Origin of the sequence: Sphingomonas morindae (assembly GCF_023822065.1) — a bacterium.
In the GTDB taxonomy this organism is placed as follows: Bacteria; Pseudomonadota; Alphaproteobacteria; order Sphingomonadales; family Sphingomonadaceae; genus Solisphingomonas; species Solisphingomonas morindae.
Genome location: NZ_CP084932.1, coordinates 114,278 through 162,990, shown reverse-complemented (window position 1 = coordinate 162,990; position 48,713 = coordinate 114,278). Strand labels below are relative to the sequence as shown.

The window sequence follows — 48,713 nt, the reverse complement described above, 5'->3', positions numbered from 1 at the left end:
GTAAGCGTGGCCTGACGGCCGCAGATTATGCGGCTTGCGCGGTCGGTTGATCCACCGGGGCTTCCCAGTTCCACGGCATGAGTTCGTCCCAGCGGCCGGCTGGCCAGTCGTCGGCAATCTTGGCGATGACATCGGCGATATAGACCTGCGGATCGACGTTGTTGGCCTTGCAGGTCTGGATGAGGGTGTAGATGGCGGCGGCCCGCTCGCCACCTGCGCGTGAACCGGCGAACAGCCAGTTGCGGCGGCCGACGGCGACGCCGCGCAACGCGCGCTCGGCGATGTTGTTGTCGATCTCCAGGCGTCCGTCATCGAGGAAACAGGACAAGGCCGCCCACCGCTTCGTCGCGTAGGCGATGGCCTTGGCCATGTCCGACTTGGGCGACAGGCGACGCAGCGCGCCCTCGAGCACGTCGCGCAAGGCATCGACCAGCGGGCGGCTTCGTTTCTGTCGGGCACGATGGCGGCTATCCGGCGGCTGCCCGCGCACCTCGGCCTCCACGGCATAGAGCGCACCGATCCGCTCGAGGATATCCGTGGTCAGCGGCGTAGGCGAGCGCTCATGCAGGTCGAAGATCTTGCGCCGGGCATGTGCCCAGCACGCCACCTCGGTCACGCCCTTCCGATACAGCCCGTCATAACCGGCATAGGCATCGGCCTGGAGGAAGCCACGGAAGCCGGCGAGATGCGCCTGCGGATGTGCGCCGGTGCGATCAGGGGTGAAGCGATACCATGCCGCGCGCGGGGCGGTGCTGCCCGAGGCCTGGTCGTCGGTTGCGTAAACCCACAGCCTGCCCGTCGCGGTCTTGCCCCGGCCTGGTTCGAGGACGGGCACCGGCGTATCGTCGGCATGGATCTTGTCGGCCTTGAGCACCGCATCACGGATGCGGCTGACGATGGGGTCGAGGAGCGCGGCGGCCTGCCCCGTCCAGCCGGCGAGCGTCGAGCGGTCGATGTCGAGCCCTTGCGAAGCCATCATCTCGGCCTGACGATAGAGCGGCAGGTGGTGGTCGAATTTTGAGACCACGACATGCGCCAGGGTCGCGAAGGTCGCCTTGCCGCGAGCAACCGCATGGACGGGTGCGCGCGCCTGCACGATCTTCTCGCACACCCGGCAGCTATATTTCGGACGGACGGCACGCACGACCCGCCAGCGCACCGGCACGATGTCGAGCATCTCATGGGCATCCACGCCCAGCCGCCGCAGCGCACCGCCGCAGTCCGGACAGGTGCAGGCACCAGAGGGCGGCTCGTGGACGACCTCCTCGCGCGGCAGATGGCCGGGCAGGCTGCGCACCGGCGCCGGTCGCGCCGTATCCCCCGGTGCGGCCGTTTCGGTGGCTGGCGTATCGCGCTCCGTCTCCAGCTCCTCCAGCGCCAGTTCGAGCTGCTCGATCTCGCGGCTCAGCTTCTCGGACGAGGCGCCGAACTGCATCCGCCGCAGCCGGGCGATCTGGCCACGCAGCGTGTCGATGAGCAGGTCGCGAGCGGCGAGCGCGGCGTGGGCCCGGGCGAGCGAAGCCTCCAGCGCGGCGATCCGCGCGGTCGCATCGTCTGGGGAAACGGGCGCTTCCGACATGACCCTTTTCATAGCAGATCGGCCCTGCGTGCACGAGCAAAAGCGGCGAGGATCCGGCGTTTTCAGCCCGCCAGCGTCGGCGTGAACGTCCGCTCGGGGCGCCGCCAGTCGATCCCTTCCAGCAGCATCGACAATTGCGCCGGCGTCAATGTCACCGTGCCCGTCGCGGTCACCGGCCAGACGAAACGCCCCCGGTCCAGCCGCTTCGAAAACAGGCACAGGCCCTGACCATCGAACCACAGCAGCTTGACCAGGTGACCGCGCTTGCCCCGGAACGCGAACAACGCGCCGGAATGCGGATTCTGAGCCAGCGCCTGCTGAACCAGAACCGCCAGACCGTCGAAGCCTTTGCGCATGTCGGTCACGCCACAGGCCAGAAACACCCGTGTCGGCAGCGGGGCCGGATTCACCGTAGCACCGACAACACGCGCGCCAGCGCGCCCCTGTCCACGTCGGCGTCGACACTCACCCGCACGCCACCCGGCAGGTCGATATGGATGAGGCCCGAAACGCAGGAGGCCGGCGCGACCGGCTCTGCGACCTGCACCTCTGCGAACGCTGGCAATGCGGCCACGGCACCGCCCAGCTTGCCCGCCCGCATCTGCTTTCGCCATGTGTAGATGAGGCTGCTCGATACCTCGCGTCGCGCGATGACATCTCGGACCCGCACGCTCGGCTGAAATGCCTCGGCGAGGATCTCCAGTTTCTCCGCGTCCGACCACCGGCGCCGGCCCGACACCCGGCCGACCACCTCCATGCGACCAGTCATACGAGTGCTCGTATGACCCATCTCAGACCCGAAAACTTCCCGCACCACCGCCGCCCTCGTCAAAGACGACAAGCATCCCGCCTATGGTCGGCACGGCAAGGCGGCCTGCTCGCCACGCTTACAATGTGAATGTCTTGACCTGGTCGACGGCTGACAGCGGGTGCAGCCGGACCGGACGGTCCGCTAAGGACCTTTGCATCTCCGAAACCGGTTTGGAAGGAACCCGCCATGGAACGCGGTTCCCGCTTTAGATCGTGGCGGATCGCCAGGCGTATACTTACGCCTGTTTGTGCAACGCCTATCGTGACTTCCGGGCCTCAGCGGAAGCGCATCATCAGGGCGGACAAGGCCGTGATCACGGCGGCAGGCCGCTCCAAGGGAAGAAGGTGACCCGCACCCTCAACAATGTTGAGTACCGAGCCCGCAATGCCGTCCCGCAGCGTTTCGCTCTCCGGCATGCTGCGGAGTTCATCAGCGCCGGCCGCCAAGATTGTCGTGGGGCAGGTGATGTCCCGAAGGCGCGCTGCATCGCCAGCTCTTTGGATGCTGGACTGGCGAGCAAAGACCTCGGGACCCAGCCTTTCGCTCATGCGCTGCACTCGCTCGATCATTGCATCTGTGCGATGCCCTGGCGACAGCGACCTCTCGACCGCCCGGCGGCTGAGGCGTCGAAACTGTGGCCCTTGGCCGCCCGTGGGGCGCCGCGACTCCCTGAGTTGCGGACCGTCGGGCGCCGCCGAGGTGGCAATCAACAAAAGCGCCTTTACACGCTCAGGCGCCTGATAGGCCATCTCGCGGGCGACATAGCCGCCCATCGAGAAGCCGACGACGACGACCGGCCCGTCCGTCGCCACAAGCGCTCGGTCGGCGATCGCGGCTAACGTTGTGTCACGCGTAGTATCAACATCGATGACCTCTCCTATCGCTTGGAGGTCTGGCCGCAGATCGGTCCAAAGATCGGCGTCCAACATAAAGCCGGGGACGAGAAGCAGTTTCATCGGTTTACCCATGGAGTGATGGGCCTCTGACTCGTTCCCGTGCTCGATCATCTGAATCCGGGCGATCGTGAAAATTTCTATGCAATACATATCGGTCAGGGCGGCCCGCTTCCGTCACGCGTGCGCGCGCTGCTCGACTTCCTGGCGGTACGAGGAAGAGTGGAATGAAGCGTATGAGGCCGCACTCGACAGCATTGGCGGTCGATGCCTGAGGCTGCCGAGCGCGCCCGGCAATCAGCCGGGGTTACATCGCAGTTCTTCGCCGGTATCCTAAGCGTCCTCGCCGGAGCATGCCCATGTGTGCCAGCAAGGCCACGGGTGCTTCACAGCAGACCGCCGCCATCCACGTCAATCAGCGCACCGGTGATGAAGCCGTTGGTCATGGCGAAATGATAGGCCTGCGCCAGTTCCGCGGGAGTACCCACCCGCTTGACGGGAAGAACTCCGGCGGCCCGCGTGATCGTCGCAGCGCGTGCCTCCGAACCCACTTCGCCCCACAGGCTGGTGTCGACCACACCAGGGCTGACCACGTTAACGCGACGTGGTGCGAGTTCCTTGGCAAGATGGCGACCGGCTGCATCGACCGCCGCATTCGCGGCACCTTTGACGAAGGTGCCGACACCATGTTTGCGGGAGACCTGCCCGGACGTGAAGGTGATCGAGGCGTCGGCGGACAGGAAAGGCAAAGCCGCCTGGACAACGTGTATGGCGCTGAACACCTTTGTCTCGAATGTCAGCGGCAGAACATCGTCGCTGAGATTGCTCAATGCCGACGATGGCAAACGGGCACCTGCCGTGTGCACGAGATGATCGACAGTTCCGATCCGGGCGAACACCTTTTCCAGCGTCTCATGCTCGTTGACATCTGCGGCGACCCCTTCGGCGCCGTCAGGGGCAATTCCCGAGCGGCTGATCGCGACGACGCTCGCGCCCTCGGCAACAGCCAGTTCAGCGACAGCTGCTCCAATACCGCTGCTGCCGCCGATCACGACGACCGTCTTGTTTTTCAGCGTGTCAGCCATGAGGTTGTGTTCCTTGATGATAGAGCGATGAGAAACCGGGGTAGGCGCGCAATCGAGGCGAGCAGGGCAGCCAGATCACCTGACAGGCGCGTGTGGTGTTCGGCCCAGCCGGGGGTCAGAGAAGAAGTCCCTCACTGGCCGCCGGGAGCGCGACGCCAGATCGAATAGGCAATGACCCCGCTGCTTGAGGCGCTGGCCGGGACGGCGTAGCTCAAGAGCCCGTTCTTGAAAGTATAATCCCGAACTTGGGTTTTCCCTTCCCAGTTGGGAAACGAGGCCACCTCAACTGAGAAGCGAAGCTGATGCTTGGCCGGATCTATGCTGACCCTGCCAAAGTGGGTGCTGGATCCGACAACGGCCGCTCGATACTCTTCGGGCGTACCACGTTCCTTGTCCCCACTGGCGAAGGCCGGGCGATCCACCTTGAAGATCTGTATGTTGTAACGGCCAGAGGCGTCGACCGTGAACAGCCCCTTCGGATGCTCGCCGAAGTTGGTGGTGCGGCTGCCATCGGGATGGATCTCATAAGCTGAGTCCATCACCCACGTTCCCTGTAAAGACTTTAGGCCGTCCTCCTGGGCGTGCGCGGTGCCTGTCAGCGCTGCTGTGCATGCGACGGCGACAATCCATGACTTCATTATGGAACTCCGATCTCGATTCGTAACCCTATTGACTGGTTTCATCTAATTCGCAGGTCAGAAACCTGTCAACCGGGTTACACGATGATCGAGCGCTGTTCGTCGATCGCACCGCTGCCGCGCATCACACCAATCTCTGTAACCTGATAAGCAGGTTATCCGATATTGCTTGCGCGGATGAAACCTGTCAATGAGGTTTCATGTCAGATGCCCATGAAGATGCTGCGCGACCGGAGGAGCGCGACGGGTTCCGGTTTCGGGGAGGCCGCAATGCTATCGACCTCCCGGCCACCTTGCAGGCGCGGCTCCAGCCGGCGCCACGCGAATTGCTGACCTGTCCAGAGGACTTGTCGCGCTGGCTCGTTGCCGCGGAAATGGCAGATACGCAGCCGGCCTCGGGCGAAAGCGATCTTGCGACCGCGCACCGCCTTCGCGAGGCAATCTATGCGCTCGCGAACAGCTTGCACGGACTCCCCGGCGATGCTTCCGCCGCGCGAGACACGTTGAACGAGATTGCTGCCCAACCGGCTGCAAATCCGATTTTGTTGCCCAATGGCAGGGTGCGCCTCGATGGGACCACCGCAAATCTCCTCGCAACGCTGGCGCGAGATGCAGTGCACATGTTCGGCGGTGACGAGTCGGCCCGAATCAAACAGTGTCAGTCATCGACCTGCACGCTCTACTTCGTCGATGATTCCCGGAAGGGCGACCGGCGTTGGTGTTCAATGTCGGCCTGCGGTAACAAGGCAAAAGTTCAGAAGTTTCGCGCCAGGAGCAAAGCGACGTCCGGGGACCGCGAAGCAAAGCGCGCATCCGCGGTGGATGACGGGACGTGAGATGGCGTCGCAGTTCAAGCTCCGCCGGTCGGCCTGTCTTTGTCGACATACAGCGGCAAAGTCGGGCACCGCGCGGGCAGGGCGCCCTTCGCATCAGCCTACCCCATGGAGGTCGATCACGACCTTGCCGAACGGGCCGCGCTCAAGATGGTCGAACGCTGCCGGGGCCTCCGCGAAGGGGTAGGTCCGATCGATCACAGGCTTCAGCGCGAGTGTGTCGAACGCCTGCACCATGTCCTCGAGGGCCCTCCTATGGCCAACCGTGACGCCCTGGAGGATCGCTCGCTTCAACATCATCGGCACGACCGACAGGGTAATATCGGCATCCTTGAGAAAGCCGACCTGGGAGATCCGGCCGCCGCTGGAGAGGGCTGCCGTAGATTGAGCGATGTTATTGCCGCCGATCAGCTCGAGGATATGGTCGACGCCACGCCCGCCCGTCAGGTCGAGCGCGGCATCCGACCATTGCGGCGTAGCTGCGGTATCGATGACGCCCCAGGCTCCGAGCGCCTTCGCGCGTTCCAGCTTCGCGGCGCTGCGCGAGGTAACAATGACCTTCGCGCCCGATGCACGCGCAATCTGCAGCCCGAATAGCGCGACGCCGCCTGTGCCCTGCACCAAAACAGTCTGGCCGGGCTTGATGCGACCGGTTTCGACAAGCGCGAACCAGGCCGTCAATGCGGCGATCGGAAGGGTCGAGGCTTCCTCGTCGCTGAGAGACGCAGGCGCTGCGACGGCGAAATCCTCATGCAGGAGGACATACTCCGCCAACATGCCCGGTAGCGGCCCGCCAAGTGATCTGCCGTGCCGAGACATGTCTGGCGGCGCCTCTCCATCCAGCCACGTCGTCCAGAAATTACCGACGACGCGGTCGCCCTGCCGGAAGCGGGAGACACCCGCACCGACTGCAACGACCTCGCCTGCCATGTCCGAGCCTGGCGTGAACGGCATCGCCGGCGCCTGAGGCAACAGGTGCCCCTGGACGACGAGCTTGTCCCGGTAATTGAGGGATACGGCAGAGACCCGCACGAGCAACTCGCCCCGGCCGGGCTCGGGGATCGGCACCACCACCCGCTCCAGATTGTCTATCCCGAACGCGGGCAACTGCCACCGCTGCATCGTCTCGGCCATCCTAGGTCCTTCCACCTTCATGAAGGGAAAGAGATATTGACGACGTGGTGGCGTGTATCGCGATATCTTGGCAGAATATCTCCTCTAGGAGTTCGCCAATCGATGAGCATCAATCTGCATTCCCAGCTTCAGGGTATCAGCGCCTTTGTTCATAGCGTGGAGGCCGGGAGCTTCACGGCGGCTGCGGACCGCATGGGGTTGTCCAAATCCGCGACCGGGAAAATGGTCGCACGATTGGAAGTCCGCCTCGGCGCGCAGTTGCTGCACCGTACGACCCGCAGCCTGAGCCTCACCCCGGAAGGGCAGGCCTATTACGAGAGTTGCCGGAAGGTGTTGGAAGAACTCGACACGGCGGAGGCATTGCTGGCTTCACGGCAGCGCCTCGTTTCCGGCAAGGTTCGCATCAATTTGCCGGTGTCGTTCGGGAGGCTCCACTGCATGCCGGTGCTTATGAAGCTTCTGACCTCCCACCCGGCGCTTGATCTCGATATATCGTTTACGGATCGCCGAATCGATCTGATCGAGGAAGGCATCGATCTTGTCGTCCGGCTCGGCGATCCGGGGGACCGGGCCCATCTGGTCGGCCGGCGCATCGCATGGCAACGCTCCGTCGTCTGCGCGGCCCCCGACTATCTGGAGCGTCATGGACGGCCATCCACGATCGATGATCTGGCGAACCACGACTGCCTTGCCTTCGCTCGCGATGGGCGCCCGCTGCCCTGGACCATTCTGAACGAGGACGGGATTGCGCGGTCGGTGTCGGTGCAGCCTCGACACACGGTCAGTCATGGTGAAGCGCTGCTTGACGCTGCGATTCATGGTCTTGGACTCGCCTATCTCTCCACATGGCTCGCGGGCGATTACGTTGGACGTGGTCAGCTTGAGGTGCTGCCGCTGGCGACGCCGGATGAAGAAGCGCCCATCTCGATTTTGTGGCCCGCCTCTCGCCATCTGGCGCCAAAGGTCCGTGTTGTTGTCGATGCTCTGACCGCGGCTGGATTCGCTTAACGGACTTCAAAGTCTGCGGAGGAACTCATGGCGCCTGTCCGGGATGCCGATCGGCCGGCGCTGCCGGTTTCTCAATCGGGTCGCGTCACATTGCCACTTCAAATGGAAATCAGATTGGCGCCCAGGAAGAGCAGTCCAAGTTTGTACCAGTGACCGAGCGTGCGGCCATCGATCTCCCGATACGAAAATTGTCCGAGGAAATACCCCAAGACCGCAGGCGCAATTTGCCAGATGGAGTTCAGTGATATTTGGAGATTGCTAGTGGAGTTTGTCGGAAAGGAGATCAACGCAGGCAGCAGCACAATGAAAAAGCAGCCCAGGGCGGCGGCGCGCTCATCACGGTCGAGCTTTAACATCGCAAGGTAGAGCAGAGCTGGGAAGGCGGTTCCCGTCACTCCCCCGATCAGGCCGGAGCTTAAGCCGACGATCGGCGATAGCCGGCGCTCCCATTGAAGCGGGAGCTTTCGCTCGCCAAACAGGAGCGTTGCGACGGTCATCGTGAGGATCGTGAAACCAAAGGTCGACCGCCAGTCCCCGTAGCGGTCGAAGCCAAGCAGATGGACGGCGACGCTGCCGACAAGAATGCCAGCGCTGAGCACGCCGAACCTGCGCAGCAGCATCGGAAATGACGGCGTCGCCGTGACCTGCCAGACATTGGCGATGATCGTGGGAATGATCAGGTTGGTCGGGATTTCCAGCCCCGGCAGCAAGATGAGCAGCCCCGATGCCATGGCTTGAAATCCGAAGCCCAGCGTTCCCTGGATGAAGCCGGCGGCAAAGAACACGCTCGCGACGAATGTCACGGACAGGAGGTGATCTGTCATCCGGCTTCAAGGGAGACAAAGAGCATCCACATGGCAGGGTGAACGCTACCCAGCGATTTAGGCATAGACGTCCGTATAGAGCTCGCTCGGGTCCGGCTCCGGGCTTTGAATCGAAAAGTCGACGGCTTTCATGACCAGCGCCTTTATGCGTTTATCGATCTCCTTGATGTCCTCCGGGGAGACGTTCCAGTCATTGAGAAGGCGGCCCAGCACTCGATCGATAGGATCGTTCTCGGTTTTCATTTTCTGAACTTCGTCCCGTGAACGATATTTTGCGGGGTCGGACATCGAGTGGCCGCGATAACGGTAGGTCAGCATCTCGAGAATATAAGGGCCGCCGCCCTGGCGGGCGCGATCCACGGCCCGCTTGCCGGCTTCATACACCGCACGCACGTCCATCGCATCGACCTGCTCGCCTGGAATGTTGAACGAGGCGCCGCGCTGCGAAAGGTTCGTCGTTGCCGACGCCCGTTCGATGCTGGTGCCCATGCCGTAGCGATTGTTCTCGATGACATAGACCACCGGCAGATCCCAGATCTTGGCCATGTTGAAGCTCTCGTAGACCTGGCCCTGATTGGCGGCGCCATCGCCGAAGTAGGTCAGGCAGACCCGGTCATTTTCATTATATTTGTTGGCAAAGGCCAGGCCGGTCCCGATCGACACCTGGGCACCGACAATGCCGTGACCGCCGTAGAAGCCGAGCTCCGGACTGAACATGTGCATGGAGCCGCCCTTGCCATGCGAGATGCCGGTCGAGCGGCCGGTCAGCTCCGCCATGACAACGTCGGGATCGACGCCCAAGGCAAGCATATGACCGTGGTCGCGATAGGCGGTGATGACCTGATCGCCCTTCTCGATCGCCTTCTGCATGCCGACGACGACCGCCTCCTGGCCGATGTAGAGGTGGCAGAAACCTGCGATCAGGCCTTCACCATACATCTGCCCGGCGCGCTCTTCGAACCGTCGGATGAGCAGCATCTGCTCATAGGCTTTCAGCTCGTCTTCTCTTTGGAACAGGGCGTTGCTCGTCTGTTCGTCGGCTCCTTGCGACGGCTTGAGTGCGTTCCTTGCCATGCTTGATCTCCGATCACGTGCTTGTTGTCTTGAGGCCGACGATCCCCGCCAGTGTCACCGCAATCCAAATCAGCCGAGCTGCCGTGGCCGCCTCCCGGAACACCAGGATGCCCAAAGCAACCGACCCGACGGCGCCGATCCCGGTCCAGACGGCATAGGCCGAGCCCACCGGCAGAACCTGGAGAGCGCGGCCGAGCGTGACGATGAAAAGAATCAGCAGGACGATAGACGTGGCCGCCCAACCGAAGCGGGTGTAGCCCGCCGACATCTTCACGCTCGCGGCCCAGGCGACATCGACCAGTCCCGAAAAGACGAGCAAGGCCCAAGCATTATTGGTGCTCATCGCGCCTCTACGTTTCTAGGTGTGGAATGCGACGAGAGACTGCTCGCCGGTTCAGCCCAAATCATAGAGGGGTTTCAAAGATGCTGGCGTTGGCGTTTCGAAAGTGCCGCTTGCGACGCCGCACGCCGGGAAATGGCGGAAAAGTCCACGCGCCCTGCGGGTGCTGTTGAGACGGCAGGCAAGCCGGCGGAAGCCGCTATCTTCGCCGCTGCAAAGCCCTGTTCATGCTCATGACGCCGATAAGCGCCAGCGCAAGGACGGCCGCCACGACCCATGGGAACACGATGGTTCCTGGACCATCCAGGAGGAGGCCGCCCAGCATGCCGGCGACCGCGACCGCAGTGTTCCAGCCGGTCGTATACATGGCCTGGGCAACATCCACGGCGCTACCGGCGAAGCGCGCGAGGGCGGCTTGGGTGATCGTCGCGAAGCCGCCCACCGCCAAGCCCCACACGATGACCGTTGGATAAATCGCCAGCGCTATGTTGCCACAAATGGCCAGCAGCACGACCGCCAAGGCGAAAATCAGGACGCTCGCCAGAGCGAGATGCTCAAGACGCCGATCGACAAGCATGCCGACGAACCACAGCCCGGCCAGCGACCCCAGGCCGAAGGTGAACAGAACGACCCCGACGCTCCCTGAAAGACCGGAGGGCCGTAGAAGGGGCTCGATGTAGATATAGAGTATGTTGTGGGACAGGATGAAGGTGAATACCAGAAAGAGGATAGGGCGGATTCCATGGATGTTGAAAACCGCGAGGAGCGCCTGTCGTTCTTCCTTTGACTGCCCTGGGAAATCCGGCACTGCCGCGATCACCCAGACAATCACGACCAGCGACAAGGCAGACATCACGCCGAACGCGCCTTGCCAACCGACTATGCCTCCGAGGAACGTCGAGAGCGGCACGCCAAATACGACGGCGATCGTCGCGCCGGACGCCGCGATCGCAATAGCCCGACCGCTCAGATGCGCTGGTGATATGCGGGCCGCATATCCCGCCAAGAGCGACCAGAGGAGTCCGCCGAACACGCCTGCGAGAAAGCGGGCAACGATAGAGAGGAAGTAATTGCCGGAAAGCGCGGTGGCTGCATTGACTGCAGCGAAGCCGGCAATGGTGAGAAGCAGTAAGGAGCGTCGCCGGACACCTTGCGTGAGCGACGTGACAGGGATGGCGGCGAGGAAGGCTCCAGCCGCATAAGCGGTGATAAACTGGCCCGCGAGGCTGTCGGAAACACGCAGGCCGCTTGAGATGGAAGACAGGAGACCTGCCGGCATGACCTCCGTCAGGAGAGCGATGAAGGCTGCGGTGGCCAGCGCCAAAAGGCCAAAAATCGGCAGTTTGTCCGTCGGCGAATGCGCCGGATCTGGATTGCACTCGTTGAAACGTACGGTCGATCCCATGCTTCTGCTCTCGTTGTTTATGTCCATCACGTCGTGGAGCGTGCTGCCTGCCTTTGCTCACGCGCGAAGATGATGTGCTTCCGGCGCGAAGCGGTGTCGCTGCTCATGATATCGGGACCACGTCGTCGTCGCGTTTGGGCCTTCGCAAGCCGCCATTGCGAGAATGCAATCACCCGATCGTTGCGAGGCGGATTTCTGCCTCGTATGCAAATCCGCAAGCAGCAACCCAGATTTGGGTACCATATTTTCCGGTGAGCAAGCGAACTTATGGATTGGAACGACTTCAGGCTTATCCTCGCCATCAGCCGCGCTGGCTCGTTGAAAGGTGCGGCAAGGGACCTGGGCAACGATCATTCGACGATCTTCCGCTGGCTCAATGCGCTTGAGGCCAAGCTCGAAGCGCAGTTGTTCGATAGGAACGGCGGCGTCTACACGTCCACGGAGGCGGGGGACCGGATGCTGCTTGCCGCCGAACGTATGGAATTGGAGGCGCTCGCGGTCGATCGAGAGATCACCGGGCGCGACGCACGTCTTTCGGGCAACCTGCGGATCACCTGCTCGGAATCCCTGGCCTATCGCATCCTCAACGATCTGCTTGCCGAGTTCAGGTCGCGGCATGAGGGGATTACGGTCGAACTGCTCGTCGACAATCGGCAGCTCGACCTGCTTCGCCGCGAAGCCGACATCGCGATCCGGGCCACGAGGCCCGTGGAGGGCGATTTGTTTGGGCGGCAGATCGCCGAGACCGCCTGGGCGCTCTACGCCAGTCCTCGCTATCTGGCCGATCACGACCGGCCCGTTACGGCGCCCTTCGAGGGGCATCGTTTCATCGGTTGGGACAGCTCGGCGGTCGCTGCGGCGGCCAAATGGCTGACCGACACGGTGTCGAGCGATCAGATCGTCTATCGTTCGAGCAGCCTGATCAACCAGATGATGGCCGTGAAGGCGGGGATCGGGATGGCGCTTCTGCCTTGCTATCTGGGCGATCAGGAAACGGATATCGAGAGTGTCTCTCTCCCCGAAGCGGCGCTCACGCGCGAGCTCTGGCTGATCACGCACCGGGATCTGCGCAACACCGCTCGCGTGCGAGCATTCTTCGACATTGTCGGGCAAGGGCTCGTTGACCGGCGTCAGCTGCTCGAGGGAAGCGCTCGTCGCGGAGGGTGAGATCGGCTGGTATCGCACAGGAACTACCCGTCACCAGCGGAAGCCGAGGCTTCCGGTGACAATGCGGCCGTTGCCGTAGAAGCATCCTCCCGCCGAGAAGCACGATGCGACGTAGGTTTTGTCGAGCAGGTTGGTTACGTTGATTGTCGCCCGCCAGCCTTTGAGATCCCGACGCGCCCGGCCTAAGTCATACCGCACGGTGGCATCGAATAGCGTGGCGGCCGGGACGGAGAAGCTGTTGTCGGAGTCACCGGCGCTCTTGCCGATGTACCGAATGCCGGCGCCCAGGTTGAACCCTGCCAGGGCACCATTCGTGAAAACGTGGTTCGCCCAGAGCGAAGCGAGCTGCTCGGGGACGGCAACAAGCCGCTTGCCGAGAATGGCCGGATCGGAATCCTTTCTGACAGTCGTGTCCAGATAGGTGTAGGCGGCAATCAAATCGAGATTGCCGGAGAGACTGGCGCGGCCTTCGATCTCAATGCCGCGAGACCGCACGCTCGCCGTCTGGACACTATAGAACGGATGGTCCGGGTCGGTCGTGCTGACGTTATCCTGCGTGATGTGGAAGCCCGACGCCGAGACGAAGCTGTTCATGCCTGGCGGCTGATACTTGACCCCGACCTCCGCCTGCCGTGCTTTGGTCGGTTGAAACGCATTGCCGGCATAGCCCGTGCCGAGCGTCGGCTCGAAGGAGGTAGAATAGCTGGCATAGGGCGCAAGGCCGTTGTCGAAGAGATAGACAGCCCCAACGCGGCCGGTGAAGACATGATCGTCCTGCTCCGCGCCGGTCGAGGTCAGGTGGTTCTTCGTCTTGATCGCCGACCAGTCCTGCCGTCCGCCGATCGTGAAGGCCCAACGCTCGATGCGGATCTGGTCCTGCGCGTAGATGCCGACACGGTTCCAGGTCTGATGATAGCGTTGCGCCAGCGGCGGCGCGGTGAAGGGCTGAGTGTAATCGGGCGCAAGATAGTTGATGGAGGGGATCGCACCAAATCCCGACGCCGCTGTACTGGCGGTCGATCCCTGATAGGCGAGGCCGATGAGAAGGGTGTGCTGCAGCGGACCGGAGCCAAACGAGGCCTGAGCCTGATTGTCGAGCGACATGCCATCGACATGCTCGCGCGACCAGGAAGCGGATCGAGCGAGGATGCTGTTGGTGGCGCCAAACGGCGCAAAATAGTCGCCCGCTACGCCTTCGAAGTGGGCGTCGACATGGGCGTAGCGCAGGTTCTGGCGCAGCCTCCAGACTTCACCGAAACGATGCTCGAAGGCATAGCCGAGCATATACTGCTGCCGATCGTAGCCATCGAAATTCGGCTGCCCGAGGAAGAAGCTGCGAGGAATTCGGCCGGCCGGATTAGGCAACGCCGTTCCCTGAGCGGGAAGCCAACCGGCAAAATTGTTTGCGGGATCGCTTTGGTAAAAGCCGAATAGAGTGAGGCTGGTCCTGGCATCTGGCGCCCAGGACAGCGTGGGCGCCAATACGATGCGCTGTTCCTTTGAAAAGTCGGCTTGGGTGTCGGCGCGGCGTGCAAGGCCGTTCAGTCGATAGGCCCAGGTACCGTCCTGAGTGAGCCGGCCGCCAAGATCGAATGCAAGCTCCGCTCGATTGCGATTGCCGGTCGTCAGCGTGATCTCGCGTGAGGCCCCGTCGTCAGGGCGCTTGCTGACCATATTGACGATACCGCCGGGGCTGGCCTGGCCATACAGGATCGAGGCCGGGCCGCGAAGCACTTCGATGCGCTCCAGCGGCCAGGGATCGATAACTTGCGTGGCCCAGTTCCCACCCTTCAGGAGCGGGAGACCGTCCACGAACTGCGGACTGGTTGCGGCAGCCGCGAAGCCTCCGAAACCCCGCAGGAACACGCTTTCGAGCACGCCGCCGACCCGGCTGTCGGCAAATACGCCCGGAGAATATCGCAAGCCGTCGCCGACACTTCTCACCGCTTGTTGGTCCAGTTGCGCACGTGTGATCACCGAGATGGCCTGCGGCACCTGAGTGATCGGGGTGGCGGTCTTGGTACCGGTACTGGTCTTGCGAGCGACGACCCCGTCTGTTCGCTCGGCGTCCGGGGGCAGAGTACCTGTGACGATAATCATCGAACGGACCGCAGGGTCATCGTCCTGGGCGCGAGCGACGCTTCCGGGTGCGCCAGCGATCAGCATCAGGCTCACCGGAATTGCCGATGCGAGACGCATGCCGTGCGGCAAGACGCACAGGCGGCCGAAGCATGGTGGACTCATATCGAAGAAACTCCGGGGGATCTCCCGCAACGCTATTGCGACTCGCTCGCAGTGTCAATAAACATAGGATGTTAGGATCACCCTGTAGGTGCCAACGGTAAGGAGTTTATTCGTGCCCAATCCGAGCTTCTCTCTCCATGACGTCACAGATTTCCCGCTGGTGCGGTTCCGCAGCGAGGCCGCCGATCCCGGCTATGGTCCCGCCTGGTGTGCGGAAATGGATGCGCTCCTCGAGGGCAGGGCGCGTTTTGTGCTGATCTATCCCAAGGCCGAGCGCGACGAGGCCCATGAAGACCGGAAGGCCCGCGGTGTCTGGTTGAAGCAGAACAAGGATCAACTCGTCGGGGTATGTCTGGCTTTGATCGTCGTTGAGCCCGACCCCGCGCGGCGCGCCGAACTGGAAGCTATGCTCCCCAACTTGGTGCGAGCCTTCGGCACGCCACAGGTCGCGACTGCCTCGACGGAAGATGCGCAGACCTTGGCGCGCCGCCTGCTCGCGGAGGAAGTGCTCGACGCCCGTTAAGCACTCGCCGGCGCCTTCGCCGTCGATGAGCGCGGCGCCCTAGTTGCCGATAATCGGCTTCAAGGCATCTATGATCGGAGCAACGACGGCGTGTGCAGCCTCAGCTGCCTGCTCCGGCTTCTGATCGCGGATTGCGGTCAGGATACGGATATGAGCGGCGAGGTCCGGCTCCGGAAGGTCGACCTGCGCGATGACGGCCGACGTGTTCGCGCGGACCGACGCTGCGAAGTAGCGATAGAGATCGGCTAAAGCCTCGTTGTGCGCGGCCTGCGCCACAGCGAGGTGGAACTCAGCGTCATTCTCAACGAAGGCTTCTGCATCAGATTCTTTGGCGAGCTCGCCACGTGCGTCGAGGAGCTTGGTCAGCCGTCCTACGTCTTCCTTCGTGCGTCTCTCAGCCGCCAGGCGCGCCGCCGCTGTCTCCAGAACGGCCCGCATCTCGAAGTGGTCCAGGAGGCTCGCCCGCGCAACACGGCGCATTACCTCGGCGGAATCGATACTAGAGCGGACATAGGTGCCGTCACCCTGCCGCACTTCGAGAAGTTTGGAGTGGGAAAGGACGCGAATGGCCTCCCGCACGGTATTGCGCCCGACCTGAAGCATGTCAGCCAGTTCCGCTTCTTTGGGAATGCGCTCGCCGACCTTCCATGCGCCGGTTTCCACCTGCGCGCGGATGAGATCGATGGCCGTCTCGACGAGGGAGCGACGCGGCGCATGGGGAAGTGCATTCGAGGCTAACATGACGACTTTTCTAGCATGAAAATCGGATGATCCCACCTATGGATGTCGCAGGTGGGGAAGGTAGCTCAACTGGATCCGGCTGCCGGCGAGATATGGCTCCTCCTGCCTAGCTGTGCGCCAAGCTGTCTCCCGCCTCGGCGGGCAGCCGCCAATAGGCGATCGTTGGTAGCAGCGTGAGCAGGGACGTGAAAACGAACGCCCACGTGGAATCAGCGACGGTGAAGCGGTGATCGACCGCCAGACTTCCACCCGCACTCAGGGTGCTCGCGAACCGCGAGCAAACCGCACCAAAGGCAATACCCAGGCCCGACGTCATCTGCTGCATTGTGCTCCTACCGTACTGGCCGAGCTTTTCAGCTTCTCCGTCCCGGCCGCCCCCTTTGGCAAAGCGGCCGACCCGGTGCCGCCAGCTGCTATTTGATGATCAGCTCGCTTCCCCGAATTCGGACGCGCGGCAGTTCATCTATGGAGAGATCGTCGATGCACCTGACATTTATCGCCCAGCCCTCGAAGGGTTGTTTGCCAGCTACCCGTTCCGCTTGTGTCAGCCGACTTGGTTTTCGAAAGGGCATGATCCCGCACGTTGGGCAGAAATAGTCCGCTCCCGTGCCTGTACCCCAAACATAGACGCTCAGGTCGGCCAATGGCGTGAGGAAACGTATCGCCTCAGGTGCGACGCGGAAGGAAAGTGCTCCTCGGCGCCGACAAACGGAACAGTCGCATTCTCTGACATGATCGATATCGGCTTCGACCTCGGATCGACTGCGCCCGCAGTGGCATCTGACGTGATGAAGCCGCATCGTCATTGAGCCGTCCCCTTTTGGTGCTTGGCGCATCGACACCACCCATCATGGAGCCACGATATATGGTCGCATCAACGGCGTTCCAGCTCGGTGCCAACCTTGAACTCTCACTTTTAGCGCGGGTTCTTGGCTCTATAGCCGGGCTGGGCGAAAGGATGGGCGTCAGAGAAAGCCGACAGCGCGAAGCAGCGCTTCGCCAGAGCCTCGACTTGTGGGTAGCTCGACAAATCCATGTGATACACTTCCGCCAGCGCCACCTGGCCCGCGATACCGATGTCTCCCACGGAAATGAACTCGCCCAGCGCAAACGGTGCAGGCGGACGCCTGAGGAGCAGCCTCTCATAGGTCGCAAGGCCCTCTGCCGTCCAATGCCGGCACCAGGCCTCAATGCCGCTGGAATCGGCCGCCAAGACATCTTTCAGATGCTGGCGCACCCGAGGCACCGTCAAAGGATGGACGTCGGCCGCAAGGACCATAGCGAGCGAGCGGGTATAGGCGCGCTCGAAGGGTTCGGCTGGCAAAAGTGGCGGTTCGGGCGCGATCTCGTCGAGATATTCGATGATCGCCAGCGACTGAAAGATTTGGCGGTCATCGTGGACGAGGGTCGGGACGACATGACCCGCGTTGATTTCGGCATAGGCAGAGTCGAACTGATCACCAGAAAGGAGATCGATATCGATTTCCTCATAGGGCAGCGCCTTCAGCGCGAGCGCAACACGGACGCGGAAGGCAGCGTTGGAACGCCAGAAGCCATAGAGTTTTAGTGTCATGTTACGCAGTCCTATCCGTGGTGGCTGAGCGCGGCAGCGACCGCCGGTCGCGCCTGCACTCGGTCCAGATAGGCGGAAAGATTTGGCCATTCTGCGAGATTGATTCCCTTGCCTGGCGCCCAGCGTGCGATGGCGAAGCAATAGGCATCGGCTCCGCAGAACTTGCTGCCGAGAAGGTAGTCCGAATTTTGCAGATGTTGGTCGAGATAGGTGAAGCGGTCAGCAATGCGCGCCGTCGCCACCGCCGCTGCTTGCTCCCCGTACTCGGGGTGAAACAGCCAGGGGCTAAAGCTCTTATGCAGCTCGGTACCAACGAACGTCAGCCATTCGATCTGGCGATAATGATCGAGCGTGGACCGCTCGCTGCATTCGCCGCCGATATATTGAAGGATGGCGACGCCCTCGGTCAGCAGGTCACCATCATCCAGTTCGAGCGCGGGCACATAGCCCTTGGCGTTGATTGCCCGAAAATCGGTCCCGTCAGCGAGTTGATGGGGGGTTGCGCGGATATCGACAGGAACAAGCGTCAATGCAAGACCCGCCTCTTCGGCGGCGATCAAAGCCGCCAGAGAGCAAGTGCCCGGTGCATAATAGAGTTTCATGACAGATTACCTCCTCAGAATGATGGCAATCTAGTCCTGGGATAGCATTCGGGAATTTGTCTTGTCGCAAGCGGCTCTTGTCAGCGCACAAGGGCCTGCTGAGCCAGGCTGTGATGCGGTCCCAAGCCAGCGGAAGCACGACGACAGCGCTCGATTGCGTCGCGGCGGCGCGTGTGCAGCTTGCGTCAGGCAGGTTTTAGATTGAAGTTATTCAACTCCATTAGCCGTTATCAATGGTAATTACACAATAATATTGAGTATTCAGCGCTATGACGCGGAGATAATGTTCATCGTATGTCGCATGATTCGATTCACTTACCCCCGGATATAAAGGCTACCCGTCCGCCCAGGACCCGTCAATCATTACAAACGCCGCTGGTTACTTCATAGTCCCGATTTTAGGATTATCAGGACTGTTGCGGGCTCGCAATGCAGACTTGCAAACATGCAAATACTCTGCGGCAAGATGTGCGGCTAAAACACGTAACGATCTCGTGAGACGTCAGGAGGAGGTCGCCCCATGCAATCCAGGGATAACGCCTGCGGCATTTATCTCATCGTCAAGAGCGGATTATCTTACGAACTTGCACATGCGGGCACGGCCAGGAATTTCCCAATATCAGGAATGGGAGTTGATGGACATATGCTGACGCGAACAGTCGCAGAAACAAATGGCAGGCGCCGGAGAAGCGAGGACGAGGTTGAGGAACTTTTTGGTCGTCTAACTGGGCGTTGGACACTGCAAATATTGGTCTCTCTCAGCTGCCAAGAGCAACGGTTCAGCACGATACGAAAATCTATACCGAAAATAAGCGCCAACGTCCTGACGGTTCGGCTTCGCGAGCTGGAGGCAACCGGGCTGGTCCGTAGAGAGCTGGGCAAAGCTCCTTGCTCATTTCCAACTTATCAGCTTGGTCCGCTCGCTCTGCATCTCCGCCCGGCTCTCGAATGTTTAGCGCGGTGGAAAAGTGACATTGCCGTCGTTGACCCTGCGGATGTTGTTCAGAATCAGAAGCGGAGTTACCTCTGCTCGCACAATAGCCTAACGCCATCTTCCTGCAGCACTGCCGGTCAATAATCTTGAGCAAGCTTTAGCGAAGATGCCAAGTGTAGAAATCGGGCGGCACTACTTTTATCACAAGAGCGACCTCCGTAAGGCAATCGCGATATCGACGTTGATGGCATGGAGCGCGACGTCGCCGGCCGGTGTGAGCAAACGGATGGCGTTCGCGCCAGAAAGAATAGCGGTCCAGCCGATCGGTTGTCCGACAGCACATCGGCGGAGTGGGTGGTGACTACGGAAGCCGGAGGTAAATGATGACGAATCTGCGTTCGGTTATGCTGCGCGAAGCGAGGGGGCAGTGAAGCCCGGCGGTCTATCATCAGCCGATCTGACCGACGCTATGCTCCAGCGTATTGCGAAGCTCGCAACGTCGTGTCAGCCGGCTACCGACTGGCCGCGGCGGCAACATTCGCTGTGAGCGGCGAGATGGGCGCTGAGATTGCCGCTCCTCACGGCCTCATGGTCGGACACCCACGTCGCTGGTTTGCGCTGCCTGTGCTCCTCACGGGCGCGTTCCTCCCGATCCTCGACTTCAATGTGGTCAATCTCGCGTTGCCCTCGATCCAGCAGGGATTAGGCGCCACAGCCGGAGACGTTCAGTTTGTGATATCCGCATATGCCGCGACCTATGCTGTTTTCCTAATTACCGGCGGGCGGCTCGGTGACTGGCTCGGCAGAAAACGTATGTTCCTGCTCGGCGTGGCAGGATTCACATGCGCCTCGCTCCTTTGCGGACTTGCTACGTCGCCTGATATGCTGATCGCAGCCCGTGTCCTCCAGGCGTTGACAGCGACGGGAATGGCGCCCCAGGTGCTTGCCTCAATCCGGGTTCTATTCCCACCGGCAGAACAGGCGACTGCGCTCGGTCTCTACGGAGCGACATTCGGCCTTGCGAACATCATGGGACAGATATTGGGCGGCCTCTTGGTCTCGGCTCACCCGTTCGGGCTTACCTGGCAGACAATTTTCCTGATCAACATTCCAGTCGGCCTCTTGGCGTTCGCCGGAGGATGGCTGTTCCTCGCCGATACCCGCGCCGAGGATGCCGGGCGGCTTGACTTGGGAGGGGTCGCCCTTCTCTCGTCGATGCTCGGCCTGCTGGTCTATCCTCTGGTCGAGGGCCGCGAGGCAGGATGGCCCATCTGGGCCGTTTGCATGCTTGCGGCTGTGCCGGCCATGCTGGCCGCATTCATCGCTTTCGAACGGCGCGTAAAGATCTGACGCCGATGGCGGCCGGCATGCGAACCCTGCCGTTCGGCATTGGCTATTTCCTCGCCTCGTTCGCTGCGGCCGCGCTGATGGCGCGCTTCGGGCCTCGCGCCCTGACGCTTGGATTTGCTGTGCAGGTCGTTGGATTTGGCGCGTTGGCAATTGCTGTTGTCGTGGATGTGGTGAGCATGCTCACACCCGCTTTGATCGTCGCCGGCGTCGGATTCGGCATCGTCATGCCGTCGGTGATCAAGGCCGTGCTTGGTGGAGTTGATCAGCGCCATGCCGGGCTGGCCTCTGGCGTGGTCATCTCCACGTTCCAGATTGGCTCCGCCCTCGGTGTGGCCATCGTCGGCGGGATATTCTTTAGCATCCTTGGCACCGGCAGGAGTCCTGCTGATCATGCTCATGCCTTCGCGATCGCACTCAGCTGCAACGTCGCGCTGCTCGTGCTCGGCGGACTCTTGTCTCTATGGCTTCCTGACGATCCGATGTCCTGACCCATCGCCTGTCCGCTGGTTCTCACCCAAGGCGGTCTATCTGCGGGCGGCTGACTCGGCGATGGTTTCCATCGTCAGGTCGGTAACTTGAAACAAAAATCGCGGTCTTCCAACTCGGAGCTCGCGTAGTCATTGCTCCGATGAGAGATCGCGATCGAGCTCCGGGGGCAACTGTGATGTTCAGCCGAGCGCGATGGGCTGTCGTTTACGGATCATGGCGTTGAGGATGACGAGGAGTTGTCTGGCGACGGCGATGAGGATGGTCTTGGGAGCCTTGCCCTTGGCGCGCATCCTGTCGCGCATGGCGGTGAGAGCTGGGATGCGTCGTGAGGCGTTGAGGGCGGCGATATAGAGCGCTTCGCGGACCTTGCGCCTGCCGCCCCAGATACGACGAGCGCCGCGCCAGGTTCCGCTTTCACGTGCATGGGGAGCGAGGCCGGCGAGGGACGCGATTTTTCGCCGGCAGAGCGTACCGAGCTCTGGCAGTTCGCCGAGCAGGGTGGCGAGGACGGTAGGACCGATGCCGGGGACGGCAGCGAGCAGGCTGGCTTGTTCGGATAGGGCCTGATCCTCGGCGATGAAGGTTGCGATCTGGCGGTCGAGCGTGGCGATCTGCTGGCCGAGCAAGGTGATCATGGCCTCTATGGCCTGGGCGATTTCGGGCTGGCCGGCGCTGTGGCGATGCAGCTTTTCGGCTTTGCGCATGTCGACCAACTGCCTGCGGCGACGCAGGAAATCGGCAAGACGTGTGCGGGCTGGGCTAAGCGGTATTGTCGCAGGCAGATCCAGCGCCGCGCCCATCTGGGCCAGGACGCGGGCATCGACGCGGTCGGTCTTGGCCAGCGTCCCGGTCGCCCTGGCGAACTCGCGTGCCTGTCGAGGATTGACGCGCGAGAAAGGGTGGCCGCGCGCTGCCAGGGCGGCGATCAGGTCGCCGTCGCAGCCGCTGGTGGCCTCGAAGACGATACGGACATCATGGTCGAGTGTGTCGAGCCAGGTGCGGATGGCATCTGGCATATTGTCGATCCGGCCGACCTTCCCAGAAGGCAGATCGCAGGTGTCGATGAAAGCACGCGAAAGGTCGCAGCCGATGACGGCTTGTGGCATGGTAAGGCTCCTGTCCATGTCGTGCGGGATCAGCAGTCCCAAGCAACTGTTCAGGTTGATGACCAAGCGGAAGGGACCCTTGCTCCCTATCGGGCTCCAGACCCTCGGGGGGGACGGGCTCCCTTCCGCAACCTCTTCATACCATCATCGCATAAGACAGGGGGGGGGGGGCGTGCATGGGCGCCTCCCGGCTTATTTGTGACGTGATGCTGCTCGTACCGAAGACCTGGGGGCATTAGCAGAAGCTTTATCTGCTATCGACGCCATTGAAGCTCGCAATCGTCACGTGGTTTGCAACGCCCTTGCCTAGAACTGACGCTCACGCGTCAAGGTGCGGAAAAGCCGTCTGGTTAGCCGTCCGTCTTCGATGTCAGCGAGAGCCACCTCGACCACGGGCGCAATCTGCTCGAGCGTCCGCCGCACTCCAGCTTTGAGCGCGAGATAGTTGGGCGCGGATCCACCCATAGCTTGAACGATGATCTGGCGCAGCTCTCCGCTTCTGCGCGACCGAGCTTCGACGATGAAGTCGGGGCGGCCGGAGCCGAGAGGCGTCAGGATATCAAAGACCGGCTTCTCGATCGCGAGATCGATGCCGGCCCGATCGAATGCTCTCCTGGCACCGAGAATCGCGCGGAGAACAACCCGCTCGAAGTCGGACTCGACCGGCATGAAGCGGTTACCGGAATAGATTGGCTGTGCGTAGGCGCGCAGCGGGGCATAGCCCCGGGCCTCGGGATATTCACCGAGGACGACGATGACGAGATACGGGCCCTGGATCCGATTGCCGCGCACGGACGGCGACTGGATGCGGTTGGCGATCGTCAGCGGCTCGCACCCCGCGGCCTTGAGCAGGGTGCCTTTGAACTCCGGGGCGAAGAGCGTAAGGAAGCCTTGCGGCGCGTGGCCCGGCGGCCATCGCCGGGAGAGCTCGCGGATGCTGGCATAGGCACGTTTGCTATGGAGCGCGTCGCCATGGGTCCAGAGAGCTCGGCCGAGTTCGATGCCCGGCGCGATTTCGATCTTCGCCGCAGCCGCGACGAGCGCGCGGAACTCGTGGACGATCGACCGTTCGGCCCGTTCCTCGGTCATCGGCGGCGCGATGTTGAGGCCCGCATTGTTCAGGAGGCGCCAGAGGAGGCGAGCGAGGCGCGGTACAGAGGCACTGCGCGTCCTGTCGTCGCTCGCATCGTCTAGGGGGCGCTGAGCGAGCTTTTCCGGTGCTGGCCGCAGAACCTCGAAATAGCCGACTGGCGAATCAGCCGGGGTGAGCGCGCTGCGCGTCTCGGTGATCCTGTTGGTCACCTGGTCGCGGAAAAACGGGCACGTCGAGCGGTGCTCCGGGCGCTTAGCGTTGGTGAGCCGTCGCAGATAGTAAGTCTCGGCTTCGGAGAGGAAGGCTGGCGTCAGGATCGGCGGCGACGTCTCGGCACCCAGACAATCGCAGGCGATCCATTTGGCGCCGATCCGGGCTTGCTGGACGAGCATGATGCCGGCGTCCTCATCGTGGCGTGACCCTTCGCCGATATACCAGCGCACCAACGCACTTCGGAGCTCGACCGGAAGGGGGATGCGGGTTTTGCCGAGCCCGCCGCTGTGACGATCGATCAACCACATGGAGAGGCCTGTCAGGCTTGTTTAGGCCGATTCTTCCGAAGTTGCGCGCGATTGACAACACCAATCGCGTTGACCTCCACTTTCGGAATTGTCGAAAGGGAGCACCTCATGAGGCCGATTTATCTCGCAAGCGCTGCGTTGCTCACCCTCGGCTGCGGAGCTACGGCTGAAGCCGCCGCGAAGCAGCACGGGCACCGCAAGGTGGAGGTGATCGTGATGGGAGCGACCGGGCGCGCGTCGTCGAAAGATGGCCTTGCAGCCGAGGTAGTGACGGGCGCCAAACCCGCATCGCCTCCCGATCTCGCGCCAATGCCGGCGGCTTTTCGAACCCATGATTTGAGCCGCCAGTGGGTCGCATTCCAAATGGCCAACAGCTTCAGCTCAAGCACCATCGGCCGCGGAGGTGAGGTAAGTACCCCGCCGACGGCAGCCCCGGCAGGCGTGGTCCCTGCCTCGCCGGCTGTCGCAATCCCACGGTGGATGACGGAGGGAGCATCCTTCGCGAGCGCTCCAACGAGCTTCTCCCCGGGATGCGCGGCAGCAAACTATCGGCCGTCGGGGTTTCTTGATCAGCGGACGGAATATCGGCGGCTCGGCTATTACGGAATAATGAGCAGCATCGCGTGTGAGTACGGGATACCCGTCAGCCTGTTCGATGCGATGATCATCCGGGAGAGCGGTTACAACGCCGACATCTACTCGGCCAAGAACGCATTCGGCCTCACGCAGCTCATGTCGAGCACGGCCGCCGGCATGGGTGTCGATCGGTATGACGTGGAGCAAAACCTACGCGGAGGCGCCCGCTACCTGCGACAGCAGCTTGATCGCTTCGGTGCCGTCCATCTGGCGCTGGCAGCCTACAATGCCGGTCCTGGCCGGGTGAAGGCTGGTGTCATTCCTAGAATCGCAGAGACGCAGGACTATGTCGACAACGTGCTCACCAACTGGCAGCGATTGGCGGGTCTGCCGCGCGGCGCAACGGTGCAGGGCGTGTCCGCGGGAGCTATCGCCACGTCGCGCGCGATCGGCCGGGTGGCAACGGTTTCTTCATATTAGGTGAGAGCCGCATTAGGGCCATAGGGTCAGATGCCGAGGAATGAAGTCTGGGTGAGACTGGCTCTTCTAGCCATGACCGCTCCCACTTCCTTGACCAGCTTCTCGATGACCGCCTGACGGAGCGGCCCGGCCCATTCCTTACGGATCTCGGTCCCATCCATGCCCTCGATCTCGTCCAGGGCATCCACGAGCATACCGGGAAGTCCCTTGAAGAGTTCGGTTAGCATCGCGATCGAGGTCTGAAAGCGTTCGTCGTGGAAGAGCTTGGGATCGCGATAGGTCTCAAGAGCGATCACCGCTTGCACGACGTTGATGTCCAGGGCACCGAGAATGTCGAAAAACTCACGAAGATAGATTGGCGTGCGCTTGGCGGGATCGCTGTGGAGCAGCAGCCCGATGCGGGTTTTGCTGATGCCAGTTTTTAGCGCAAGCTTGCGCTGCCCGATGTTTTTCTCGGACATTGCTTGATGGATCAGCGGAACGACGTCCCGCCTCTCGATGCCGCCTGACGAACAGCAGGCGTCCTCCTCGATTCTGGCAAGGGATGACAAATCAATAGGCCCCCCGGTTGCTCACAGAGCAATCGAAACACAGGGGAGCATGGTTAGCAAGCCTCGGGGCTGCTTGTGTAACTGCCAGGGGCGTCGCCGCTACTATCGTAACGGGATCACGTTGTTCGTCCGGTCTTTGCCGCAGCACCCAATAACTCCGGTGTTATCGGCAGTGTTCAAGCCAATTCGGGAAAGAATTCTAGCCGCCTTTTGACCCACCACAAAATGGAACAGTACAATCGACAACGCGTCGGTCATTGCCAGTTCTTCATCAAGCAACCCGCTGAGCAGACGACGCACGTCTTCGAGACTCGCGACGCACGGTTTGCTTAGGCTGAGCGAAATTCGAACGTCGCCCTGCGAGGAAATAGCCGAGCGATAATCCCTGAGTGTTTCGAGAGAGAGATCGTCCGCGATGGTGGTGGCATCAGTCTCGTCGGCAAGGATGTCCTCGAGCGTCTGGTAGCTCCTCGTCGCGTTCGAACGGAGGTGAAGCGCTTCAGTGGTCAGGCTGAAGAGCTGCTCGGAGATGTCGAGCGTCAGGATCGTTTGACCTGCCTTCATTGCGTCGCCACCGAGGGGTCCTTCTTCTGCGTAGATCGCTTGAATTGCCGTTGCTCCGATTAAGATCTGCTGACCAAAATGCCCGCTACACGGTTAGCGAAACTAACTCTTATCGATCTAGCCAGCAAATATCGCAGTCGAATCCGACTCGAAAAAGATGGCGCCCCGCAAGAAGGGGCGGAATGGCCCTATAAATGGGGCAGATTGCCCTGCTTGGAGGGGCATATTGCCCCGACTGCCGGGGCAGGCGAGGCACCGAATCAAATATTTCCCCGTTGCTGGCTGAGGCCGGCGGGAACTTCGTTGCGGGCGATCGGCGGGCGAGGCCAGCCTTCGAATGGGCGCGGATCAGTCGCGTTCCGATTGAAGGGAAACTCTCATGCAGTCTGTCATCAAGCACAGCGGTCGTGCGGAGCTGGCGATCTTCGCTTTCGTGGCGCTCGCGTTCGCATTCTTCTACCTCGCCGGCCCGGCCTTTGCCGGTGCCGACACCACTTTCGATACGGCCCTGACAAAGTTCACCGACTTCCTCGAGGGCTCGGGCGGCAAGATCATCACCGTGCTTTCGCTCGCCGGCGGAGTCGTGGCGCTCGCCTCGGGGCGCTTCTCGATGGGTCAGATCGCGATCCCGGTCGGCGTCGGTGTTGGCGCGGGCACGGGCGTGCCGATCGTCACCTCCACCGTCACGGCAACGATCTAATCAGGCCAAGGGCCGGCCGGAATAGCAGTTCCGGTCGGCCTGCGGGGAGGGTGGTGCTATGGCCGCAGACAAGTACGTCATTCCGTCTCATCTGGATGATCCTGAGCTAATCGGGCTGTGGACGCTGGATGAGTTCCTGGCGATGGTCATCCCGTTCGTCTGGGGTATCCTGTCTCAGCACATTCTCATCGGCATGCTGCTTGCGGGCGCGGGTTGGTGGGGACTGAAGAAGGCTAAGGCAGGGCGGGCGACCTCCTGGCTGTTGCACATGGCCTATTGGCATCTTCCGGCCGGGTTCACCGGCATGAGGGCCACGCCACCCTCCTATCTCCGCTTGATGGCTGGCTGACATGGAGCTCTCCTACACCCATGCTCAGAGCCAGCGGGTTCTTAGGCAGCGCAACCTGCTGGTGATCGTTGCAGGCATCCTTGGCGCCCTCTGCGCGATTCTCGGGCTTGTGACTGCCACCCGCGATCGAGAGATCGTATTGCAGCCGATCCTGGGGTCGCCGCTGGTCGTAAGTTCCTCCGGCGTCTCACGACAGTATCTTGAGCTCGTTACCCGCGACACCGCGGTGCTGACGCTCGATCGCAGCCCGGCGAACCTAGAATATTGGATGAAGTCGGTCCTCGAGATCACCGCGCCGAGTGCGCAGGGGAAGATCCGCGCCGACCTCATGAAAATCGTGAATGAGCAGCGCGGATCGTCGATCGCCCAGTTCTTCACGATCCAGACGATGGAACTGGACACCAAGAAGCTGCAGTCGATCGTCACCGGCGACCTGCACACGATCGTGGGGAACAAGGTCGTCTCCAACGAGCGCCGCAGCTTCCGCTTCGATTGGCAATATTCCGGCCTGTCATTGAAGCTCGTGGGCTTTGGAATGGTGACGACCGGCAAGGAAAAGGATCAGTGATGTCGGTCTACGTCATCGGCGCCGCCACCACCGGCGCGGTCTTCCTATCGCGCTACTATTGCATGTTTAGCCGCATGATCGGCGTCGCGCTGCTCGCCGTCTGCTTCATGCTTGTCGCCTCGCCTGCATGGGCGGACCAGACGGTGATGGCTGCCGACGGGAGCCAAGTGGACTGTGCCGCCTCGGCTAAGGACCTCACCAGGATCAGCTTGGTCGAAGACGAGTTCGCGTCTGTCTCGAAGATCTCGACGGGGAACCCACAGGACGACTTTTCGGTGGTCAACGAGCCGGTGCGGGGCGACATCTACCTGTCGGTGCCCGAGGGGTTCGCCCGGCCGGCACTGTCGTTCTTCGCCACGAGCAAGCGTGGCTATGTTTACAAGATCGTGTGCCGGATCGCCGGCGAGCAAGCCGTGCAGCTCTTCATCTCTAACCCGGCGATCGCGAAGGCGAAGGCCGATGAGAATGGGGCGCCGCAGGTCACCGCGATCGCGCCGAGCCCCCAGGAGGCGGCCGTCGAGCTCGTTCAGGCGATGTATTCGAACAGCATCGCCGACGGCTACGAGATGCGTCAGCGCACGCTGCGCCCGGTCTATGTCGGCAACCTCAAGGTCCAGATGATCGCCGAATATCGGGGATCCGATCTGACCGGCCGTGTCCTCCGCATCGAGAATCGCGGCCCCGAAGCCATCTCGCTCACCGAGGCGACGGTCGCGCCTAACAGCGCGCTCGCCGTCTCGATCGCCGAGCCGAACCTCAAACCTGGGATGGTCACGACGGCCTACCTCGTCTCGCAAAACGGGAGGCAGTGACATGGCCTGGACAGACATCTTCCGACGTAGGCGCGAGCCTCTGGACGGCGGCGGGGAAGAGGACGGCGTCTCGCCGATCTCAACGGACCTCTCGGCAAACGAGAGCGTGCGAAAGAAGCAGAGAATGCTCCTCGCCGGCGTCGCCGGGATCGGGCTCATAGCTTCCTCCTTCTGGATCTTCGGAGGCGACGACAAGTCGACCGGCGACAACACCAGCGAGACGGCCAAGGTCGAGGTGTCGACCAAGGACATGGTCAACAAGAACCTCAATCAGCAGGAGTGGATGGCCCTCTCGGAAAACCAGATGCAGTCGGTCGAGAACCAACTGAAATCGGTGAACGGGCAGCAGCAGCGGATGGACCAGCTTGCGCAGCAGGTCGAGCTGCTCCGCGGCGAAAACCAGGCGATGCGGGCCGACGGCTCCCGCGTCTTGTCGGCCTATCAGCAGGAGAATGAGGCGTTGCGCCGCGAGGTCGCTTCTGCCCGGTCCGCGCCGCCGCCTGCCCCCACTACGGGTCCGAGCGCCATGTACGGGCCAAACGGCACCCAGGCCTATCAGCGTCCTGACGGTGCCGGTGGTGCCGGTCGCCCGATGCCGATGGCGGGCGGTGCCGAGGTCAAGCTGGTGAGCTTCCAGACGTCGGATACCAGCAATGCGACCAAGGTCGCGAAAGGCACGACCACTTTCAGCGACAGCATCAATTACCTGCCGCCGAACAGCTTCGCGAGCGCCAAGGTGATCGTGGGCGTTGACGCCAGCGCCGGCGTGAACAGCCAGACCGATCCGCTGCCGGTCGTCTTGCGCGTCACAGGCCCAGCACGCTCAGTCTATCAGAACGGCCGCCTTCTCACGACGAAGATCGAGGGCTGTCTCGTGAACGGCGCAGCGCGCGGAGAGCTGTCGAGCGAGAAGGTCTACGTCAAGCTGCAGAAGATGACGTGCCCGCAGCCGGGCGGTCGTTACGCGGTCTCCGAGGTCAAGGGCTTTATCGCCTTTGGCGGTAAGACAGGCGTGCGCGGCCGCGTGGTCAGCCGCGAGGGATCGCTCGCGATGCAAGCGTTCCTGGCCGGCTTGGTCAGCGGCGGAGGCAACGCACTCAACAGCGCCTTCAATCAGCCGCTCGCGAGTATCTCGGCCGACGGGGAGGGGGGCATCAATCGCACCCCGAATCTGGGAAGTGTCGGTCTGCGGGCCCTTGGGGGTGGCGCACAGGAATCGGGCAAGGACGTCTCGAAATATCTGATCGAGCGCGCCGAACAATACCAACCCATCATCGAGATGCCGACCGGCATCGATGTCGAAATCGTCTTCCTGGAGGGTGTTTATGTTCGCAACTAATCGTTTGCGTGCGCTCCGTGCGCTTGCCCGCCCCGCACCGGCCATCGCGGCCGTCGGTGCGCTTTGCATCGCGGGGATTGCGCTTGCGGCCGACGTTGCCGGCAAGGATGAGACGAAGGTCGCTGCACTGCTCAAGACGCGATTGCCGAAGACGCCGCTGACCAAGGTCGATTGCGAGAAGATCGAGGGCCTGTGCGAGGTCACCGCCGGCGCGAACCTATTCTACGTCAATCACGGAGCGCGGTATCTGATCATCGGCCGCGTCTACGACATGGAAACGCGCCAGGATCTGACCGCGGCGCGCCTGCTAGAGATCAATCCCGACATGCTCGTGGGCGGCGCGGCGAAGGCAAACGCTGCCGCTCCCGATGGCAGCGAGGAAAGCGAAACGACGACACCGATAAGCGGGTCCAGGAAAGTCACCTCGCCGGCCCGTCCCGTCGCGCTGAACCTGTCGGGCCTGCCGCCGGAGGGCGCGATCATTTGGGGCAACCGGGCCGCCAAGCAGAGCATCACGATCTTCACCGACTTTCGCTGCGGCTACTGCAGGGCGCTCACCAACGTCCTCCGCGGGATGGACGTAAAGGTAGTCGAGCGCCCGATCTCGGTGCTGGGCAGCCGGGACGTCGCCGACCGGGTCTATTGCTCCAAGAATCAGGAGCAGGCACTTCACGCGGCCTATGCCGGCGAGCCGTTCAAGGCGCCGGCGGCGTGCGACACCAAAGGTCTCGATGCCAACGAGCAGTTCGCGCGGGAGCATGGCCTAAACGCGACGCCGATTATCGTCCGCGGCGATGGCGCCGTGCTCGAGGGTTATCGGCCGAAGGAGTTTCTCGAGGCTTGGCTGCGCGGAGGCCAGTCGTGATGGACTCCCCCTCGCAACGGCGGCCACTGCTGTTTGGCTCGTCTGCACTTGTCGTGCTGGCTTTGCTCAGCGGCTGCACGACCTTTGGCGGCAATGTAAAGGGGAGCTTCTCCTGCGCGGCGCCCGACGGGATATGCGCGCCGTCTTCGTCGATCGACGATAGAGCCCTCGCGATGATCGCCGGGGAGGCAGGGGCGTCAGAGATGCCGGTGGCCGTGCCGGCGCGTCGTTCCTCGTCCCGGACCACGCGCACCGCCTCGACGGGCCAGGTCGTTCCGGCCGCACCGCTCGATGCGCGCCGCACTCAGGAGCGCGTGCTCCGGATCGTCTTTCAGCCCTATATCGATGAACGCGGTCGGCTCCACGAGGCGAGCGCGGTACATGCCGTCGTACAACTCGGCGAATGGCAGCAACAGGCGCTCGCCGATACGACGTCGATCCCCGAGCGCAATTCGCAGGCTTCCGTCGCTCGACCGGAATCGCTGGCCGATGCTGTCGAACGCGCTGACCTTGCGACGATCCAGACCGGAGGTGTCGATCCCAATCTCCCCGATCCTGCGGCTGTTGCCGCGGCGCGTGCTCGGCGCGCCGATCCCGTCAAGGCGATCCAGGACGACGTTGCGGCCCGCCTAGCCCCCAAGGCGGGCCGCACACCAGCTCAGTCGGCTATGGGAGTGACGAAGAGACGGGCGGAGACCAAGAGCGTGGAGAGCGCGGTTCCGCCTGCGCAGGCGGGTGAGCCGAAGCCTCCGGCCAGCGCCTCCGTCGAACGGCCGGCTCCAGAGACCAAGGCCACACCGAGGCTGCCCACTCCCACGACTGCCGCTGCGGAGGCGCTCACCCGGGTCAAGGCATCACCTGAGTTCCCAGCGAAAGCTGCCCAGGCGGAAAGCGACGCTCGAGCGGCGGGCCAGACGGGTCCGGTGCCGCAGAGCAACTCCAAGGTGCAGTCGACGGTCAGGGCCCCTGGGTTCCCGGCCATCGTCCCCGAGGAGAACTGAGATGGCACGGGGCTTCCTGGACGAGATGCTGTCGGGCATCTTTGGCGACAGCAAGCGACCGGACGCGCAGCGGCCGGACCTCGCCATCCCGATGCTGGCGCATTGGCTACCCTATCGCAGCTACGACCCCAAGACCGGCATATTCTACAACAGCGCCTCGCGCGGTTTCGTCATCGAGGCCGCCCCGTTGGTCGGCGCTGACGAGCGCACCGGTGAAATCCTGTCGCAGTTTCTGTCGGAAGGCATCCCGGCACCTGGGTGCCTGCAGATCCACCAATGGATGTCGCCGCGCATCGGAGAGCGCCTGTCCAAATGGTACCTCCCCCGATATTCCGCGCGTGGCGTCTACGAGCGCATGGCCAAACATCGGGTCGACTTCCTGACCGATGGCGTCTGGGAATCGCTGTCGGCCGACGCGCCCTTTTGTCTTCGCAATCACAGGGTCGCGCTCTCCTATTCGACGCCGGAAACGTCCAACATCTCGGTCGAGCAGATCACGTCCCTGATGGATGGGCTGATCTCGGCGCTTCAGTCGATCAACGTCGCGGCTCGTAAAATGGACCCGGTCGCGCTCATCGGATGGATCGACGACATAACCTCTCCGACTACGGCCGCCGGCGAAGATGCGGTCAGCTACAATCCACTCGACCCCATCGCCGACCAGGCGATCCGCCGGGATATCGAGCTTCATATTGAGCCTGACCGGATGCTCCTGCGGACGGAGCGCTTCCGCCCCACGGGCAAGACGCTGAATGGTGCGCCGGAGATCGGTGAGATCTACCCAGACGTGTTCGACGTGCGCTCCTTTTCGGTGCGCAACCTGCCAACGCGTTGGGCGCCCTGGGATGTGGCGCGGCTGATCGGCGACATGTTCACCGACAAGTTGCGCATGCCGTGTCCGGTTGCGACGAACCTCTGCATTGAATTCCCTGACCAGCAAGCCTCGGCGAGCAAGGCCGGCTACAAGTTCATGCGAACGACAAGCCTGGCCGATTCAAAGTCGTCCCGCTTCCTGCCGCAGCTTCGCGAGCAGTCCCAGGAATGGCGACACGTCAACGAAGAGATCCGTCAGGGTCGCAAGCTCGTGCGAGTGTTCTTCAGTGCTACGTCCTTCTCGCCGAAGGGAAAGGGTGACAGCAACGAGCGCGTGCTCAAATCAGTATATCGGGCCGCCGGCTGGGATCTACTAGACGACCGCTACCTCCAGGTCATGGGACTGCTGTGCGCAATGCCCATGACGATGGCCAATGGGCTGTCAAAGGACCTCGAGCGCATGAAGCGGATGCGCACGCTCCTCACGACGACAGCCGCGAACCTCGCCCCGTTGCAGGGCGAGTATCTCGGGGGGAACATTCCCCATCTGCTGCTGATCGGACGCCGCGGCCAGCCCTTCTTCTGGAGCCCGTTCGAGAACAGCGCTGGCAACCACAATGTGGCGGTGTTCGGCAAGTCGGGCTCGGGCAAGTCGGTCGCGCTGCAGGAGCTTTGCGGTTCGCTGTGCGGGGCCGGCGCGCGCGTCGTTGTGATCGACGACGGCCGTTCCTTCGAGCATTCCGCCAAGCTGCAAGGCGGAGCCTTTGTCGAGTTCACGATGAGCTCGGGCTTCTGCCTCAACCCCTTCTCGATGATCGACGAGGCGCAGGCCGGCGAAGACGAGGATTATCTCCTCGACTGCATGGCGATGCTGAAGGCGATCATCAATCAGATGTCGCGCCACATCAACTTGCTGGACGATACGGAGCGGGGCCTGATCGACGGCGCCGTGAACCAGGTCTGGGAGGCACATGGCAGCCGGGGTTCGATAGACCTCGTCATAGAGGCGCTCGAGGCAACGGGAAATGGTCTCGCGGCTAACCTCGCCATTGCGATGCGACCCTTCTCCTCTGGGGGCACCTATGGCCGATTCTTCCAGGGCGAGGTGTCGTTCGAGCTGGAAGCGCAGCTCACCGTTTTCGAGCTGTCGGACCTTTCCGCACGCGAGGAGTTGCGCAGCGTCGTGCTGACGGCGATCATGTTCATGTCGCAGCAGATGATGCGCAAGCTGGATCGCTCGATCCCGAAGGCGCTCCTTCTCGACGAAGCGTGGCAGATGCTGCGCGGCGGCGCGATGGCTGACTTCATCGAGACCTATGCTCGCACCTGCCGGAAATACGGCGCCTCGCTGGTGACGGCGACCCAATCGCTCAACGACTATTACAAGTCAGCGGGATCGGTCGCGGCGCTCGAAAACTCCGACTGGTTCGTCATCCTTCAGCAGAAGCCGGAGACGATCGCGGACTTCAAAAAGCACGATCGCTTCGAGATGGATGATTATACGGATGCTCTCCTGCGCTCGCTCAAGCGCAACGGTTTCGAATATTCCGACATCATGATCAAAGGGCCGGACACCCTCGCGGTGGGGCGCCTGGTCCTCGATCCCTACTCGGCAACGCTCTTCTCCTCGAGCCCGAAAACGTTCGCCGCGATCGACGCGCTGATCGCCGAGGGCTTGAGCATGGATGAGGCGATCGAACGGATCGCGTTCCCGGATAATCCGGAAAAATGGGTGAGCAATCTCGTCCAGGCGGACGAGGTCGCGATCGCGGCGGAGTAGGGGCTATGGCGACGCAACCCGACCAGGCGCATCGCCGGTTCGTGGGCCTCACACGGCGGGAGTGGCAGAGCGTGCTCTACTTCAGCCTGCACGGTGTCGGGTTCGTGGCTTCCACGCTGCTCATCACATGGGGCCTGTTCTTCCTCTTCTTCCTCGCGATCGGCGGCTTCTCGTTCGATGGCTTCATCCACCAGCTCAACAATTTCACGACCCGCTACGTCGCGGCCGACCAGGCGCGCACGGGCGCATTCCTCAACATGTTCGCGATTGCGCACATGATCCTTTCCACTGCCGTCATCGCCTTTCGCGCCGAACGTCTCCTGCCCCGACGCGATGAGGAGGGAGCCCCACGCCATGGCTGATCAACCCCAGCTCGACCTTCCCGTCCCACCTTCCGCGCCTCAGACCCGCGCAGCAAAGCGCAGGGTTGGATTTGGCGGTTTCACGCGTCCACAGATCGTCGTTGGCCTGATAGTGATTGCGGCTATCGTCTGGGGCATGTGGGTGACCCGGGCGCTGACCCAGCCGAATGAGGATCACATCGTCTCGGCGAGGTTGTCTGCTCTGGTGGGCGATTATGTCGAGGCGCAGCGCTTTTCGGGGTCACCGCCTGATCGCGTCCGTGCAGAGATGCAGGCGTTCATGTCGTCGCTCGACAAGGAGCTGCAGCGCCGAAGCCAGCATGGACAGATCGTCCTGGTCGGTGAAGCGGTCCTCACGAAGAATGTCCCGGACATCACCGACAGCCTGAAGAAGGCTGTTTTCGCCTCGGGCGTGCCCGAACCCAAGCGGATGTCCGTCGAGGAGATGCAGCGCCTGCAGGACCTATCGGCCGCGCAGTCCGCGCTTGCGGCCCCTCGGGCTCCGGCGCCCGCGACGCCGGCCGCATCTATTGACCCCATGGCGGGCGTGCCGGGGGTGGACCCGCAGATGTCTGCCGGGTCGCCTTTACGGTCTTCGCAGATTCCGTCGCGGGCATCAGGCGCATCGGTTTCGACCTTTGGAGGCCCCGATGGCAACGGCGGCCAATAATGTCGCGCCCTCGCCTTGGCGACCGCGCAAGCGGCTGTGGGGAGCGTTGGCTGCGGGCGTGATCGGTACCGCCGGCCTCAGCGCGATCAGCGCATGGCGGGACGATCATCTGTTGCTGGTCAATGCAACTGACTCGCTCCCGAACTGGGCGTTCGTCATCCACCGGCGAGAGCTCCCGAAGCGCGGGCAATTCGTCTTCTTCGTTCCCCCACGGGGCAATCTAATGCGACGCCATTTCGGGGCGAAGCCCCAGCTGTTCGGCAAGATCGTCTACGGAGTGGCCGGAGATGTCGTCGCCCATCAGGGCACGGTCGTTACGATCAACGGCAAGCCAATCGGGCGCATGAAGCCCCGCACGCGCAGCGGCGAGCCGCTGACGATGGGCGCAACCGGCCAGATACCGCGCGGCTGCTATTACGTCGGCTCGCCTCATCCCGACGGGTTCGACAGCCGATACGCCGAGATCGGATTCGTCTGCGCTCGGCAGATCGTCGGTGTCGGGGAGGCAATCCTATGAAGAGGGTCCTTGCCGGCGCAGCTGTCGCTGCGGTCCTCGTGATCGCTGTCGTCGTGGCCATCCCGGTTCGCACCGAGGCGCGCGACTATGGGCAGACGGGCCAGGCCTTCCCGGTGATCGAGCCTGACTTGCTCGCGACGATCGAGACGAGGCTCAAGCGCGCGGAGCAGAGCGGCGAGCTTGCCCGCACGAACGAGATGTTCGCTAAGCGCGCTGAGGCAAAGGTACGACGCCCGACACCGGTCGCTGGGATTTCACCGGCGAAGGAGGCGCGGACCTGGGATTTCGACCCGACCGTCCAGGTCGAGCACGATATTCGCGATCAGAAAGGCAATCTGATCGCGGCGGCCGGCCAACGGATCAACCCGCTCGATTTCGTGGCGATCCGTCAGGCTCTCGTCTTCGTGGATGGAGACAATGCCGAGCAGATAGCCTGGGCGATGAGCAGGTACACAGACCTCAACGCCAAGATCATCTTCGTGAAGGGGTCGCCGATCGAGGCGATGACGAGCCGAAAGAGGCGCTTCTATTTCGATCAGGAAGGCAAGCTGACCTCCAAATTCGGGATCGAGCACACACCGGCAGTCGTCAGGCAGACGGGCCGGGTGATGCGTGTGTCGGAAGAGGTGGCGGCGAAGGGGAGGGCCGGCTGATGCCCCTCTGGCTCGACCTTCTGCGCACGCCGATGGCCGCGCCGGAAAGCGTGCGGCTGCGGCGGATGCGTTTGACCTGGCAGGCTCTCTGCCTCGCCACCGCTGTGGGCGCCGGCCTGTTCGGTCCAATCCACCGCGCGGTCGGCCGAAGTGCTCCGATCGCGATGGCATTGCTCCTGTTCGCGACCGCCATTTGGACCGGCCTCTACCTCATCCGGAAGCAGCGCGCCGACACCGCCTACCTCGATAGCTTGGGGGAAATCGAATGACGCCTTGGCTTCGCTCGATGATTGGCGCGCTGTCGCTCATCCTCGCATTGGCGACGTTCGCTGAGCGCGCCGAGGCCGCTCCGACATGCAACGGGAAGTTCGTCAACCCGGTGACCGACGTCTGTTGGTCGTGTCTCTTCCCATTGTCCGTCGGAGGCTTGAAGATCTGGCCGAGCAGCCGGCCGGACCCCGGAAATCCGGCCTCACCGATCTGCGCCTGTGCTGATCCGCTACCGCGCATCGGCATCTCCGTTGGGTTCTGGGAACCCGCCCGCCTCGCCGACGTCACGATGAAGCCCTGGTGCTTCCCTAACCTGGGCGGCATCCGGATCGCGCCGGGTTTCGACATAGGGCAAGGTTATCTGGCTGGCCCCTCCATGGTGGGAGGAAGATCGCAGAGCACGGCGAAGTGGCATGTCCACTGGTACGTCTATCCGCTGCTCTATTGGATGGAGATCCTGACGGACTTCGTGTGCTTCGAGCAGGCGTCGTTCGATATCGCCTACATCACCGAGATCGATCCGCTTTGGCAGGACGACTCCCTGGCGGCTCTCATTAATCCAGAGGCGATCGTTTTCGCAAATCCGATCGCGCAGGCCGCGTGTGCGGGCGACTGCATTGCCGGCACCGTCAACCTGCCGCTCGATCCGTTGTTCTGGTGCGCGGGCTGCCAAGGCTCGATGTACCCGCTGAACGGCAACATCCCGTCCTCGATCGGACATGTTCAGTCTTCGCGGCTCGCAATCTCGCGATTTGCCTACAAGATGCACCGCGAGGCGCTGGCCTGGGGCACGATGGGCTCCAAGGGGCTCTGCGGGAAGTACCTCATGCCGATCATGAGGAAGCAGCAATATCGCTTCCAGATGGTCAATCCGATCCCGACCGTGAGCGGACGCTTCGCCTGCTCGGCGATCGGCGCTTCGACGATGCCGCCCGACGCGGGCCGCGCCTATCCCGCCGGTGGTGAGGACATGGGCTACCTGGTCTGGCGCAAGCGCAACTGCTGCGTGCTCTAGGAGAACCAAGATGCGCCTTCTTCCTTTGGGCATCCTGGCCCTTCTTGGAACCGCTGGGATGACGGCACTGCTGGCGCAGACCGTGGACGGCGTTGACGTCCAGGCGGTCAAGAAGCGCTCGGCCGACCTTGCCGCGGAAGCTCAGGCGTTCGTCGACCAGGTGAAGGATCGCGGCGACCGGTTTCGTGAGGACGCCGCGACGACACGCGACGCCGGCACAGAAAACATGCGGCGCGTCGCGGCCCAGAGCCTGCCGAAGGGCCCGACAGGTCCGGTGGATTTCGATGAAATCGTCCAGGGTGCCGCGAAGAACACGAACGGCAAGGGTGGAGAGGCGCCGCAGTTCATCGCCTTCGCGAGCTTGTCGATGCCCGATGAGGCGCTGAAGCAGCTCGTGCGCGACACCGCCTCTGCCGGCGGTGTCGTCGTTTTTCGTGGGTTCCCGAACAACTCGGCGAAGGAGTTCGTGGCGCGGCTCAGCAAGGTGGTCGACAAGGGCCAGCTCGCGAGCATCGGCATCGATCCGCGACTCTTCCGCGCCTTCCAGGTCCAGGCCGTGCCAACCTATGTCAGCGTCTCCTCCGACTTCGATCTGTGCGCGGGTTTTTCCTGCACGACAAAGGTGCCGCCTTATGACCGGATGATCGGCAACGTGACCGTCGAATATGCGCTGACCACCTTCTCCGAGGGCAATGGCCCGGGTGCCCGCGTTGCGGCCGTGGCGCTTTCCAATATGAAGCGGACGAACCCATGATCGCGCGCCGCTTCTTGAGCGCGCTCTGCTCCATCCTTCTCGTCGCAGAGCCTGCTGGCGCCCAGACGATGACCATCGACCAAGCCCGGGAAGAGGGAAAGGCGATGGCGCGGGAGAAGAGGAACGATTCCTCCCTGGTGCCGTCGAGCGATGCTCAGGCTGCTTCGGTGCCTGGCTACACGGGCACCACTCAGCCGCAGTCCACCTATTTCGACGATCCCGACAAGCTCGTAGCCGACGGGCAGGCGCTGAAGTCATCAGATCCCGTCTACCGCGTCACAACGGATGCCGATCACACGAGGCCGACGTTCAGCAACGCTGAAATCCTCGCGACGACGGATCGGGCCACGGCCGTCGAGGACGATCCTTCCGCATATCTGGAGGGCCAGGACATATCGTCGGGCTCCAGCACCTGCACGCCGCTACCACCAGGTAGCGGGACTGCCGGATCCTATGAGGCGGTCTGCAACTTTGGGACCAAGGTGGACGAGATGGCGCCTGTCTGCCGAACGCCGCTCGTGGTCGACGTAACGCCGGGGACCGACAAGTACATCTACACGTGTCAGAATTGGTCGACCCAGCCGCCCCGTGCCGGCAACAATTCGGCGGTTCGCTGCCAGCCCGCCTTCAATGCCCCCGTCGCGAACGGCGTTTGTCGCGAAAGGTCTCGGCGGACGGTCTTCTATGACATCTGCCATCAGGGGACGATGAACAAATGCTTCGAGCCCGATGTCGAAGAGGGCGAGGAGATTACCTACGAGTGCGACAGCCCGGCGGTAGCGCGCCCGTACACGGTGGAAACCGTCGGACAGGTCATTAACGAACGCCGCGACGAGACGACATGCAACGCCGCCACGGCGGGGCAGACCTGCGAGTTGGCTTCTGAGACTTGTGTCGACAGCGAGCCCACGACACGCGTCATCAACGGTGTTTCGGTTACCCGCGCCTGCTGGAACTGGGAGCGGACCTATAGCTGCCATCGCTTCAGCCAAGCCGACGATTGCGCCGAATTGGAGGGCAACCGCCAATGCACCTTTCTTCGTGACGAGTGTTTGGACGATCCCCAGGAAGGCCCCTGCAAGGTCAGCCAGAAGGTCTACAAGTGCCCGACTCCAGACACAGCTGCCGCGACGAACAACCAGTATATCTGCGGGGATGATGTCTACTGCATCAATGGCGACTGCGAGCCGATCGTGCGCGAAGCGTCAACCGAATTCCGGGACGCGCTGGTCGGCCTGCACGCGCTCGACCAGGCCGGAAAGGAGTTCAACGAGGCCGACCTCAGAGTTTTCACCGGAACCCGTGAGACTTGCCACAAGCCGGTGTTCGGACTGATCAACTGCTGCGCGGGGAAGGTCTCAGGAGCCGTTCCGGTGGCCGCCGGCGCCGCAGCGCTTGCCGGGGGGCCCGCAGCGATCGCCGCCTTCGCGACCCCGTTCCTCGTCCTGTTCGCATGCAGTCAGGACGAAATGAAGCTCGATATCAAGGACCGTATGGGCCTGTGCCACAGCCTTGGCACCTATTGCTCGTCCAGCTTCCTCGGCATCTGTTCGACCAGACGCACGGCCTATTGTTGCTTCGAGAGCAAGCTCTCGCGCGTCCTTCAAGAGCAGGGCCGGCCGCAGCTCGGCAAGCCTTGGGGCAGCGCGAAGAAGGGAACCTGCGAGGGCTTCACGATCGATGAATTTGCGAGGCTCGACCTGTCAGTGATGGATTTCACGGAGGTCTACTCGGACTTCCTGGATGCCGCGAAGCTCCCCGACGAGGTCCAGACCATGTCGGACATCCAGACCAAAATTCAGTCCTACTACGACCTCCATGGCAAGTGACGCCTGCCCCATGACCCCCGCGCTTAGGGACGCCGCGGCGCGGCTCGATTTCAGGGAGAAAGATCATGCCGCTTCCGCTTCTTGAGCTGCCGATCATAGCCACCGCGTTCATCCTGCAGCCTGCCACCGACACATCGGCGCGCCCGGCACCAAGCCCGTGCGGCGGCCGGCATCCCCCGACCGTGGCGGATTGCTGCCTCCACCTCGAGACCGGGGATCGGCGAGCCAACCTCGCCCTCCTCACCCCCCCTCCGCGACACCCCCAGAGATAGCGAAAGGAAAGCGAGCCATGTCGATCTTCGGTAGGACTTCGGTCCTGGCCGCCATCTTCTCGGCGACCATCTGGGCACCGCCCATATTCGCGCAAGAGGCGCCGGCCACCCAGCGCGACGCGATCGAGCAGGATCGCCCCGACGATTTCTATTGCGGTGAGCGTCGGCTCGGCCAGTGGTTCTACTGCGCAAAGCCTAAGCCGGCAGAGGATGCCGCGCGAAATGCGCAGGCCAACGAGGAGAGTGCGACGGACCGGATCGCTGCGATCACAAGGCAGCTCGACGAACTGAAGGCGAAAGCGATCCTGGATCCGACCGAGGCCAACGTGATCAATTATGTGCGCTTCCAGCGCGAACAGCTCGATCGCGCATCCACATTCTCCGACACCTGGCAGCGCGCGCTCTGGCAAAATCCCGATCTCGACTACACGCTGCAGCGTCCAGTCTCGACGGTCGGGAAACGCCTCTGGCTCGACAACCGTCAGGCCGACCGGGATGCGGTGCTGACCAGCCTCGGGCAGCGCTACGGTCTCTTCTATTTCTACGCCCAGAGCTGCGGTGCGTGCGAGGTGTTCGCGCCGATCCTGCGCTCGGTGACCGACAGCCATCGCCTGACAGTGATGGCCGTTTCGATGGATGGCGGGCCCAATCGGGAGTTCCCGAACTACGTGGTCGATTCCGGCCAGCGGGCTCGCATGGGCGTTCCCGGCAATGAGACGCCGGCGCTTGTCCTGTTCGACACCCAGACCAGGCGGACGATCCCGGTCGGTTACGGTGTGCTCAGCGCCGACGAGATCATGGACCGCATCTTCATGCTGACCAACACCAAGGTGGGGAGCGATTACTGATGGCACGCGGGAAGAAGGGCGCGCTGCGCCGTCGGTTGGGGGCTGGCCTCGCGCTCGTGGCCGCTTCGCACTTCGCCATCATTGAGGTGGCGCGAGCGGATGTCGCGTCGCAGATGAACGGCTTTTTCAACGACGCTGGCGGCGCCGCGAATGTCACCGGGCCGACTGCCTTCCAAGGCCAGTCGGCCGGCTATTATTCGCTCGGCAATGTCTGGACGCGCTTTCCTCAGAAGAGCGTCTCGCCCTTCAACCTCCAGCTCCCTAGCGCCCGGGCGGGCTGCGGCGGCATTGACCTGTTTGCAGGCAGCTTCTCGTTCATCAACGCCTCCGAGATCGTGGCGATGCTGAAGGCGACCGCGAACAATGCGCTCGGCTTCGCCTTCAAGCTCGCGATCGATTCCGTCTCGCCCGAGATCGGCAAGGTCATGGATGAGTTCAGCCAGAAGGCGCAGCTCCTCAATCAGATGAACATTTCGAGCTGCGAAACCGCCCAAGCGCTCGTGGGCGGGATATGGCCACAGGTGGAGACAACCAGGTCGACGATCTGCGAGGCCGTTGGGAACAGCCAGGGCATTTTCTCGGACTGGGCGGCGTCCCGGCAGGGTTGCAACAACGGGAACCGGCGCGACAGCACGATCGCGGGCAATACCGATGCCAACATGAAGGACCAGCTCGTCGGCGAGCCGCACAACTACACCTGGGAGGCGCTCAAGAAGTCCGCGAAGTTCGGGGCGTTTGACCAGTCCTTCTCGGAATATATCATGACTCTGGTCGGGACGGTCGTGACAACCCCGTCAACCGATCCGACGGTGGGCGGCAAGGTCGTAATGTTTGGGCCGGCCGAGGAAGCCGTCGTTACGGCACTCCTGGACGGCACGGCGGATGCACCTCCCGTCAAAATGCTCAAGTGCAACGATACCAATTGCTATGATGTGGGCGAACAGACCCTAACGGTGCCGGCATCGTCGGCGCTGCGGCCGCGGATCGCTGGAATGATCCGGTCGATGAGCAGCAAGATCCGGACGGACACCGCTCTCGACGCCTCCGAAAAGCAGCTCCTCAATCTCGCGACGGTGCCGCTCTACAAGATCCTCGCGGTCCAAGCCTATGCGCATTACGCGCTTACCGACGGCGAGATCGAAACCCTCTCGGAGATCGTCGCGGTCGACCTGCTAGCGGCCATGCTCGACAACATGATGGACCGGGTCGAGCAGGCACAGACCCATTATCAGACGTTCGATCAGGCGACCGCCACCCAGTGGAAGCAACAGATCGCCGCGACCCGCCAGAAATTCGCGCAGCGTGATGTGAAGCTCTCCAACAAGCTGCAGGTGACCATGCAGATCATCGACCGCAGTATCATGCTCGAGTCCACCCTTCAGAACTCGATGACCCCGGGCATGTCCTCCGCGCTCAACTTTTCGCGCGGGCTGAACGCACAAGGGCTGATGTAGGGCAGGGGGGCGGCGCGATGCTCGAGGTTTTCACGGTTGGGGGCGGGGAGTATCTAGTCAACACATTCAACGCGGTCGCCGCCTGGTCAGGGGGAGGGGGCTATCGATCTCTCCTCCGCGTCGTGATGGTGATGGGGCTGATCTACTCGCTCCTCGTCGTCGCCTTCACATTGAACTTCCGCGTCTGGATGAACTGGTTTCTTCAATCGACGGCGATCTACCTGTGCCTGATGATGCCCACCATCGACGTCAAGGTCACCGATCGGATCAATCCGTCTTTGGCCCCCGCAACCGTCTCGAACGTCCCTCTCGGGCTGGGTGTCCTTGCCAGCTTCACGACCCAGATTGGTGACTGGCTCACGCGGACGGCCGAGACCGTGTTCGTGATGCCGGGCGAACTCAACTATTCGACCAACGGCATGGTCTACGGCGCGCGCCTGTTCGATGCGACACGCAACTTCGTCATCCGGGACGCCGAGTTTTCGACCAATCTCGAAGAGCACTTCAAGAAGTGCGTTTTCGGGGACGTGATGCTCTATCGGAAATCTCTGACGGTCCTCGCGCAGTCGAAGGATCTCTGGGCCGACATCGGCCCTGGATCGGAGGCGCGATCGCAGGAATGGCTCGAACGGCAAGGCGACGGCACCGTGACCAGCGCCATCGTCACCTGCCGGCAGGCCTATGACATGCTCAATGCGCGCTGGGCACCGATGATCGAGGCCAACACGCCGCTATGGGGCAAGGAGCTTTACCCGAAACTCAGCAACGAGTTGGCGGCCGACAAGCTCAAGCACGATCTCCCGATCGCAAACGCCGCGTTCACGGGATCAGGGAGCAACTATAGCGACGCCATGCGTCAGAATACGGCGATCAACGCCTTCATGCAGGCTCGCAACAGCATGGCTGGCGGCTCGGGCGCTGCGACGATCGACACCTTCGCCCAGACCCGGGCGGACATCCAGGCGCGCAACACCTACAATTCGATCGCGCAGCAGGCCATGGCCTGGGTGCCGATTCTCAACATCGTGCTGACCGTCGTCTTCTTCGCAATGTTCCCGGTGATCTTCCCGCTGTTCCTCATGCCGCAAACGGGCCTCGCATCGCTGAAGGGCTATGCGATGGGGTTCTTCTATCTCGCAGCGTGGGGGCCGCTCTACGTCATTCTCCACATGATCTGCATGACGCGCGCGGAGGCCGCGGCCGCCGGGGTCGCTGGTGGCGGCGTGACGCTTGGCACCTACGCCGGCATTGGTGCTGTGAATGGCGAAACGGCGACGATCGCCGGCTTCATGCTCATGAGTATCCCCTTCCTGGCGGCCGGGCTCGCGCGCGGCGCGATGTCGATCGCGGGGCAGGCGACGTCGATGCTTGCACCGGCACAGAATGCCGCCGAGGCGGCGGCGCTGGAGCAGACGACGGGCAACTATTCCTACGGCAATGTGAGCTGGGCCAACGCGACGTCGAACATGCGCCAGAGCGACCAATGGTCCACCGCGCCGAGTTTTATGGGCGGAGCCGCGAGCGTCGGGTGGCGGCAGGACAATGGTGCGGTCGTTTCTGGCTTTGGAAATGGTCAGGACGTGATCGATATGAATGGCGCGATCTCGCGCCTCGGCTTCACGCCAACAATGAACAGCGGCACGGTCGCCGAATGGCGGGAGATGGCGAACGAAGCGCATCGACAGGCCCAGGCCTACGAGAATGCGGCGCAGGACATTCTGACCAGCACCCATACGAACCGCAGCGCCTTTGGCACCTCTTCGGAGCGTTCATCCGGTTTCGAATCCGGCACCGGGCGGTCGTCCAATACCAACATCGAGCAGTTCGACCGCACCACTGGGTCGAGCTCGCAGGGTACGGAGGAGCGCTCCTCGACCGGGCAGAGTCAGAGGATTTCCCAGGGTCATGAGCGTTCAGCAGGGACGCTCGACCAGGTCACAGGCGGTTTGAGCGGTGCCCTCGGGGGCGCGGGCCGCCAAGGCGGCGGAAAGCCTGGGGCTCGCGGCGGGTTGCCGGGCGTCGGCGGAAACGTCGGTGTCACGAAGACCGGTCAGCAGGCCGACAGCCTGCGGTACGGAACAGACGAAACACGGTCGACAGACAATTCGAGTTCTGCATCCAGCGGTGTTCGCGACGAGCACTCGAGCGGTAGCGGGGCAACGACGTCGGACGGCACCTATGCTCGCTCGGGGACGTTCAGCCGAGGATCGACGACGACTTCGTCCTCCGAAGGGACCGAAGACGCTCTCTCCCGCGCCAGGTCCTATTCCGAGGTGGCGCGGCGCATGGAAGAACTTTCCCGATCGCTTTCGCGCGACGCGAGCTTCGCTGAAACTCACGGCATGCAACTCAGCGAGAATATGAGTCAGGACCTCGCGCAATGGTATCGGCAACAGCAGGCGCTTCACCCCAATATGGACGCGCCCGAACTTTGGGCCACCAACCTGACGCCGCAACAGCGGGCGGTGCGCGATGCGATGATCCAGCAATGGAGCCAGGAGAAGCGGGACGCGCTATGGGCGGAGATCAGCGGCAACCTTCAGGAGCCCTCGCTCGTCGAGGTCAACCGCATCGACATCGGCGGTCCAGCTGACGTTCGCGCGTCTCATCGCCCCCATGGCGTCGATCGGCTCGGTGCTGGAGGCGGTGGAGGAGATCCGGGGGCGGCGGCCCGCATTATCGCTGAAGGTCGTGCAAAGCTCGACGATGACAGGGCGATCGCGCGAGCGGCGCGCAACAGTCGCGGCGAAGCGACCGTCGATTTGCAGTCCGAAGTGTCTCGAGACCAAAATCGTGGCTTCTTCAACGATCCTGAGTTGCGGAAGTGACCGGGCCTAAAGCGCCAGGAACAGGTACACGCCAGTCGCCGCGAGAAGCGCGAGCGAAATGACACCGCCGATTATTTGGCCACGCGTCAGTGGACGATCGTCATCGTCAGACACGAAGAGTTCGTGCGGCATCGGCTCCGCTGGCCTGTAAATCGGGCCAGAGGGACTATCCTTAGTCAGACCGTAAGTTATCGTGTCGATCATCGTGCGATTTCCTGAGGCCGTTATAGCCTGTTTCAGGTTTGTTCGCAACGAGGTGAGCAAGCGTTTCAGTGGCTTGGACGGTTAGGAATCGTTGCCCGCCTCCGGGTCATCTTCCGGCGCTATACCGCTCGCGGGCTGGTCGAAGGGGCCTGCCAGCCAGGAACTCAGATACTCCGCCACCATGCCGATGAAGGGCTCGCGCTCGTCGGCGGACGCTCTCGTGAACGCCTCCAACGGCCAGGCCAGGAGGCTGTCGAACGGGCGCGGGTGAATGGCAAAACGCGCTGCGAGCGGAATACCGATCTCGACCGCAGCGGCGGCGAAGAGGGCGCGCTGGATATGACCGTTCCCATCGAGAAACGGGTGAATCTTGCCGAACCAGCAGAAGAGATGGGTCAGCGTCAGGAGCTGAACATATGGAGCGGCTGACCGCGCAGGGACCAGTTCCCGACGCACCTCGGCCAACATGAAATCGAGCTGAGCGGCGACATTCTCTGGTTCCTCGAACGAGAAGCTTTTTTGGGGCGTGAAGAGTTGCGGAGCGCCCGATCGACGCCCCTCGAGTGAGGTTCCGACCGTGCCTCTGTACGTGCCGGCATATTCCGGATGACCGCGCGGCGTGAACTGCGCAAAAAGGGTCCGGTGAAGGTCGCGCGGATCGGTCAGGATCGACAAGCGAAAGGCAGCGTCGGCGTGGATTCGCTGTAGCAGCGCCGTGCATGCCTTGGTCATCGCCGCGTGGTAATCCGGCATGGTGTAGGCCTGCCATTCTGGTGGCGCGGTGTGGGGGGACATTACAGAAAATCCTCCCCGGCATGATCGTCAAACATCCCGGCGTCGCGGACATAGCCGGCTACCGTATCGAGCGATTTGTGCCGCGAATGATCCTTCATCTTGAACAGGTTCGCGCGCTTCGCGGCCGCTTCGGTAAGGAAGCCCGCGCGCAGAGAGTGGCCGGAGAACAGCGATGGATCGAGCCCCGCCGCCGACGCACACGCTTTGACGAGGCGAGCGACGGTCTTGTCGGTGATCGGGTTGGCCGTCAGGGTGTCGTCTCGCGTCAGGCGGCGGAACACCGGTCCCGTCCGCGATTTCCCGGTGTCAGGGTCCGGCCCGTTCAGATGAGCCGCCTCGAGCCACTCATCAAGCAAGCTGACCGGTCTGATCTGCCGTCCGTCGGGAATCGCGATCTCCTGGCCTTCCGCGTCCTGATCGCCCTTTGAACGCGGAATCACGATGCGCACGCCTGAAGCCTCGAAGGCGAGGTCGGGAAGCTGCATGCCGGCGATTTCCGAGCGCCGAAACGCTCCCGCCATGCCGATCGCCAGGATCGCGCGATCGCGCCTGGCGCGGAGCCCGGTCCCCTTGATCGTCGCAAGCATCGCGGCAAGCACATCCGCCGCTGCTGGAGCCTTCTGATCCTTCTTGCGCGCATATTTGCGGCGCACGCCTGCCATCATCTGACTGATGATCCCGGCCGCGTCGCGCGCTGTGGGTGGAGCGAGGCCGGCCTCCTTATGGTGATGATTGATCGCTGCGACGCGCCGGCCGATCGTGACCGGCGCAATACCTGCCTCGGCCTCGACATGGGCAAAGAGCGCGACGATGTCCGGATGCGCCGGCAGTGCCTCGACATTGCGCGCATCGCAGAACGCGCAGAAGCGCTCCCAGTCGGTGGCATAGGCTTTCTGGGTCGAATTGGCCTTCGAGGCGGCCAGCGTGTCGCGCGCACCCTCGATCTCCGCGAGCAGATCGGCGGGGAGGTTTGTCGAAATTGGAAGCAGGTCGCGAGCCATCGCGATCAGCCTAACAGAGCCCCCTCTTCAAGCCAATCTTATGTCCGAGAATCCCATTTATCGGACATAAGGTAGCCTGAGGAAGGGTTCAACGATCCTCACCGGCCGAGTGCCCGCCTTACGAGCGGCGCAAGCGTGTACACTGCTTCGCGCTGCGCACCACGGTTCTCGTGGTCGACGCGGTATCCTTGATAATGACGGCGGATCAGACCGGCCCGCACCAGGTCCGAAACCGCACGGCTCACGTTCGTGCGGCCGGAGTGACGAAGCCTCGCACGGACCTCCTCGGCGATCCTCTCCCGCGCGAGACCACTATCCTCAGGAAGCAAGCCCTTCCGCGCAAGATCGGAGCGGACCTCTTGGACGACGGCGACACGCCGGGCATCGCGCTGCGCCATCGGCATCAAGGCATCGCTTAGCCAGTCGCGAATGGCCACGGCCCGGCCATCCTCACGAACATACGGCCCCGCGCTGTCGCTCTGCCCTGCCGCGCGCGCGATCAGGTTGAGCACCATGAAGGTGTAGCGGGGACGGGTCGAGATATCGGCCAGCCGCTCGAGCACGGCCGGCAGGTCAAGCTCAGTGTCGTTGGCGGCATCGTAGCGCGTCGGCGCGGGCTCGCTGAGACCGCCAATATCCGCTGGCAGAACCGTCTGCTCAGCGGCTTGATCCATCATGAAGAAGTCCGGCTGAAACATGGAACATTTCAAGCACGAATGAGCCGATTTGTGAATCCCTTCCCTGTATTTTCTCTGCCCTTTAATCACCCGTGACACTTTACCAGGCTCTCCGGGTAAAGTGTCATTGCTGGTTCTCCGGGTGTGCCGATCGTCGTGGGAATGCCGGGCGAGAAATGGATGCGTGCGTATGAAAGAA

Annotated in this window: 52 protein-coding genes and 1 pseudogene (1 of these 53 cut by a window edge); 29 read left to right on the top strand and 24 right to left on the bottom strand. The window is 62.6% G+C overall.

Going from position 1 to position 48,713, the window contains the following annotated elements; all coding sequences use genetic code 11:
• Positions 1-25: 25 nt before the first annotated feature.
• From tnpC to LHA26_RS19795, 4 genes are all read right to left on the bottom strand, one after another.
• On the bottom strand, positions 26-1,579 hold the full coding sequence (gene tnpC / locus LHA26_RS19810) for an IS66 family transposase (protein ID WP_252166689.1): 1,554 nt from the start codon (positions 1,577-1,579) through the stop codon (positions 26-28).
• Between the two features lie 62 nt (positions 1,580-1,641).
• Complete coding sequence (gene tnpB / locus LHA26_RS19805) at positions 1,642-1,989, bottom strand: IS66 family insertion sequence element accessory protein TnpB (protein ID WP_302898025.1); 348 nt, start codon at positions 1,987-1,989, stop codon at positions 1,642-1,644.
• Positions 1,986-2,336, bottom strand: coding sequence for an IS66-like element accessory protein TnpA (gene tnpA, locus LHA26_RS19800; RefSeq protein ID WP_252166688.1), 351 nt, complete (start codon positions 2,334-2,336; stop codon positions 1,986-1,988). Before tnpA ends, tnpB begins: the two co-directional genes overlap by 4 nt.
• A 329-nt stretch (positions 2,337-2,665) precedes the next feature.
• Positions 2,666-3,346 carry an alpha/beta fold hydrolase gene (locus LHA26_RS19795; RefSeq protein ID WP_252168956.1) on the bottom strand — a complete coding sequence of 227 codons (681 nt, stop codon included), beginning with the start codon at positions 3,344-3,346 and terminating at the stop codon, positions 2,666-2,668.
• A gap of 30 nt (positions 3,347-3,376) precedes the next feature.
• Here LHA26_RS19795 and LHA26_RS19790 point away from each other — a divergent pair.
• Positions 3,377-3,514: pseudogene (locus LHA26_RS19790) on the top strand (LysR family transcriptional regulator); the annotation flags it as partial.
• A 155-nt stretch (positions 3,515-3,669) separates the two neighbouring features.
• Here the strand turns inward: LHA26_RS19790 and LHA26_RS19785 are convergent.
• Together LHA26_RS19785 and LHA26_RS19780 are read right to left on the bottom strand one after the other, a co-directional pair.
• Positions 3,670-4,368, bottom strand: coding sequence for an SDR family oxidoreductase (locus tag LHA26_RS19785; RefSeq protein WP_252168955.1), 699 nt, complete (start codon positions 4,366-4,368; stop codon positions 3,670-3,672).
• A gap of 131 nt (positions 4,369-4,499) precedes the next feature.
• Entirely contained in the window at positions 4,500-5,006 is a 507-nt protein-coding gene (locus LHA26_RS19780) for a lipocalin-like domain-containing protein (protein WP_252168954.1), read from the bottom strand.
• A gap of 200 nt (positions 5,007-5,206) precedes the next feature.
• On the opposite strand from LHA26_RS19780, the gene LHA26_RS19775 reads away from it, so the two are divergent.
• Positions 5,207-5,842, top strand: coding sequence for a CGNR zinc finger domain-containing protein (locus LHA26_RS19775; RefSeq protein WP_252168953.1), 636 nt, complete (start codon positions 5,207-5,209; stop codon positions 5,840-5,842).
• Between the two features lie 93 nt (positions 5,843-5,935).
• Here the strand turns inward: LHA26_RS19775 and LHA26_RS19770 are convergent, their stop codons facing one another.
• Positions 5,936-6,973, bottom strand: a complete 1,038-nt coding sequence (locus LHA26_RS19770) for a zinc-dependent alcohol dehydrogenase family protein (protein WP_252168952.1) — start codon at positions 6,971-6,973, stop codon at positions 5,936-5,938.
• 102 nt (positions 6,974-7,075) lie between these two features.
• Here LHA26_RS19770 and LHA26_RS19765 point away from each other — a divergent pair, with 102 nt between their 5' ends.
• Positions 7,076-7,981, top strand: a complete 906-nt coding sequence (locus LHA26_RS19765) for a LysR family transcriptional regulator (protein ID WP_252168951.1) — start codon at positions 7,076-7,078, stop codon at positions 7,979-7,981.
• Between the two features lie 98 nt (positions 7,982-8,079).
• Here the strand turns inward: LHA26_RS19765 and LHA26_RS19760 are convergent, their stop codons facing one another.
• From LHA26_RS19760 to LHA26_RS19745, 4 genes are all read right to left on the bottom strand, one after another.
• Positions 8,080-8,805: a TSUP family transporter gene (locus LHA26_RS19760; protein ID WP_252168950.1), complete on the bottom strand. Its 726-nt coding sequence runs from the start codon at positions 8,803-8,805 to the stop codon at positions 8,080-8,082.
• Positions 8,806-8,862: 57 nt separating this feature from the next.
• Positions 8,863-9,879, bottom strand: a complete 1,017-nt coding sequence (gene pdhA, locus LHA26_RS19755) for a pyruvate dehydrogenase (acetyl-transferring) E1 component subunit alpha (protein WP_252168949.1) — start codon at positions 9,877-9,879, stop codon at positions 8,863-8,865.
• A gap of 13 nt (positions 9,880-9,892) precedes the next feature.
• Positions 9,893-10,222 (bottom strand): DMT family transporter, encoded by a 330-nt coding sequence (locus LHA26_RS19750; RefSeq protein WP_252168948.1) that lies wholly within the window; start codon positions 10,220-10,222, stop codon positions 9,893-9,895.
• A 196-nt stretch (positions 10,223-10,418) separates the two neighbouring features.
• A complete protein-coding gene (locus LHA26_RS19745) occupies positions 10,419-11,624 on the bottom strand; it encodes an MFS transporter (protein ID WP_252168947.1) in 1,206 nt (401 codons plus the stop codon).
• Between the two features lie 267 nt (positions 11,625-11,891).
• On the opposite strand from LHA26_RS19745, the gene LHA26_RS19740 reads away from it, so the two are divergent.
• On the top strand, positions 11,892-12,791 hold the full coding sequence (locus LHA26_RS19740; protein WP_252168946.1) for a LysR family transcriptional regulator: 900 nt from the start codon (positions 11,892-11,894) through the stop codon (positions 12,789-12,791).
• Positions 12,792-12,821: 30 nt separating this feature from the next.
• Here the strand turns inward: LHA26_RS19740 and LHA26_RS19735 are convergent, their stop codons facing one another.
• Entirely contained in the window at positions 12,822-14,957 is a 2,136-nt protein-coding gene (locus LHA26_RS19735) for a TonB-dependent siderophore receptor (RefSeq protein ID WP_252169034.1), read from the bottom strand.
• A gap of 190 nt (positions 14,958-15,147) precedes the next feature.
• Here LHA26_RS19735 and LHA26_RS19730 point away from each other — a divergent pair, with 190 nt between their 5' ends.
• The gene (locus tag LHA26_RS19730) at positions 15,148-15,558 is read left to right on the top strand and encodes a GntR family transcriptional regulator (protein WP_252168945.1); all 411 of its coding nucleotides are present in this window, start codon (positions 15,148-15,150) and stop codon (positions 15,556-15,558) included.
• Positions 15,559-15,597: 39 nt separating this feature from the next.
• Here the strand turns inward: LHA26_RS19730 and LHA26_RS19725 are convergent, their stop codons facing one another.
• The 5 genes from LHA26_RS19725 to LHA26_RS19705 form a co-directional block, all read right to left on the bottom strand.
• Positions 15,598-16,299 (bottom strand): FadR/GntR family transcriptional regulator, encoded by a 702-nt coding sequence (locus tag LHA26_RS19725; protein ID WP_252168944.1) that lies wholly within the window; start codon positions 16,297-16,299, stop codon positions 15,598-15,600.
• 106 nt (positions 16,300-16,405) lie between these two features.
• On the bottom strand, positions 16,406-16,624 hold the full coding sequence (locus LHA26_RS19720) for a hypothetical protein (protein WP_252168943.1): 219 nt from the start codon (positions 16,622-16,624) through the stop codon (positions 16,406-16,408).
• A gap of 88 nt (positions 16,625-16,712) precedes the next feature.
• Complete coding sequence (locus LHA26_RS20280) at positions 16,713-17,099, bottom strand: GFA family protein (protein WP_252169033.1); 387 nt, start codon at positions 17,097-17,099, stop codon at positions 16,713-16,715.
• 116 nt (positions 17,100-17,215) lie between these two features.
• Positions 17,216-17,872: a maleylacetoacetate isomerase gene (maiA, locus tag LHA26_RS19710; protein WP_252168942.1), complete on the bottom strand. Its 657-nt coding sequence runs from the start codon at positions 17,870-17,872 to the stop codon at positions 17,216-17,218.
• Positions 17,873-17,883: 11 nt separating this feature from the next.
• Positions 17,884-18,474 carry a glutathione binding-like protein gene (locus LHA26_RS19705; RefSeq protein WP_252168941.1) on the bottom strand — a complete coding sequence of 197 codons (591 nt, stop codon included), beginning with the start codon at positions 18,472-18,474 and terminating at the stop codon, positions 17,884-17,886.
• 520 nt (positions 18,475-18,994) lie between these two features.
• Here LHA26_RS19705 and LHA26_RS20230 point away from each other — a divergent pair.
• From LHA26_RS20230 to LHA26_RS19695, 3 genes are all read left to right on the top strand, one after another.
• On the top strand, positions 18,995-19,552 hold the full coding sequence (locus tag LHA26_RS20230) for a winged helix-turn-helix transcriptional regulator (protein WP_367890756.1): 558 nt from the start codon (positions 18,995-18,997) through the stop codon (positions 19,550-19,552).
• A 399-nt stretch (positions 19,553-19,951) separates the two neighbouring features.
• Positions 19,952-20,758, top strand: a complete 807-nt coding sequence (locus LHA26_RS19700; protein WP_252168940.1) for an MFS transporter — start codon at positions 19,952-19,954, stop codon at positions 20,756-20,758.
• Between the two features lie 5 nt (positions 20,759-20,763).
• Positions 20,764-21,246, top strand: coding sequence for an MFS transporter (locus LHA26_RS19695; protein WP_252168939.1), 483 nt, complete (start codon positions 20,764-20,766; stop codon positions 21,244-21,246).
• A 180-nt stretch (positions 21,247-21,426) separates the two neighbouring features.
• On the opposite strand, the gene LHA26_RS19690 is transcribed toward LHA26_RS19695, so the two are convergent.
• Together LHA26_RS19690 and LHA26_RS19685 are read right to left on the bottom strand one after the other, a co-directional pair.
• Complete coding sequence (locus LHA26_RS19690; RefSeq protein ID WP_252168938.1) at positions 21,427-22,419, bottom strand: IS110 family RNA-guided transposase; 993 nt, start codon at positions 22,417-22,419, stop codon at positions 21,427-21,429.
• Positions 22,420-22,659: 240 nt separating this feature from the next.
• Positions 22,660-23,967, bottom strand: a complete 1,308-nt coding sequence (locus LHA26_RS19685; RefSeq protein WP_252168937.1) for a DUF8535 domain-containing protein — start codon at positions 23,965-23,967, stop codon at positions 22,660-22,662.
• 108 nt (positions 23,968-24,075) lie between these two features.
• Here LHA26_RS19685 and LHA26_RS19680 point away from each other — a divergent pair, with 108 nt between their 5' ends.
• Entirely contained in the window at positions 24,076-25,023 is a 948-nt protein-coding gene (locus LHA26_RS19680) for a lytic transglycosylase domain-containing protein (RefSeq protein ID WP_252168936.1), read from the top strand.
• Positions 25,024-25,049: 26 nt separating this feature from the next.
• Here the strand turns inward: LHA26_RS19680 and LHA26_RS19675 are convergent, their stop codons facing one another.
• Both LHA26_RS19675 and LHA26_RS19670 read right to left on the bottom strand, forming a co-directional pair.
• Positions 25,050-25,574, bottom strand: coding sequence for an XRE family transcriptional regulator (locus LHA26_RS19675; RefSeq protein ID WP_252168935.1), 525 nt, complete (start codon positions 25,572-25,574; stop codon positions 25,050-25,052).
• Between the two features lie 102 nt (positions 25,575-25,676).
• The gene (locus tag LHA26_RS19670; protein WP_252168934.1) at positions 25,677-26,138 is read right to left on the bottom strand and encodes a hypothetical protein; all 462 of its coding nucleotides are present in this window, start codon (positions 26,136-26,138) and stop codon (positions 25,677-25,679) included.
• A 379-nt stretch (positions 26,139-26,517) separates the two neighbouring features.
• Between LHA26_RS19670 and LHA26_RS19665 the strand changes: the two genes are divergently transcribed.
• The 19 genes from LHA26_RS19665 (at position 26,518) to LHA26_RS19575 (ending at position 45,837) form a co-directional block, all read left to right on the top strand.
• Positions 26,518-26,838 carry a TrbC/VirB2 family protein gene (locus tag LHA26_RS19665; RefSeq protein ID WP_252168933.1) on the top strand — a complete coding sequence of 107 codons (321 nt, stop codon included), beginning with the start codon at positions 26,518-26,520 and terminating at the stop codon, positions 26,836-26,838.
• 58 nt (positions 26,839-26,896) lie between these two features.
• On the top strand, positions 26,897-27,187 hold the full coding sequence (gene traL, locus LHA26_RS19660) for a type IV conjugative transfer system protein TraL (protein WP_252168932.1): 291 nt from the start codon (positions 26,897-26,899) through the stop codon (positions 27,185-27,187).
• A 1-nt stretch (position 27,188) separates the two neighbouring features.
• Positions 27,189-27,755, top strand: a complete 567-nt coding sequence (locus LHA26_RS19655) for a type IV conjugative transfer system protein TraE (protein WP_252168931.1) — start codon at positions 27,189-27,191, stop codon at positions 27,753-27,755.
• Entirely contained in the window at positions 27,755-28,567 is an 813-nt protein-coding gene (locus tag LHA26_RS19650) for a type-F conjugative transfer system secretin TraK (RefSeq protein WP_252168930.1), read from the top strand. Before LHA26_RS19655 ends, LHA26_RS19650 begins: the two co-directional genes overlap by 1 nt.
• A 1-nt stretch (position 28,568) precedes the next feature.
• Positions 28,569-29,906 carry a TrbI/VirB10 family protein gene (locus LHA26_RS19645; RefSeq protein WP_252168929.1) on the top strand — a complete coding sequence of 446 codons (1,338 nt, stop codon included), beginning with the start codon at positions 28,569-28,571 and terminating at the stop codon, positions 29,904-29,906.
• Positions 29,893-30,771 (top strand): DsbC family protein, encoded by an 879-nt coding sequence (locus tag LHA26_RS19640; RefSeq protein WP_252168928.1) that lies wholly within the window; start codon positions 29,893-29,895, stop codon positions 30,769-30,771. The genes LHA26_RS19645 and LHA26_RS19640 overlap by 14 nt, the downstream gene beginning before the upstream one ends.
• Positions 30,771-31,772 (top strand): TraV family lipoprotein, encoded by a 1,002-nt coding sequence (locus tag LHA26_RS19635; RefSeq protein WP_252169032.1) that lies wholly within the window; start codon positions 30,771-30,773, stop codon positions 31,770-31,772. The genes LHA26_RS19640 and LHA26_RS19635 overlap by 1 nt, the downstream gene beginning before the upstream one ends.
• A 1-nt stretch (position 31,773) precedes the next feature.
• Entirely contained in the window at positions 31,774-34,365 is a 2,592-nt protein-coding gene (traC, locus tag LHA26_RS19630) for a type IV secretion system protein TraC (RefSeq protein WP_252168927.1), read from the top strand.
• 5 nt (positions 34,366-34,370) lie between these two features.
• Positions 34,371-34,727 carry a hypothetical protein gene (locus LHA26_RS19625; RefSeq protein WP_252168926.1) on the top strand — a complete coding sequence of 119 codons (357 nt, stop codon included), beginning with the start codon at positions 34,371-34,373 and terminating at the stop codon, positions 34,725-34,727.
• On the top strand, positions 34,720-35,397 hold the full coding sequence (locus LHA26_RS19620) for a type-F conjugative transfer system protein TrbI (protein ID WP_252168925.1): 678 nt from the start codon (positions 34,720-34,722) through the stop codon (positions 35,395-35,397). The genes LHA26_RS19625 and LHA26_RS19620 overlap by 8 nt, the downstream gene beginning before the upstream one ends.
• Positions 35,378-35,914, top strand: a complete 537-nt coding sequence (locus tag LHA26_RS19615) for a S26 family signal peptidase (RefSeq protein WP_252168924.1) — start codon at positions 35,378-35,380, stop codon at positions 35,912-35,914. The genes LHA26_RS19620 and LHA26_RS19615 overlap by 20 nt, the downstream gene beginning before the upstream one ends.
• Positions 35,911-36,567, top strand: a complete 657-nt coding sequence (gene traW, locus LHA26_RS19610; protein ID WP_252168923.1) for a type-F conjugative transfer system protein TraW — start codon at positions 35,911-35,913, stop codon at positions 36,565-36,567. Before LHA26_RS19615 ends, traW begins: the two co-directional genes overlap by 4 nt.
• Positions 36,567-36,836 carry a hypothetical protein gene (locus tag LHA26_RS19605; RefSeq protein ID WP_252168922.1) on the top strand — a complete coding sequence of 90 codons (270 nt, stop codon included), beginning with the start codon at positions 36,567-36,569 and terminating at the stop codon, positions 36,834-36,836. Before traW ends, LHA26_RS19605 begins: the two co-directional genes overlap by 1 nt.
• Positions 36,837-36,853: 17 nt before the next feature.
• The gene (gene traU / locus LHA26_RS19600) at positions 36,854-37,852 is read left to right on the top strand and encodes a conjugal transfer pilus assembly protein TraU (RefSeq protein ID WP_437441273.1); all 999 of its coding nucleotides are present in this window, start codon (positions 36,854-36,856) and stop codon (positions 37,850-37,852) included.
• A gap of 10 nt (positions 37,853-37,862) precedes the next feature.
• Positions 37,863-38,606 carry a type-F conjugative transfer system pilin assembly protein TrbC gene (gene trbC, locus LHA26_RS19595; protein ID WP_252168920.1) on the top strand — a complete coding sequence of 248 codons (744 nt, stop codon included), beginning with the start codon at positions 37,863-37,865 and terminating at the stop codon, positions 38,604-38,606.
• Complete coding sequence (locus LHA26_RS19590; RefSeq protein ID WP_252168919.1) at positions 38,603-40,435, top strand: conjugal transfer protein TraN; 1,833 nt, start codon at positions 38,603-38,605, stop codon at positions 40,433-40,435. The genes trbC and LHA26_RS19590 overlap by 4 nt, the downstream gene beginning before the upstream one ends.
• A gap of 289 nt (positions 40,436-40,724) precedes the next feature.
• Entirely contained in the window at positions 40,725-41,555 is an 831-nt protein-coding gene (locus tag LHA26_RS19585; protein WP_252168918.1) for a conjugal transfer protein TraF, read from the top strand.
• On the top strand, positions 41,555-43,009 hold the full coding sequence (locus LHA26_RS19580; protein WP_252168917.1) for a conjugal transfer protein TraH: 1,455 nt from the start codon (positions 41,555-41,557) through the stop codon (positions 43,007-43,009). The genes LHA26_RS19585 and LHA26_RS19580 overlap by 1 nt, the downstream gene beginning before the upstream one ends.
• Positions 43,010-43,026: 17 nt before the next feature.
• Entirely contained in the window at positions 43,027-45,837 is a 2,811-nt protein-coding gene (locus LHA26_RS19575; RefSeq protein ID WP_252168916.1) for a conjugal transfer protein TraG N-terminal domain-containing protein, read from the top strand.
• A 285-nt stretch (positions 45,838-46,122) separates the two neighbouring features.
• On the opposite strand, the gene LHA26_RS19570 is transcribed toward LHA26_RS19575, so the two are convergent.
• The 3 genes from LHA26_RS19570 to LHA26_RS19560 form a co-directional block, all read right to left on the bottom strand.
• On the bottom strand, positions 46,123-46,836 hold the full coding sequence (locus tag LHA26_RS19570; RefSeq protein WP_252168915.1) for a Fic family protein: 714 nt from the start codon (positions 46,834-46,836) through the stop codon (positions 46,123-46,125).
• Complete coding sequence (locus tag LHA26_RS19565) at positions 46,836-47,837, bottom strand: site-specific integrase (protein ID WP_252168914.1); 1,002 nt, start codon at positions 47,835-47,837, stop codon at positions 46,836-46,838. The genes LHA26_RS19570 and LHA26_RS19565 overlap by 1 nt, the downstream gene beginning before the upstream one ends.
• A gap of 98 nt (positions 47,838-47,935) precedes the next feature.
• Positions 47,936-48,535, bottom strand: a complete 600-nt coding sequence (locus tag LHA26_RS19560) for a Stk19 family serine/threonine-protein kinase (RefSeq protein ID WP_252168913.1) — start codon at positions 48,533-48,535, stop codon at positions 47,936-47,938.
• Between the two features lie 169 nt (positions 48,536-48,704).
• Here LHA26_RS19560 and LHA26_RS19555 point away from each other — a divergent pair, with 169 nt between their 5' ends.
• On the top strand, positions 48,705-48,713 hold the start of the coding sequence (locus LHA26_RS19555) for a hypothetical protein (RefSeq protein WP_252168912.1). 1,767 nt of this gene lie beyond the right edge of the window; the window shows 9 of its 1,776 coding nt (coding positions 1-9); its start codon is at positions 48,705-48,707; the stop codon falls past the right edge of the window.

Bases quoted from the DNA above. Each gene is read 5' to 3' on its own strand.
- tnpC (WP_252166689.1), bottom strand. From the start codon at position 1,579: ATGTCGGAAGCGCCCGTTTCCCCAGACGATGCGACCGCGCGGATCGCC.
- tnpA (WP_252166688.1), bottom strand. From the start codon at position 2,336: ATGGAGGTGGTCGGCCGGGTGTCGGGCCGGCGCCGGTGGTCGGACGCG.
- LHA26_RS19795 (WP_252168956.1), bottom strand. From the start codon at position 3,346: ATGAAACTGCTTCTCGTCCCCGGCTTTATGTTGGACGCCGATCTTTGG.
- LHA26_RS19785 (WP_252168955.1), bottom strand. From the start codon at position 4,368: ATGGCTGACACGCTGAAAAACAAGACGGTCGTCGTGATCGGCGGCAGC.
- LHA26_RS19780 (WP_252168954.1), bottom strand. From the start codon at position 5,006: ATGAAGTCATGGATTGTCGCCGTCGCATGCACAGCAGCGCTGACAGGC.
- LHA26_RS19775 (WP_252168953.1), top strand. From the start codon at position 5,207: ATGTCAGATGCCCATGAAGATGCTGCGCGACCGGAGGAGCGCGACGGG.
- LHA26_RS19770 (WP_252168952.1), bottom strand. From the start codon at position 6,973: ATGGCCGAGACGATGCAGCGGTGGCAGTTGCCCGCGTTCGGGATAGAC.
- LHA26_RS19765 (WP_252168951.1), top strand. From the start codon at position 7,076: ATGAGCATCAATCTGCATTCCCAGCTTCAGGGTATCAGCGCCTTTGTT.
- LHA26_RS19760 (WP_252168950.1), bottom strand. From the start codon at position 8,805: ATGACAGATCACCTCCTGTCCGTGACATTCGTCGCGAGCGTGTTCTTT.
- pdhA (WP_252168949.1), bottom strand. From the start codon at position 9,879: ATGGCAAGGAACGCACTCAAGCCGTCGCAAGGAGCCGACGAACAGACG.
- LHA26_RS19750 (WP_252168948.1), bottom strand. From the start codon at position 10,222: ATGAGCACCAATAATGCTTGGGCCTTGCTCGTCTTTTCGGGACTGGTC.
- LHA26_RS19745 (WP_252168947.1), bottom strand. From the start codon at position 11,624: ATGGGATCGACCGTACGTTTCAACGAGTGCAATCCAGATCCGGCGCAT.
- LHA26_RS19740 (WP_252168946.1), top strand. From the start codon at position 11,892: ATGGATTGGAACGACTTCAGGCTTATCCTCGCCATCAGCCGCGCTGGC.
- LHA26_RS19735 (WP_252169034.1), bottom strand. From the start codon at position 14,957: ATGCTGATCGCTGGCGCACCCGGAAGCGTCGCTCGCGCCCAGGACGAT.
- LHA26_RS19725 (WP_252168944.1), bottom strand. From the start codon at position 16,299: ATGTTAGCCTCGAATGCACTTCCCCATGCGCCGCGTCGCTCCCTCGTC.
- LHA26_RS19720 (WP_252168943.1), bottom strand. From the start codon at position 16,624: ATGCAGCAGATGACGTCGGGCCTGGGTATTGCCTTTGGTGCGGTTTGC.
- LHA26_RS20280 (WP_252169033.1), bottom strand. From the start codon at position 17,099: ATGCGGCTTCATCACGTCAGATGCCACTGCGGGCGCAGTCGATCCGAG.
- maiA (WP_252168942.1), bottom strand. From the start codon at position 17,872: ATGACACTAAAACTCTATGGCTTCTGGCGTTCCAACGCTGCCTTCCGC.
- LHA26_RS19705 (WP_252168941.1), bottom strand. From the start codon at position 18,474: ATGAAACTCTATTATGCACCGGGCACTTGCTCTCTGGCGGCTTTGATC.
- LHA26_RS20230 (WP_367890756.1), top strand. From the start codon at position 18,995: ATGCAATCCAGGGATAACGCCTGCGGCATTTATCTCATCGTCAAGAGC.
- LHA26_RS19695 (WP_252168939.1), top strand. From the start codon at position 20,764: ATGGCGGCCGGCATGCGAACCCTGCCGTTCGGCATTGGCTATTTCCTC.
- LHA26_RS19685 (WP_252168937.1), bottom strand. From the start codon at position 23,967: ATGTGGTTGATCGATCGTCACAGCGGCGGGCTCGGCAAAACCCGCATC.
- LHA26_RS19680 (WP_252168936.1), top strand. From the start codon at position 24,076: ATGAGGCCGATTTATCTCGCAAGCGCTGCGTTGCTCACCCTCGGCTGC.
- LHA26_RS19670 (WP_252168934.1), bottom strand. From the start codon at position 26,138: ATGAAGGCAGGTCAAACGATCCTGACGCTCGACATCTCCGAGCAGCTC.
- LHA26_RS19665 (WP_252168933.1), top strand. From the start codon at position 26,518: ATGCAGTCTGTCATCAAGCACAGCGGTCGTGCGGAGCTGGCGATCTTC.
- traL (WP_252168932.1), top strand. From the start codon at position 26,897: ATGGCCGCAGACAAGTACGTCATTCCGTCTCATCTGGATGATCCTGAG.
- LHA26_RS19655 (WP_252168931.1), top strand. From the start codon at position 27,189: ATGGAGCTCTCCTACACCCATGCTCAGAGCCAGCGGGTTCTTAGGCAG.
- LHA26_RS19650 (WP_252168930.1), top strand. From the start codon at position 27,755: ATGTCGGTCTACGTCATCGGCGCCGCCACCACCGGCGCGGTCTTCCTA.
- LHA26_RS19645 (WP_252168929.1), top strand. From the start codon at position 28,569: ATGGCCTGGACAGACATCTTCCGACGTAGGCGCGAGCCTCTGGACGGC.
- LHA26_RS19640 (WP_252168928.1), top strand. From the start codon at position 29,893: ATGTTCGCAACTAATCGTTTGCGTGCGCTCCGTGCGCTTGCCCGCCCC.
- LHA26_RS19635 (WP_252169032.1), top strand. From the start codon at position 30,771: ATGGACTCCCCCTCGCAACGGCGGCCACTGCTGTTTGGCTCGTCTGCA.
- traC (WP_252168927.1), top strand. From the start codon at position 31,774: ATGGCACGGGGCTTCCTGGACGAGATGCTGTCGGGCATCTTTGGCGAC.
- LHA26_RS19625 (WP_252168926.1), top strand. From the start codon at position 34,371: ATGGCGACGCAACCCGACCAGGCGCATCGCCGGTTCGTGGGCCTCACA.
- LHA26_RS19620 (WP_252168925.1), top strand. From the start codon at position 34,720: ATGGCTGATCAACCCCAGCTCGACCTTCCCGTCCCACCTTCCGCGCCT.
- LHA26_RS19615 (WP_252168924.1), top strand. From the start codon at position 35,378: ATGGCAACGGCGGCCAATAATGTCGCGCCCTCGCCTTGGCGACCGCGC.
- traW (WP_252168923.1), top strand. From the start codon at position 35,911: ATGAAGAGGGTCCTTGCCGGCGCAGCTGTCGCTGCGGTCCTCGTGATC.
- LHA26_RS19605 (WP_252168922.1), top strand. From the start codon at position 36,567: ATGCCCCTCTGGCTCGACCTTCTGCGCACGCCGATGGCCGCGCCGGAA.
- traU (WP_437441273.1), top strand. From the start codon at position 36,854: ATGATTGGCGCGCTGTCGCTCATCCTCGCATTGGCGACGTTCGCTGAG.
- trbC (WP_252168920.1), top strand. From the start codon at position 37,863: ATGCGCCTTCTTCCTTTGGGCATCCTGGCCCTTCTTGGAACCGCTGGG.
- LHA26_RS19590 (WP_252168919.1), top strand. From the start codon at position 38,603: ATGATCGCGCGCCGCTTCTTGAGCGCGCTCTGCTCCATCCTTCTCGTC.
- LHA26_RS19585 (WP_252168918.1), top strand. From the start codon at position 40,725: ATGTCGATCTTCGGTAGGACTTCGGTCCTGGCCGCCATCTTCTCGGCG.
- LHA26_RS19580 (WP_252168917.1), top strand. From the start codon at position 41,555: ATGGCACGCGGGAAGAAGGGCGCGCTGCGCCGTCGGTTGGGGGCTGGC.
- LHA26_RS19575 (WP_252168916.1), top strand. From the start codon at position 43,027: ATGCTCGAGGTTTTCACGGTTGGGGGCGGGGAGTATCTAGTCAACACA.
- LHA26_RS19570 (WP_252168915.1), bottom strand. From the start codon at position 46,836: ATGTCCCCCCACACCGCGCCACCAGAATGGCAGGCCTACACCATGCCG.
- LHA26_RS19565 (WP_252168914.1), bottom strand. From the start codon at position 47,837: ATGGCTCGCGACCTGCTTCCAATTTCGACAAACCTCCCCGCCGATCTG.
- LHA26_RS19560 (WP_252168913.1), bottom strand. From the start codon at position 48,535: ATGTTTCAGCCGGACTTCTTCATGATGGATCAAGCCGCTGAGCAGACG.